This window comes from Planococcus sp. 107-1, assembly GCF_021513255.1.
GTDB lineage: Bacteria > Bacillota > Bacilli > Bacillales_A > Planococcaceae > Planococcus.
Genome location: NZ_CP090977.1, coordinates 2073276 through 2130946 on the forward strand (window position 1 = coordinate 2073276; position 57671 = coordinate 2130946).

General features: G+C 44.8%; 43 protein-coding genes and 12 pseudogenes (2 of these 55 cut by a window edge). All 55 read right to left on the reverse strand.

The features are described from left to right. Positions 1-100 (reverse strand): annotated as a pseudogene (locus L0M13_RS10985) (GntR family transcriptional regulator); it reaches 628 nt to the left of the window's first position. A 176-nt stretch (positions 101-276) separates the two neighbouring features. Continuing rightward, positions 277-2599, reverse strand: a pseudogene (locus tag L0M13_RS10990) (DNA translocase FtsK). A 167-nt stretch (positions 2600-2766) separates the two neighbouring features. Then, complete coding sequence (locus L0M13_RS10995; RefSeq protein WP_235196556.1) at positions 2767-4434, reverse strand: ribonuclease J; 1668 nt, start codon at positions 4432-4434, stop codon at positions 2767-2769. Positions 4435-4567: 133 nt separating this feature from the next. Then, on the reverse strand, positions 4568-5602 hold the full coding sequence (locus tag L0M13_RS11000; protein ID WP_260107364.1) for an aspartate-semialdehyde dehydrogenase: 1035 nt from the start codon (positions 5600-5602) through the stop codon (positions 4568-4570). An 86-nt stretch (positions 5603-5688) separates the two neighbouring features. Continuing rightward, a complete protein-coding gene (locus tag L0M13_RS11005) occupies positions 5689-6915 on the reverse strand; it encodes a M16 family metallopeptidase (protein WP_235196557.1) in 1227 nt (408 codons plus the stop codon). Positions 6916-7099: 184 nt separating this feature from the next. Beyond that, a pseudogene (pnp, locus tag L0M13_RS11010) lies at positions 7100-9213 on the reverse strand (polyribonucleotide nucleotidyltransferase). A 150-nt stretch (positions 9214-9363) separates the two neighbouring features. Continuing rightward, positions 9364-9633: a 30S ribosomal protein S15 gene (gene rpsO, locus L0M13_RS11015; RefSeq protein ID WP_052651293.1), complete on the reverse strand. Its 270-nt coding sequence runs from the start codon at positions 9631-9633 to the stop codon at positions 9364-9366. A gap of 137 nt (positions 9634-9770) precedes the next feature. Further along, the gene (gene ribF / locus L0M13_RS11020; RefSeq protein WP_235196558.1) at positions 9771-10721 is read right to left on the reverse strand and encodes a riboflavin biosynthesis protein RibF; all 951 of its coding nucleotides are present in this window, start codon (positions 10719-10721) and stop codon (positions 9771-9773) included. Between the two features lies 1 nt (position 10722). Continuing rightward, a complete protein-coding gene (truB, locus tag L0M13_RS11025) occupies positions 10723-11652 on the reverse strand; it encodes a tRNA pseudouridine(55) synthase TruB (RefSeq protein ID WP_311195557.1) in 930 nt (309 codons plus the stop codon). Positions 11653-11829: 177 nt separating this feature from the next. After that, positions 11830-12183, reverse strand: a complete 354-nt coding sequence (gene rbfA / locus L0M13_RS11030) for a 30S ribosome-binding factor RbfA (RefSeq protein ID WP_235196559.1) — start codon at positions 12181-12183, stop codon at positions 11830-11832. An 18-nt stretch (positions 12184-12201) separates the two neighbouring features. Next, on the reverse strand, positions 12202-12480 hold the full coding sequence (locus L0M13_RS11035) for a DUF503 domain-containing protein (RefSeq protein WP_235196560.1): 279 nt from the start codon (positions 12478-12480) through the stop codon (positions 12202-12204). Then, positions 12477-14788 (reverse strand): annotated as a pseudogene (gene infB, locus L0M13_RS11040) (translation initiation factor IF-2). The gene L0M13_RS11035 and the pseudogene infB overlap by 4 nt, the downstream one beginning before the upstream one ends. Positions 14789-14792: 4 nt before the next feature. Further along, a complete protein-coding gene (locus tag L0M13_RS11045) occupies positions 14793-15110 on the reverse strand; it encodes a YlxQ family RNA-binding protein (protein ID WP_235196561.1) in 318 nt (105 codons plus the stop codon). Then, positions 15110-15391, reverse strand: coding sequence for an RNase P modulator RnpM (gene rnpM / locus L0M13_RS11050; protein ID WP_235196562.1), 282 nt, complete (start codon positions 15389-15391; stop codon positions 15110-15112). The genes L0M13_RS11045 and rnpM overlap by 1 nt, the downstream gene beginning before the upstream one ends. Positions 15392-15411: 20 nt before the next feature. Beyond that, positions 15412-16568, reverse strand: a pseudogene (nusA, locus tag L0M13_RS11055) (transcription termination factor NusA). Positions 16569-16592: 24 nt separating this feature from the next. Beyond that, positions 16593-17077: pseudogene (gene rimP, locus L0M13_RS11060) on the reverse strand (ribosome maturation factor RimP). Positions 17078-17201: 124 nt separating this feature from the next. Next, positions 17202-21507: pseudogene (locus L0M13_RS11065) on the reverse strand (PolC-type DNA polymerase III). Positions 21508-21775: 268 nt separating this feature from the next. Next, positions 21776-23479, reverse strand: a complete 1704-nt coding sequence (locus L0M13_RS11070; protein ID WP_235196564.1) for a proline--tRNA ligase — start codon at positions 23477-23479, stop codon at positions 21776-21778. A 38-nt stretch (positions 23480-23517) separates the two neighbouring features. Then, positions 23518-24777 (reverse strand): RIP metalloprotease RseP, encoded by a 1260-nt coding sequence (gene rseP / locus L0M13_RS11075; RefSeq protein WP_235196566.1) that lies wholly within the window; start codon positions 24775-24777, stop codon positions 23518-23520. A 42-nt stretch (positions 24778-24819) separates the two neighbouring features. Next, positions 24820-25965 (reverse strand): 1-deoxy-D-xylulose-5-phosphate reductoisomerase, encoded by a 1146-nt coding sequence (dxr, locus tag L0M13_RS11080; RefSeq protein ID WP_235196567.1) that lies wholly within the window; start codon positions 25963-25965, stop codon positions 24820-24822. Positions 25966-25981: 16 nt separating this feature from the next. Continuing rightward, positions 25982-26773, reverse strand: a complete 792-nt coding sequence (locus L0M13_RS11085; protein ID WP_235196568.1) for a phosphatidate cytidylyltransferase — start codon at positions 26771-26773, stop codon at positions 25982-25984. Further along, the gene (locus tag L0M13_RS11090) at positions 26770-27561 is read right to left on the reverse strand and encodes an undecaprenyl pyrophosphate synthase (protein ID WP_285835929.1); all 792 of its coding nucleotides are present in this window, start codon (positions 27559-27561) and stop codon (positions 26770-26772) included. The genes L0M13_RS11085 and L0M13_RS11090 overlap by 4 nt, the downstream gene beginning before the upstream one ends. Positions 27562-27717: 156 nt before the next feature. Beyond that, entirely contained in the window at positions 27718-28275 is a 558-nt protein-coding gene (gene frr / locus L0M13_RS11095) for a ribosome recycling factor (RefSeq protein ID WP_235196569.1), read from the reverse strand. Next, positions 28275-29000, reverse strand: a complete 726-nt coding sequence (gene pyrH / locus L0M13_RS11100) for a UMP kinase (RefSeq protein WP_235196570.1) — start codon at positions 28998-29000, stop codon at positions 28275-28277. The genes frr and pyrH overlap by 1 nt, the downstream gene beginning before the upstream one ends. Before the next feature lie 76 nt (positions 29001-29076). Next, positions 29077-29961 carry a translation elongation factor Ts gene (tsf, locus tag L0M13_RS11105; RefSeq protein ID WP_235196571.1) on the reverse strand — a complete coding sequence of 295 codons (885 nt, stop codon included), beginning with the start codon at positions 29959-29961 and terminating at the stop codon, positions 29077-29079. 87 nt (positions 29962-30048) lie between these two features. Further along, positions 30049-30765: a 30S ribosomal protein S2 gene (gene rpsB / locus L0M13_RS11110; RefSeq protein WP_235196572.1), complete on the reverse strand. Its 717-nt coding sequence runs from the start codon at positions 30763-30765 to the stop codon at positions 30049-30051. Positions 30766-31080: 315 nt separating this feature from the next. Then, positions 31081-31860: a GTP-sensing pleiotropic transcriptional regulator CodY gene (codY, locus tag L0M13_RS11115; RefSeq protein WP_052651250.1), complete on the reverse strand. Its 780-nt coding sequence runs from the start codon at positions 31858-31860 to the stop codon at positions 31081-31083. A gap of 87 nt (positions 31861-31947) precedes the next feature. After that, positions 31948-33348, reverse strand: coding sequence for an ATP-dependent protease ATPase subunit HslU (gene hslU / locus L0M13_RS11120; RefSeq protein ID WP_235196573.1), 1401 nt, complete (start codon positions 33346-33348; stop codon positions 31948-31950). After that, entirely contained in the window at positions 33345-33893 is a 549-nt protein-coding gene (hslV, locus tag L0M13_RS11125; protein WP_235196574.1) for an ATP-dependent protease subunit HslV, read from the reverse strand. Before hslV ends, hslU begins: the two co-directional genes overlap by 4 nt. A 13-nt stretch (positions 33894-33906) precedes the next feature. Next, complete coding sequence (gene xerC, locus L0M13_RS11130) at positions 33907-34800, reverse strand: tyrosine recombinase XerC (RefSeq protein ID WP_235196576.1); 894 nt, start codon at positions 34798-34800, stop codon at positions 33907-33909. Positions 34801-34872: 72 nt separating this feature from the next. Continuing rightward, positions 34873-36182 (reverse strand): annotated as a pseudogene (trmFO, locus tag L0M13_RS11135) (FADH(2)-oxidizing methylenetetrahydrofolate--tRNA-(uracil(54)-C(5))-methyltransferase TrmFO). Positions 36183-36201: 19 nt separating this feature from the next. Continuing rightward, a complete protein-coding gene (gene topA, locus L0M13_RS11140) occupies positions 36202-38271 on the reverse strand; it encodes a type I DNA topoisomerase (protein ID WP_235196578.1) in 2070 nt (689 codons plus the stop codon). 104 nt (positions 38272-38375) lie between these two features. Further along, positions 38376-39269, reverse strand: a complete 894-nt coding sequence (dprA, locus tag L0M13_RS11145; RefSeq protein ID WP_235196579.1) for a DNA-processing protein DprA — start codon at positions 39267-39269, stop codon at positions 38376-38378. A 67-nt stretch (positions 39270-39336) separates the two neighbouring features. Beyond that, the gene (sucD, locus tag L0M13_RS11150) at positions 39337-40239 is read right to left on the reverse strand and encodes a succinate--CoA ligase subunit alpha (protein ID WP_052651236.1); all 903 of its coding nucleotides are present in this window, start codon (positions 40237-40239) and stop codon (positions 39337-39339) included. A 17-nt stretch (positions 40240-40256) separates the two neighbouring features. Then, on the reverse strand, positions 40257-41417 hold the full coding sequence (gene sucC / locus L0M13_RS11155; RefSeq protein WP_235196580.1) for an ADP-forming succinate--CoA ligase subunit beta: 1161 nt from the start codon (positions 41415-41417) through the stop codon (positions 40257-40259). Between the two features lie 132 nt (positions 41418-41549). Continuing rightward, positions 41550-42050 (reverse strand): ribonuclease HII, encoded by a 501-nt coding sequence (locus tag L0M13_RS18740; protein ID WP_397443481.1) that lies wholly within the window; start codon positions 42048-42050, stop codon positions 41550-41552. Further along, the gene (locus L0M13_RS18745) at positions 42023-42325 is read right to left on the reverse strand and encodes a hypothetical protein (RefSeq protein WP_397443482.1); all 303 of its coding nucleotides are present in this window, start codon (positions 42323-42325) and stop codon (positions 42023-42025) included. Before L0M13_RS18745 ends, L0M13_RS18740 begins: the two co-directional genes overlap by 28 nt. A gap of 93 nt (positions 42326-42418) precedes the next feature. After that, positions 42419-43288, reverse strand: a complete 870-nt coding sequence (ylqF, locus tag L0M13_RS11165; protein ID WP_235196581.1) for a ribosome biogenesis GTPase YlqF — start codon at positions 43286-43288, stop codon at positions 42419-42421. 12 nt (positions 43289-43300) lie between these two features. Beyond that, complete coding sequence (gene lepB, locus L0M13_RS11170; protein ID WP_235196582.1) at positions 43301-43858, reverse strand: signal peptidase I; 558 nt, start codon at positions 43856-43858, stop codon at positions 43301-43303. 413 nt (positions 43859-44271) lie between these two features. Continuing rightward, positions 44272-44616 carry a 50S ribosomal protein L19 gene (gene rplS / locus L0M13_RS11175; RefSeq protein ID WP_204892511.1) on the reverse strand — a complete coding sequence of 115 codons (345 nt, stop codon included), beginning with the start codon at positions 44614-44616 and terminating at the stop codon, positions 44272-44274. Positions 44617-44754: 138 nt separating this feature from the next. Continuing rightward, positions 44755-45479: pseudogene (gene trmD, locus L0M13_RS11180) on the reverse strand (tRNA (guanosine(37)-N1)-methyltransferase TrmD). Next, complete coding sequence (gene rimM / locus L0M13_RS11185; RefSeq protein ID WP_235196583.1) at positions 45479-45994, reverse strand: ribosome maturation factor RimM; 516 nt, start codon at positions 45992-45994, stop codon at positions 45479-45481. Before rimM ends, trmD begins: the two are co-directional and overlap by 1 nt. Positions 45995-46061: 67 nt before the next feature. Continuing rightward, complete coding sequence (locus L0M13_RS11190; RefSeq protein ID WP_235196584.1) at positions 46062-46295, reverse strand: KH domain-containing protein; 234 nt, start codon at positions 46293-46295, stop codon at positions 46062-46064. A gap of 13 nt (positions 46296-46308) precedes the next feature. Further along, positions 46309-46581, reverse strand: coding sequence for a 30S ribosomal protein S16 (gene rpsP, locus L0M13_RS11195; protein WP_052651220.1), 273 nt, complete (start codon positions 46579-46581; stop codon positions 46309-46311). Positions 46582-46673: 92 nt separating this feature from the next. Next, positions 46674-48029, reverse strand: a complete 1356-nt coding sequence (gene ffh / locus L0M13_RS11200) for a signal recognition particle protein (RefSeq protein WP_235196585.1) — start codon at positions 48027-48029, stop codon at positions 46674-46676. Positions 48030-48041: 12 nt separating this feature from the next. Beyond that, positions 48042-48365 carry a putative DNA-binding protein gene (locus L0M13_RS11205; RefSeq protein ID WP_235196586.1) on the reverse strand — a complete coding sequence of 108 codons (324 nt, stop codon included), beginning with the start codon at positions 48363-48365 and terminating at the stop codon, positions 48042-48044. A gap of 67 nt (positions 48366-48432) precedes the next feature. After that, positions 48433-49443, reverse strand: a complete 1011-nt coding sequence (gene ftsY / locus L0M13_RS11210) for a signal recognition particle-docking protein FtsY (protein ID WP_235196587.1) — start codon at positions 49441-49443, stop codon at positions 48433-48435. 14 nt (positions 49444-49457) lie between these two features. Then, a pseudogene (gene smc / locus L0M13_RS11215) lies at positions 49458-53087 on the reverse strand (chromosome segregation protein SMC); the annotation flags it as partial. Continuing rightward, positions 53005-53687: pseudogene (gene rnc, locus L0M13_RS11220) on the reverse strand (ribonuclease III). The pseudogenes smc and rnc, both read right to left, overlap by 83 nt. A 274-nt stretch (positions 53688-53961) precedes the next feature. Next, on the reverse strand, positions 53962-54198 hold the full coding sequence (locus L0M13_RS11225; protein ID WP_235196588.1) for an acyl carrier protein: 237 nt from the start codon (positions 54196-54198) through the stop codon (positions 53962-53964). A gap of 40 nt (positions 54199-54238) precedes the next feature. Then, positions 54239-54985, reverse strand: coding sequence for a 3-oxoacyl-[acyl-carrier-protein] reductase (gene fabG / locus L0M13_RS11230; RefSeq protein WP_235196589.1), 747 nt, complete (start codon positions 54983-54985; stop codon positions 54239-54241). Continuing rightward, positions 54982-55917 carry an ACP S-malonyltransferase gene (fabD, locus tag L0M13_RS11235; protein WP_235196591.1) on the reverse strand — a complete coding sequence of 312 codons (936 nt, stop codon included), beginning with the start codon at positions 55915-55917 and terminating at the stop codon, positions 54982-54984. The genes fabG and fabD overlap by 4 nt, the downstream gene beginning before the upstream one ends. Next, positions 55910-56904, reverse strand: a pseudogene (gene plsX, locus L0M13_RS11240) (phosphate acyltransferase PlsX). Before plsX ends, fabD begins: the two are co-directional and overlap by 8 nt. Then, positions 56901-57485, reverse strand: a complete 585-nt coding sequence (fapR, locus tag L0M13_RS11245) for a transcription factor FapR (RefSeq protein WP_235196592.1) — start codon at positions 57483-57485, stop codon at positions 56901-56903. The pseudogene plsX and the gene fapR overlap by 4 nt, the downstream one beginning before the upstream one ends. Positions 57486-57575: 90 nt before the next feature. Continuing rightward, on the reverse strand, positions 57576-57671 hold the final stretch of the coding sequence (gene recG, locus L0M13_RS11250; protein ID WP_235196593.1) for an ATP-dependent DNA helicase RecG. Its footprint extends 1947 nt past the window's final position; only the last 96 of its 2043 coding nucleotides appear in the window; its start codon lies off the right edge, out of view; it ends in the stop codon at positions 57576-57578.

A 57671-nucleotide genomic window follows, 5' to 3' on the forward strand; every position in this document is an offset into this window, starting at 1 on the left:
GCAACTTCTCTTTCTCTTTGTACAACCCGGCCGCAATATCTTGCTTCATTCGATCGATCACTTGGAGATACAACGCGCGATGATCCGATTTAATTGTCATAAGACTCACCACCAATGACAGAGATCAGACATCTGATGTAAAACATTCCTACTAATCAAAATTACTATAACACTTATTCTAAACGAAATAAATAGTCTTTTGTCGAATTTCGCGAATTTTCATTGCAAATATTTCATTCAATGTAATCAGATTGTCACAAAAGTTCTGATATTTCCTTAATATTCCTCCTGCTTTGGAACTAAAACAGTTCGCGGTTTGCTGCCTTCATAAGGTCCGACAACCCCGCGCTGTTCCATCTGGTCAATGATTCGAGCCGCTCTTGAATAGCCGACTCGGAATCGCCGCTGCAGCATGGAAACCGAAGCTGTCTGCATTTCTGAAACCAATTGAACGGCCTCGTCATAAATTTCATCTGTCTCGTCGTCAATCGCCGTTTCTTCAATCTCGGATGGAATCATGTCTTCCTGGTATTGGGCTTTCTGCTGTTCAATGGCAAAATCCACCACTTTTTCGACTTCCGAATCCGACAAGAATGCCCCTTGTACCCGAACCGGTTTTGATTGACCAGCTCCTAGGAACAGCATATCTCCTCGTCCAAGCAATTTTTCTGCTCCGCCCATATCCAAAATTGTCCGGGAGTCAATCGCAGAAGAAACCGCAAAAGCAATTCGAGAAGGAATATTGGCTTTAATGACTCCTGTAATAACGTTGACGCTTGGGCGTTGTGTGGCGATAATCAAATGGATTCCTGCCGCACGTGCCATCTGCGCCAAACGAGTGATCGCGTCTTCTACCTCATTGGAGGCAACCATCATCAAATCCGCTAACTCGTCGACAATGACGACGATGAATGGAAGTTTCGGATGCTTCTCTTCGTTCTCCTCATTGAAAATGCGTACATAATCGTTATAGCCTTCAATATTGCGCGTTCCGGTATGCGAGAACAATTCATAGCGCCGCTCCATTTCGGAAACGATTTTTTTCAACGCTTGAGCCGCTTTACGGGGATCCGTCACAACCGGCGCCAATAGATGGGGAATGCCGTTATAGACGTTCAGCTCCACCATTTTTCGGGTCAATCATCATCATTTTCACTTCATGCGGCTTTGCACGCATAATGATGCTGGTGATGATGCCGTTGATGCAGACAGACTTACCGCTCCCTGTAGAACCTGCTACTAATAAATGGGGCATTTTATTCAGTTGCGTCATTACGGCTTGTCCAGTTACATCACGGCCAAGGCCAAAGAGCAACTTCGCATCCGGCTTGTTATTTTCTTCTGATTCCAGCACTTCACGCAAACTGACAATGGCCACTTCCGAATTCGGCACTTCGATGCCGATGGCCGACTTTCCAGGGATTGGCGCTTCAATGCGGATATCCCGGGCTGCAAGAGCAAGTGCCAAATCATCGTGCAGACTGACAATCTTGCTTACTTTTACGCCTGTGTCCGGAAGCACTTCATATTTTGTCACAGCGGGCCCTAAATGGACTTGCGTCACTTTTGCGCGCACCCCGAAGCTTTGGAAGGTTTTTTCAAGCTTCTTGGCGTTTTTCTGGATGCCTGCATATTCGCCGCTTTGGTCGCTGTGCGGCGGCAAGGTCAACAAATCGATCGGCGGAAGCTGGTATTCTTCATTTTCCATTTCTTCATGCGTAGACATGAGTTTAACTTCCCCGTCATCTGAACTTTCCAGTTCCGGTTCAACCGGAGCCGCTTCAACTTTTTTCGGTTTTACATTTTCAGTAAATGCTGAAATGATCGGTTCTTCATGTACATCGGGGTAAACCGTTTCTTCGTCGTCGTATTCAAGCGCGTCATCGACTTCAATGACCTGTTCCGCCTGTTCTGTATCTTCCAGTTTGGCCGCTTTTTTCCGCGGCGCTGCGATGCGCTTCGTTTTTGGCTGTTTCAAGCGAACCAATAAGCCGTCAATTACCGGGCGCATGCTTGGGATTTTTTCTGCAATATAAGGTGCAGCAGTTTTCCCTGTTAAAATGATTGCTCCAATCGAAAGAAGAAGGATGGCAATAATCCATGTTCCGGCTGTATCAAACAATACATGGAACAGTGCATATAAGAAACCGCCGAATAAACCGGCGCCGCTGGCATCATAGCTTTGCCAAATCGAACCCGTCAATTGGGTGGACTTAATCGTTTCGGCTATCACATTGTTGGAAGTGAGCGGCAAAATGGAACCTGCTGCATAGACCAAGTGGCAAATCAACGCAATGCCCGTCAAAATGAACAGCGAACTAACTGCCGTCTTCAGCTTTGGCTTCGGCCATCTTCGACGTACCATGACGTGGATAGCTGTGAAGAGCAAAGCCAGCGGTATAAGAAACGCTAAGTTGCCCATTAAAAGTTCTGCCGTATTTAAAAGCATTTTTCCGATGATTCCTAATTGAAATGCCATAAGTACCGAAAGTACAATTAATAGCAAACCGATGACTTCATAGCCAATAGGAGGAAACTGCTGTTTTTTCTTCGATGCCGGTTTTTTCTTTTTCTTGTTTCTTGCTGGAGTCCGCGGCATTTTGATCCCTCATTTCCTTCATTTTTAAGAAAAGCGCAATCTCTTTATCAAGGTTTCAAACCCGACTGAGAGCCGTAAATTCATTTGCGCCTTATCTTATTTCGTAAGCATTGAAAAAGGATTTCCACCGTGTCAGACGGTTTGGAAATCCTTTCACTTTTACTCTCTTAATATTCCATAATAATCGGGATGATCATTGGGCGGCGCTTTGTCTGTTGGAATAAATAAGAATTCAATGTGTCGCGAATTTCCTGTTTAATATTATTCCATTCAAAAGCATCTTTAATGACGTACTTCTCGACTACTTTCCGTACTAACTGTGTAGATTCTTCCATTAATTGTTCTGATTCGCGGACATAGACGAATCCTCTTGAAATCATTTCTGGCCCTGAAGCAATTTTCTTTTCTTTGCGGTTCAAGGTCACAACAACGATGAAAATCCCGTCTTGCGACAATAATTTGCGGTCGCGAAGGACAATATTGCCGACGTCTCCGATTCCAATGCCGTCAATCAGTACATTCCCGGCAGTAACGCGCCCACTCATCCGTACTTTTCCATCTTTGTATTCGACGATATCGCCTTTATCTGCAATGAAAATATCCGATTTGTGCATGCCGACTTGCTGGGCCAATTTAGAATGTGCAATTAACATTTTGTATTCACCTTGGATGGGGATGAAATATTTTGGTTTCATCATGTTAAGCATCATTTTTAAATCTTCTTGGCTGCCGTGTCCGGATACGTGGACTTTCTTGCTGGACGTTAAAACATTCGCGCCGGCTTTCGCCAATTTATTCATTGTTTGGAACATCGGCACTTCCATGCCTGGAGATGGTGTAAATGTAATTAAAACGGTATCCGTCTCTTTGATCTTCACATCTTTATGCTGTTTGCGGACCATTTTATCCAATGCCTCTAGAGGTTCGCCCTGATTCCCTGTTACAATGATGACCACTTCTTCATCATTGTAGTTTTCAAGGTCTTTCAATGAAATGACCGTGTCTTCATGGACTGTCAAATAGCCTAATCGCAATCCTACTTCATAGCTGCTTTCCAAGCTTTTCCCAGCAACTGCAACTTTTTTGCCTGTCGCATGCGCTGTATCGAAAACTTGTTGGATCCGTATGAAGTTCGATGAATACAAGGAAACGAGAATGCGCCCTTGAGCTGCGATAAACGCAGACAGCAAATGATCTGCAATGACCGTTTCAGAAGTCGTATAGCCTGGGCGTTCCGCTTCTGTGGAATCAGAAAGAAGCATCAAGACGCCGTCTTCACCAAGTTTCGCCATTTTCGCGATATCTGGCTTGTAGCTGCCTTTAGCCGACTGATCAAATTTGAATTCCCCGGTATGGACGATTGCACCTTCAGATGTATGGAAGACAATTCCTAAAGCATCCGGGATACTGTGCGTTGTATGGAAAAACGTCACATGGGTTTTATCGAAATTCATCCGGCTCTTGTTCGTTACTTCGAAGAACTTCACTTGTTTTAATGAACCCTGTTCTTTCACATGCTCTTTGGCTAATGCGATCGTCAATTTAGATCCATAAACAGGAGCCTGTACTTTTTTCAGCAAGTAAGCGATTGAACCGATAGCATCTTCATGCCCGTGAGTCAGGAAAATCCCTTTTACGCGGTCTTTATTTTCTTCTAAAAACGTAATATCCGGAATAACGATATCGATGCCCAGCATTTCATCTTCCGGGAACATCAATCCGCTGTCTACGACAAATAGATCTTCATCAATTTCAATGACATACATCGCTTTTCCGATTTCGCTGACTCCGCCGAGCGGAATAACTCTGATTACTTCATTTTTAACTTTACTCAAATTATTTCCTCCTAAAATTCACCCGTACACATCCATAGACTTTATTATACGGGAATCACTGGTAACAGTCCAAAGAAAAAAATAAACCGAACGGCTGTCCGGTTTATATTCCCCCTATTTTTCTAAAGTAACCTTAGATGATTTCCTGTTCAATCATCGATTCGGCAATTTGAACCGAGTTTAAGGCTGCCCCTTTAATCAAGTTATCGGCAACTACCCATAAATGGAATCCGCGCAGGTTATCCAAGTCTTGGCGCACTCTTCCAACAAACACTTCGTCTTTGCCGGCAGCCATTAGCGGCATCGGGTAAACCTGGTTGGAAGGATCGTCCAGCAATACGACGCCAGGCGCCTCGGCCAAAGCTTTTTTCACTTCGTCAATTGTCGGTGCACCGGATAGTTCGACGTAAACGGATTCGGAGTGGCCTGTCACAACTGGTAAACGGACGCACGTAGCAGCTACTGATAAGTCAGCGTCATGCATGATCTTTTTCGTTTCGTTGATCATTTTCATTTCTTCAAATGTATAGCCATTGTCCGTAAACTGATCGATCTGCGGAATCGCATTGAAAGCGATCGGGAAATGCCGTTCGGCTGATTTTACCGGCAAGACTTTTGCTTCTGCATTCGGTGCATTTTCAAAGTCTGCAGCTTGGCTTTTCAACTCATTGATTGCTGCTAGCCCAGCACCAGAAACGGCTTGATACGTCGATACCACCACTTTTTTAAGACCATATTGCTCTTTTAATGGCTGCAGCGCGCAGACCATTTGGATGGTGGAGCAATTCGGGTTCGCAATAATGCCCTTATGTAAAGTTAAATCTTCTTTATTCACTTCCGGCACTACAAGCGGCACTTCTTTATCCATCCGAAAAGCGCTTGTATTATCAATGACGACCGCTCCGCGCTTCACTGCTTCCGGGGCAAACTTTTCAGAAATGCTTCCGCCGGCACTGAAAAGTGCAATATCGATTTCTTCGAAAGATTCCGGGACCGCTTCCTGGATGATATGTGTTTTTCCATTAAATTCGATTTCTTGGCCTGCTGAACGACTAGATGCTAAAAATACAATCTCTTTTACCGGGAAATTCCTTTTTTCCAGTTGTTCTTTCATCTGTTGTCCAACTGCTCCTGAGGCTCCCATAATTGCTACATTATATGTTTTCACAAAATTCGCTCCTTATTCATTGATTGGCGTTATTGTACCATAATTCACCCTGATAAAGCAGTGAATTCCAAACAAAAAATGCTTCCTTAAGTTAAGGAAGCATTTTTGGCACGTATGATCGAAATGGCAGGATTCTCAGTCAATAAACTCATCAAGTTTTGGACTTTATCAGTAGTCACTTGTTCAATCAACTGGATAATTTCTTTATGGGATTGATGCCTTTGCAATAATAATTCATTTTTCCCGTTGCGGCTCATCCGGGAGGAAGTGCTTTCCAAACCAAGAATGACATTGCCTTTCAACTGCTCTTTTGTATCTTCGACTTCTTCACGAGTCAGACCGTCCGCTTTAATTGCTGCCAGTGTATCTAAAATCACTTCCTGCAACTCCGGCATCTGTTCATTTGAAGTGCCGCCGTAAATCGCTAAGGCTCCATGGTCAGAATAAGCGGAATGGTAGCTATAGATGGAATACGCAAGCCCCCGCTCCTCCCGGATTTCCTGGAATAGGCGCGAGGACATGGAACCGCCAATGACATTATTCAATACCGCCAAATTGAAAATATCAGGATGCTGCATCGATAATCCCGGATACCCTAGACAAAGATGGCCTTGTTCGGTCTCTTTATTTTTAAATGAGTGGCCGGCAGTAAAATCGGGCAGCACGTAATTTTTCGGCAGATTCGTTCTGTTAAATCCACCGAATAGCTTCTCGATCAATCGGATCAATTCCGGCGTAATGTTCCCTGCTACCGAAATCACCGTATTTTGAGGAGTGTAATGGCGTTCCATGAAATCTTCGATCTTTTCTTTTGTGAAACTTTGCAGCGTCTGGACAGTGCCGAGAATCGGCGCACCGATTGAATGTCGCGGATACATGACTTTCCACAATTGCTCATGGACATCGTCATCCGGCATATCTTCGGTCATGCTGATTTCTTCCAAAACAACTTGCCGCTCTTTCTCAATCTCAACCGGATCCATTTTCGAATTGAAAAACATATCCGCGAGCACTGTCACCGCAAGTTCTGCATGATGGTCAAGCACTTTTGCGTAGTAGCACGTGTATTCTTTTGATGTATAGGCATTCATGTCTCCGCCAATGCGGTCAAATTCCCGGGCAATCTGCTTTGCAGACCGTGTTTCAGTTCCTTTGAACAGCATATGTTCAATGAAATGCGTCAATCCATTTTCTTCTGGCAGTTCATCTCTCGAACCGGCATTCACAAAAACCCCGACGGCCACTGAACGAAAATGCGGAATCTTTTCAGAAACGATCCGAAGCCCGTTTCCGCATACATGTGTATTTACCAAATTTAATTTCCCCCTCAGTTAAAAAAAGCGAAAGCGCTCTCTATACCGTATAGCTTAAAATTAAACTCACAGCTTTAAAATCCTGAGCGCTGATGCTTGGATGCATCCTCGAATGCTTCCATTCTTAACTATGCTGTCATTTGAAAAAAATTGCCAACATATGTTGGCAATTTTTTTTGAGTACTTATTGATTTTCTTTTTCAGCTGCTTCTTTTTCTTCTTTCAAGACCACTTTGCGAGAAAGGTTGACGCGTCCTTGACGGTCGATTTCAATGACTTTCACTTTAACAACTTGGTCCATTTTCAGGACATCTTCAACTTCCTTCGTCCGTTCTTCCTGAATTTCAGAAATGTGAAGAAGTCCGTCTTTGCCAGGGAATAGTTCGACAAAAGCACCGAATTTCTCAATTCGCTTCACTTTGCCTTCATAGTATTCTCCGACTTTCGCTTCACGTACAATATTTTCGATCATTGCTTTAGCTTTTGCGTTCATTTCTTCATCTACAGAAGAAATGAAGATTGTGCCGTCTTGCTCCGTATCAATCTTAACGCCAGTTTCATCAATGATTTTGTTGATGACTTTACCGCCAGGTCCGATAACATCGCGGATCTTATCAGGATTGATCTTAACCATGATAATTTTCGGTGCGTACTTAGAAAGCGTCGTTCTTGGTTCAGCAATTGTCGCAAGCATCGATTCCAGGATGTGAATCCGTCCGATTTGCGCTTGTGTCAACGCTTCTTCCAAAATTTCGCGGATAAGCCGTCAATTTTAATATCCATCTGAAGCGCTGTGATCCCTTTTGCTGTGCCGGCCACTTTAAAGTCCATATCGCCAAGATGGTCTTCCATCCCTTGGATATCCGAAAGAACTGTATAGTTGTCGCCTTTTTTCACAAGGCCCATTGCAATACCCGCAACCGGAGCTTTTAAAGGTACACCTGCATCCATCATCGCAAGCGTTGATGCACAGATACTTGCTTGGGAAGTAGAACCGTTTGATTCCAATACTTCCGCAACAAGGCGGATTGTGTATGGGAAATCTTTTTCGTTCGGAATGACCGCTTCAAGCGCACGTTCGCCAAGTGCCCCGTGTCCGATTTCACGGCGTCCCGGCCCGCGAAGGAATCCAGTTTCACCTACTGAGAACAACGGGAAGTTGTAATGGTGCATAAAGCGTTTTGTATCTTCGATGCCAAGGCCGTCGATGATTTGAACATCACCTAAAGCGCCTAACGTACAAATGCTCATTGCTTGGGTTTGTCCACGTGTGAATAATCCAGAACCGTGTGTACGGTTCAAGATGCCCACTTCAGAAGATAATGGGCGGATTTCAGAAGGTGTACGGCCATCCGGACGGATTTTTTCGTCCGTGATCAGGCGGCGCACTTCGTCTTTGACCATTTTATCAAGAATTTGGCCGGCTTGTTTCTTAACAGCCTCATCCGATTCTTCATAAGCAGCTAAAGCGCGAGCTTTCACTTCATCAATCGCTTCGTTGCGCGCTTGTTTTTCATTGATTTGGACTGCTGCATTCATTTCAGCTTCCACCGCTTCTTTAAGTGTAGCCGTCAATTCTGCATCCAATTCATAAAGCTGGATTTCCGTTTTTTCTTTGCCGACTTCTGCAGCAATCTGTTCTTGGAAAGCGATCAATTTCTTGATTTCTTCGTGGCCGAACATGATAGCTTCTAGAATAACGTCTTCTGAAACTTCTTTCGCTCCAGCTTCTACCATATTAATGGCATCTTTCGTACCGGCAACTGTCAAGTTGATCGAGCTTTGCTCAAGCTGTTCGTTTGTCGGGTTGATGATGTATTCGCCATCGATTAAACCGACGATGACACCTGCAATCGGTCCATCGAACGGAATATCCGAGATCATCAATGACAGCGAAGAACCGAACATAGCAGCCATTTCTGACGGGCAGTCCTGATCAACTGACATCACCATCGAAATCACTTGGACTTCGTTGCGGAAACCGTCTGGGAATAGCGGACGGATTGGACGGTCGATTAAACGGCTTGTCAAGGTCGCTTTTTCAGAAGGACGCCCTTCACGCTTAATGAATCCACCCGGTATTTTGCCGACTGCGTATAAACGCTCTTCATAGTTTACAGTCAATGGGAAGAAATCTAATGGTTTTGGCGTTTTTGATGCCGTTGCAGTAGAAAGCACTGCTGTATCGCCGTAACGGATTAAAGCAGCTCCGTTTGCTTGTTTTGCCAATTGGCCAACTTCAACTTGCAATTCGCGGCCGGCCCAATCGAATGAATAGACTTTTTTCGTTTGCTCCATAATCGAGCTCCTCTCTCTTACAATGTTTCACTATATGTATCCAATAGTCGTGTATCTAGTGTATCAAAAATCCATTCGGAGTGCGATTGAATGAGATAAATTTTATCCATAAAGAAAAAGCGGGACGAATCCCGCTTTTACTAATTGCTATTATCGGCGTAAGCCTAATTTTGAGATTAACTCGCGGTAGCGTGCTACATCGTTCTCGCGCAAGTATTTAAGCAAGTTACGACGGCGACCTACCATTTTGAATAGACCACGACGTGAGTGATGATCTTTCTTGTGAGTACGCAAGTGCTCGTTCAAGTTGTTGATGTCTTCTGTAAGAATGGCGATTTGAATTTCTGCAGACCCAGTATCTGTGTCATGCACTTTGTATTCATTGATCAATTCATTTTTACGTTCTTGAGTGATTGCCATACTGTTTCCACCTCCTAATTTCTAATATCCCCAATTACTGAGCAAACGTTGGTGATTCGATTTGCCAAGCAACGGTTCGTACGTTTTCAGTACTTTTAAATGATAGCATAAGACATTTCCAAAATCAACTCTGCGTCTTATTTCTCCTCGGCAAAGTATTCGATTGCCGTTTCTTTGTCTTTCTGGATTTGCGCCTTCAGCTCGTCGATGCCCGAGAATTTCTGTTCATCGCGGATGCGCAGCAGCCAGTCCACATCTACCATCTCGCCATAGATATTTTTATCGAAATCGATGATGTAAACTTCGATGGTATTTTTCTTAATATCAGGATTATTGAAAGTGGGTTTATAGCCTACATTGCATACGCCGTTGTAAAATTGGCCCTGCACTTGAATCCTTACTGCATAAACGCCGCGGCCGGGCACAAAAGTGCCGATTTCCGGTTCCACGTTGGCTGTCGGAAATCCGATTGTTCTTCCGCGCTTATCCCCGTTTACAACCGTTCCGGAAATTCGGTACGGCCGACCAAGGAGGCCGCTCACTTCTTTAACATCTCCTGTTTTCAATAAGCTGCGGATGCGGGTGGAACTGATCTTTTCTTCAGCTTCCACTTGCTTTTCGATTGTCGTAACAGCAAAAAAACCTTCGCCTTTTTGTTGCATCGTCTCCATATTGCCTTTTCCTTTGCTGCCAAATGAATAATCAAACCCGGCAGCGACATGGACCACATTCAAACCTTTAATGAAATGGTCAATAAATTCATCGGGGCTTAATTGCGCAAAATCCGATGTAAACCGGACAATAAAGCAAATATCCACGTTCATTGACTCAAGGATTTCCATTTTCTTTTGCAGCGGCGTGATATAAAAAACTTCTTCTTTTCTGCCGCCGAGAACCACGGAAGGATGCGGATCGAATGTCATGACCGCTGATTTGATGTTCAATTTTTTTGCTTGGGCAATCGCTTCCCCAATTACGCGCTGATGCCCTCTATGTACGCCGTCAAAAAATCCAAGCGCGAGTGATATGGGACCGAATGGCGCATCCGGCTCAATATGATTTGGATAACTTAAATGAATTATTTCCATCTTACACCTCATCCATCTTCGGATAACCGAACATTTTTTCAGGCTTCATTTTGTCCGCTTTTTCCGGGTGGCGCTTGTAAAGTGCCAGCGGCTCGCCGCCTACGGTGAAAACAAGGAATTCATGTTCTTCCATTAACGGATGGCGGTTTAGAACTTGACCATTTTTAACTGCAAAAAGATCTTTAGGATCGATTTCAAAAAACGGAAAGTTGCTAAGCCCGTAACTTAACGGTTTCAAAATTGTGCCGATAGCTCCATTTTGAGCAAGTTCCTCCACTTCGGCAAGTGTTTTGCAATCTCTCACATCAAATTTTCCGGAAGCCGTCCGCGTAAGTTTCGACATATGTGCCGGATAACCTAGCTTTTCCCCTATCTGAACTGCCAGAGTCCGGATGTATGTCCCTTTACCGCATTGGATGCGAATGGAGAATTTCAGCTCTTGGCCGCTCCACTGCTCATCTTCATCAAGCAGTTCAATAGAGTCGATGCGGACGATGCGTTTTGGCCGCTCGACAGGAATGCCTTGACGTGCGTATTCATAGAGTTTTTTGCCATTCACTTTCACAGCAGAATACATGGGTGGAATTTGTGTAATCTCTCCTGTTAAGGCTTCTAGTGCTTCAAGTAATTGCTTTCGCGTCAAAACCTTATCTGAAGGGTCTGATTCTACGAGCGCTCCGGTAGCATCTTCTGTTTCTGTCGAAAAGCCGATTGTCACTTCCGCTTTATATGTTTTGCCTTGATCCGTGATGTATTCAGCCACTTTAGTGGCTCTGCCGATGCAGATTGGCAAGACGCCATCGACTTCAGGATCCAATGTTCCTGTATGTCCTACTTTTTTTGTTTTCAGGATTTTTCTTAATTTGAAGACGCAATCGTGTGACGTCATGCCTTTTTCTTTCCATAATGGAAGCACTCCGTTAATAGCCATTACTTGCCAACCCCTTTTTCAATATGTATAAAAAAAGCCTGCTTATCTATAGTAGACAGCAGGCTTTTACTAAGCTTAGGCGGTCAAACCCTTCCATATCCTCTATGGAAGAAGCGGCCGCCGGCAAAGTTGAACTTGCACTGATTTACTGCAATGCAATGGAAATCAATGAAATCCTTATTGGTCTTCTTTTGGTTCTTTAATATCACGCAAAAGTGAATCGATCCGATTTCCGTAAGCAACAGAAGTATCGAATTCAAAAGCTAGTTCAGGCGTTTTGCGCAAACGGATCCGTTGGCCAATTTCCGACCGAATAAACCCTTTTGACTTAGACAGCCCGAGCAAAGTCTGTTCTTTTGTTTTTTCATCACCTAGCACACTGATATATACGGTCGCTTGCTGCAAGTCTCCCGTTACTTCAACATCGGTTACAGTAACAAATCCGATTCTCGGGTCTTTCAATTTACGGCCGATGATATCGCTAAGCTCTTTTTTCATTTGCTCGCCTACACGATTTGAGCGCATTGTCATTGATTATTCACCTCGTTCTCACAAATATTCTTGATGAACTTCAAGACATTCCCATGCAGGATTGCTTTCCAAATAATAGAGCACTTGCGCCATTTCTTTATCTGCCACTTCTTTCGATGAAGAAACGGTGACAAAGGCCAGGCGCGTGCGCTGCCAGACATTTTGGTGGTCAATCTCTGCCGCTGAAACGTTGAATTTCTGCTTGGAACGGGTCAGCATGCTTTTTAATACTGCCCGTTTTTCTTTCAATGAATGCGCAACAGGAATGAAGAATTCACATTCCATGTAGAGGATCATTTACGTTCGATTTCTTCCATTACGAAGGCTTCAATAATGTCATTTTCTTTTACATCATTAAAGTTTTTAATCGTGATCCCGCATTCGTAGCCTTTAGCTACTTCTTTAGCATCGTCTTTAAATCGTTTCAATGTATCGATTTCACCTTCGAAAACGACAATTCCTTCACGAATGACACGCACACCGCTATCACGTGTAATCTTGCCTTCAATTACATAGCTTCCGGCAATCGTTCCGACTTTAGAAACTTTGAACGTGCTGCGGACTTCTGCTTGGCCGATGACTTTTTCTTCAAACTCGGGGTCAAGCAAGCCTTTCATTGCAAATTCAATTTCTTCAATTACTTTATAAATGATACGGTGCAAGCGAATATCTACGCCTTCTGCTTCTGCCGCACGTTTCGCATTTACATCTGGACGGACGTTAAATCCGATTACGATTGCGTTTGAAGCAGCTGCGAGTGAAATATCGGATTCGGTAATCGCACCAGCGCCAGTATGGATGATTTTCACATTTACGCCTTCAACATCGATTTTCATAAGAGAAGCAGCCATCGCTTCAACTGCACCTTGAACGTCAGCTTTAACAATGAGGTTCAATTCTTTCATTTCCCCTTGTTTCAACTGGTCAAACAAATTGTCGAGGGTAACACGTGTTTTTTCAGAACGCTGCACTTGAAGCGCAGAAGTTGCACGGGTTTCACCGACTTGGCGAGCCGTTTTCTCATCTTCAAACACAACAAAACGATCTCCTGCTTGAGGCACATCGTTCAATCCCGTAATTTCAACTGGGGTTGACGGGCCGGCATCTTTTACGCGGCGGCCAATATCATTGACCATTGCACGGACGCGTCCGTAAGTATTGCCGACAACAATCGGATCTCCTACGTTCAACGTACCATCTTGAACAAGCAAAGTAGCGACAGAACCGCGGCCTTTATCAAGTTCCGCTTCAATTACTGTACCGATAGCGCGGCGAGCTGGATTGGCTTTTAATTCCCCTACTTCAGAAACAAGCAAGATCATTTCTAAAAGTGTATCGATTCCTTCGCCTTTTAAAGCAGAAATCGGCACAAAAATTGTATCTCCGCCCCAAGCTTCAGGGACTAAACCGTGCTCTGTCAATTCCTGCATAACGCGGTCAGGGTTAGCGCTTGGCTTATCCATTTTATTGACGGCAATGATGATTGGCACTTCTGCAGCTTTTGCATGGTTGATCGCTTCTACAGTCTGCGGCATTACTCCATCATCTGCAGCTACTACGATAATTGCAAGGTCAGTCACTTTCGCTCCCGCGCCCGCATTGTTGTAAACGCTGCGTGGCCTGGAGTATCAAGGAACGTAATTTTCTTGCCATTTTCCACAACTTGGTATGCACCGATATGCTGTGTGATTCCGCCGGCTTCGCCTGCAGTCACTTTTGTATGGCGGATTGAATCCAGTAAAGTTGTTTTACCATGGTCAACGTGGCCCATGATTGTGACAACTGGCGGACGCTCTTCATTCAAGGTTTCATCTTCTGCTTCGAAGTAAACTTCCAAGTCAGATTTATCAACGATGATTTCTTCTTCCACTTCCACTTCATATTCTGCACAGATCAATTCGATTGCATCTTTATCCAGCTCTTGGTTGATGGTCGCCATAACTCCAAGCATGAATAATTTTTTAATGATTTCAGAAGGCTCACGCCCTAATTTTTTCGCTAATTCACCAACTGTCAACGATTCAGAGAACGTAATTTTAGCTGGCAATTCTTTTTCTTTCTTAGGCATAGGCGGCATCGGATTTACTGGACGCTGCTGCTTTCCTTTATTGCGGTTGCGGTTTCCACCGCCGCCTGGACGGTTTGAATTGCGCTGTCCTGGACCCGCAGTCGGTTTTGCAGCTTTCGGCGTAAAGTTCGAGCCGGATTTTGCTGGCGCTGCCGGGCGTTGGCCATTTCCTTGTGAACGGGACTGCCCTTGGCTTGGTGAAGCTGGACGGGATTGCCCTTGCCCTGATGGACGGTTTTGTCCTTGTCCAGCCGGACGGGATTGACCCTGTCCTGATGGACGCGAACTGTTTTGTCCACCTTGTGGACGAGAACCTTGTCCGCCTTGCGGACTTTTTTGAGCGTGCTGTTGGCGCATTTGCGTTTGCTGTCCTTGCACAGATTTCTTATAAATGCCGTCCAATTTTGAAACAGCATTGTCCTCTAATGTAGCCATATGGTTGGCAACTTCAATATTTAGCTTTGATAACTGGTCAATAATCTCTTTTGTCGGTTTATCTACTTTTTTAGCGTATTCATGTACTCGAATTTTGGTCATCTGCTCACCCCCGGTTTTTTTCATCGAACAAGCTTATCAGTTTTTTAGCAAATCCTGAATCAGTGATCGCGATCACAACTCGTTCTTCTTTGCCGATTGCATGTCCAAGTTCGAAACGTGTTCCGAATACTCGAATCTCGACATCATACGATTTGCATTTGTCATGCAATTTCTTACTCGTATTATCTGAAGCATCTTCAGACAATATGATTAATTTTGCGTTTCCATTGCGAACTTCGTTTACAGCCATTTCCTCACCAGTGGTGGTCATGCGCGCACGAGTCGCCAATCCTAATAATTGCAGGATTTTTTGATCATTCATTATTTCTTCAACTGCTCTCTGAGGACAACGCGAATTAATTCGTCGTAAATTTCAGCTGGAACTTTAACTTCCAATTGATTGTCCAATACTTTCTTTTTCTGCGCCAAGGCGATTGCATCTTCCGATTTGGAAACATACGCGCCCCGGCCTGATTTCTTGCCCGTCAAGTCGACAAACACTTCGCCTTCTTTTGTACGGACAACTCGGATCATTTCTTTTTTAGGATGCATCTCGCCTGTAGCTACACACTTCCGAAGTGGAATTTTCTTTTGCAGAGCCAACCGACATCACCTTTTCTTTCTTATTCTTCTTCGTTGTAGAAATCGAAATCGTCCAATTCTTCTCCAGATTCGACCAACTCGATTGATGAGTTTTCATTCGGATAAATTCCCATTTCACGGGCATCCGTTTCACTCTTGATATCAATTTTCCAACCCGTCAATTTAGCAGCTAAACGTGCGTTTTGACCGCGCTTGCCAATTGCTAGTGAAAGCTGGTAATCCGGCACGACAACTGTTGTCGATTTTTCATCTTCATTGACTTGAACATCTAGAACTTTTGAAGGGCTAAGCGCATTCGCAACAAATACAACTGGCTCTTCCGACCATTCCACGATATCGATTTTTTCTCCGCTTAGTTCATTGACAATGGTTTGAACGCGTGCGCCTTTTGCTCCGACACACGAACCTACTGGATCGATGTCTTCACGGTGTGCGACAACAGAGATTTTCGAACGGTCTCCGCTTCGCGTGCGATCGATTTGATTTCGACAATTCCTTCAAAAATTTCCGGAACTTCGTTTTCAAACAAACGGCGAAGAAGGCCTGGATGTGTACGGGAAACGAACACTTGCGGTCCCCGTGTCGTGCGCTCGACTTTAGTGATGTAAACTTTGATGCGGTCATGAGGCTGGTAAGACTCATTCGGCATTTGTTCAGTCTGAGGAAGCACGGCTTCCACTTTTCCAAGACCCACATAAAGATTGCGTGCGTCCGTCCGCTCTACAATTCCGTTAACGATATCATCAGCACGGTCAACGAATTCTTCGAAAATCAAACCACGTTCCGCTTCGCGCACGCGTTGCGTCACAACTTGCTTCGCTGTTTGGGCAGCAATGCGGCCAAAATCACGAGGCGTCACTTCTTCCTCTACAACATCGCCAAGTTCGTAAGCTGGATTGATCGCTTTTGCATCTTCAAGCGAAATGTGAAGACGTTCATCTTCCACTTCTTCCATAACATCTTTGCGCGAATAGACGAGCATTGTACCGGTGCCCAAATTCAAATCTACACGAACGTTTTGTGCTTGGTTGAAATTACGCTTATACGCTGTTACTAAAGCAGCTTCAATCGCTTCAATCAGCACTTCTCTAGAAATCCCTTTTTGCTTTTCCAAAGCATCCAATGCTTCTAGCAGCTCATTGCTGCTGTTCTTGCTTGTTTTCTTGCTCTTAGCCATTAGTCAATTCACTCCCAAGTTTCTTCAATCAGGTTTCACAGAAAAGTCAATTGCCAGACGGATTACTGCAATTTTTTCCCGTGGAATCGCAATTGTTTTTCTGCGTGTTTTGATTTTAATTTCAATTTCTACTTGTTCCTCATTATACGATAGCAAATATCCTTCAAATTCTTTCGCGTCTTCAATCGGTTCATAGGTTTTAATGTAGATGAATTTTCCCGGGCATTATCGAAGTCCTTGTCTTTTTTCAACGGACGTTCAGCTCCTGGAGAAGAAACTTCCAGGAAATAATTTTGCTCGATCGGATCGATTTCATCTAAGATTTCACTTAATTTTTCGCTGACCACTGCACATTGCTCAATATCAATCGGCGCTTCCGGATTATCTACAAACACCCGTAAAAACCAGCTGCGGCCTTCTTTTACAAATTCCACATCAACGAGTTCCAAATTCAGTTCTTCGATGATGGGCAAAGCCAGTTGTTCAATTTGTTCTGTAATTTTGCTCATACGTGCCTCCTGCCAAATTTATGCCATAACAACAGAAAAGAGCGGGAGATCCCACTCTTCTGCGACAGAGCTATCAGTAAATGTTATTACAATAATACCATAATTATCGGAATGGTGCAAACGCCTAGAAGAGCGACAACTGGTTGGCATCAGGCATTCCTTCAAGGCACCCGTGGTCGTCCATGTATTCGATGATGGTTTTCGACACACGCCCGCTGTTGAAGATCTTCTTTTGATAAGAATGTCCCATGTTCCCGAGCGGCAACAATTGATTTGGCCGCATTGGTTCCAAGTCCTGGAATGGCATTGAACGGGGGAATCAAGGAAGTTCCGTCGATGATGAATTCATCCGCTTTCGATTTATACAAATCGACTTTCTGGAAAGTAAATCCGCGTTCCACCATTTCGAGTGCGAGTTCCATTACCGTCATCAAGTTCTTCTCTTTCGTCGATGCCTCTAAGCCTTTTGAATTGATTTCCTCTACCCGTGCGCGGATAGAGGAAGAACCTTTCGCCATGGCGTTGACATCAAAATCTTCAGCACGCACCGTGAAGTACGCTGCGTAATAAAGGATCGGGAAATGCACTTTGAAATAAGCGATCCGGACAGCCATTAAAACATAAGCTGCAGCGTGAGCTTTCGGGAACATGTATTTGATCTTTTTACACGATTCAATATACCAGTTCGGCACGCCTTCTTTTTTCATCGCTTCTTCCATTTCCGGCGTCAGCCCTTTACCTTTACGGACCGATTCCATAATTTTAAAAGCGAGCGATGATTCAAGCCCTTGATAAATCAAATAAACCATAATATCATCCCGGCAGCCAATTACATCCGATAATTGGCATGTCCCGTTTTGAATCAGCTCTTGTGCATTACTGAGCCAAACATCTGTCCCATGCGATAGTCCGGAAATCTGAACCAATTCCGAAAACGTCGTCGGCTTTGTTTCTTCGAGCATTTGGCGAACGAAACGCGTACCAAATTCCGGAATGCCGAGCGTCCCGGTTTTACAGCCGATTTGCTTTTCGGTAACGCCAAGCGATTCTACGCCCGAAAAGATTTTCATCACTTCGGGATCATCTGTCGGAATCGTTTTTGGATCTATCCCCGACAAATCTTGCAGCATCCGGATAACAGTCGGATCATCGTGTCCCAGAATATCAAGCTTCAGCAAATTATCATGGATCGAATGGAAGTCGAAATGCGTCGTTTTCCATTCGGAATCCTGTGCATCTGCGGGAAACTGGATCGGAGAGAAATCGTATATATCCATATAGTCCGGAACAACAATAATCCCGCCTGGGTGCTGTCCTGTACTTCGCTTAACGCCTGAACACCCTTGGACGAGCCGATCGATTTCTGCGCCGCGAAGCGTCATGTCACGGTCATTGGCATAGCCGCGGACGTAACCGTAAGCCGTTTTTTCTGCGACCGTACCAATTGTACCCGCACGGAATACATTGTCTTCCCCGAACAATTCTTTTGTGTAGTTGTGGGCTCGTGCCTGGTAGTCACCACTAAAGTTCAAATCGATATCGGGAACTTTATCCCCTTTAAATCCAAGGAAAGTTTCAAATGGGATATCCTGCCCCTCTTTTTGGAAAGGGATGTTGCAGTCCGGACAAAGTTTGTCCGGCAAATCAAAGCCAGATCCGACGGAACCGTCATCAAAGAATTCCGATTTCTGGCATTTCGAACAAATATAATGAGGCGGCAATGGATTGACTTCCGTAATCTCCGTGAGCGTCGCAACCAGCGACGATCCGACCGATCCACGGGAACCTACCAAATACCCGTCATCCAAAGATTTTTTCACCAGTTTATGCGAGATCAAATAGATGACCGCAAAACCGTGTCCGATAATGGATTTCAACTCTTTTTCAATTCGGGCTTCTACAATTTCAGGCAGCTTCTCTCCGTAGATTTTATGGGCCATATTATAGCTTAATTCACGGACTTCTTCATCTGCCCCTTCAATTTTCGGTGTATACAAATCATCTTTGATCGGTTTGACCGTATCAATCATATCCGCAATTTTATTCGAATTGCCCACGACGATTTCATGGGCTGTTTCTGCACCAAGAAATTCAAAAGCATCCAGCATTTCATTGGTTGTACGGAAATGGACTTTCGGCAATTTATGGCGATTCAGCGGATTGGCCCCGCCTTGGGAACCAATCAATACTTGTCTGAAAATCGCATCGTTTTCATTTAAATAATGGACGTTGCCTGTTGCAACGAGCGGAATTTCCAGCTTTTTGCTGACCTTCACTAGTTTGCGGATGACATCTTCCAGATTCCACTCATCCCGGATCAATTCACGTTCGATCAAATGTGAGTAGACTTCTTTCGGATGGACTTCTAAATAATCATAGAACTTCGCTGTCTGCTCTACTTCTTCCATGGATTTCTGCATAACCGCTTCAAATACTTCCCCTTTGTCGCAGCCAGAGCCGACGAGCAGGCCTTTTCGGTGGCGCTGCAGCAAAGAACGCGGGATGCGCGGTACGCGGTAGAAATAATCGATATGTGAAGCGGATACTAATTTGAACAGGTTTTTCAAGCCTTCATCATTTTGGGCAAGCAAGGTGCAATGCGTCGGCCGGGAGCGTTTATAAGAATCCCCGCCGCCCACGTAATCATTGAGCTCATCGTGATAAAGAATCCCTTTTTGGTGAGCTTCTTTCAACAGATGCGTCAGTAGATATGATGTCGCTTCCGTATCGTAGATTGCCCGGTGATGCTGGGTTAACTCGATGCCGAATTTTTTTGCCAGCGTATTCAACCGGTGATTTTTCAATTCGGGATGCAGCATACGGGCGAGTTCCAAAGTATCGATTGTAGCATGCTTTGTATCAATGCCGTATTTTTTATAGCTGACGTATAGGAAACCCATATCAAATGAAGCATTATGGGCAACCATGATATGATCGCCGGCCCACTCATGGTAATTGCGGATGACTTCCTCGACTTCAGGTGCATTTTTCACCATATCATCCGTGATGCCGGTCAAGTCGATGGTCGTTGCTGACAATTCATGATGCGGATTGGCGAAGCTCTCGAATTTATCAATAATCTGTCCGCCTTTGATCTTTACAGCCGCGAGTTCAATGATTGTATCGTAAACAGCCGAGAGACCTGTCGTTTCCAAGTCAAAGACCACAAAGGTTTCGTCTTCTAAAAGCGCATGGCGTTCCTCGTAGGCAATCGGCACACCATCGTCGACTAGATTGGCTTCCAGCCCGAAAATCGCCTTAATGCCATGCTTTTTGCTTGCTGCGTATGCATCCGGGAAAGATTGGACACCTGCATGATCCGTGATAGCAATTGCAGGATGTCCCCATTTAGCCGCTTGCGCCACCAGGGAATCAACAGATGAAACAGCATCCATTGCACTCATCGGCGTATGCAGGTGCAATTCCACACGTTTTTCTTCAGCGGTATCTTTCCGGAAATCCGGTTTGATTTCTGCCATATCCTGTGCCATCATGACCAAATCGCGCACGAATGTATCCATTTGGATTGAACCGCGTGCTCTCAGCCACATGCCCTTTTTCAGGCTGGCCATTAACGCTGCATCTTCCTTGTCGCGTGAGAACATCTTCACAAGGATTGAATCGGTATAATCGGTCATTTTGACTGTCAATAGCGAACGGCCGCTTCGAAGTTCACGGACTTCCACATCAAAGACATAGCCTTCGATGGTAACTCGACGTTCTTCATCGACGATTGACTTGATCTCTGAAATGGTTTCATCCGGTTTGATCGCCGTACCCATTTGGAATGGCCCCGTAGGCACTCCGTTATCAACCCGATCCGTTTCTCTTTTCTTCATATCGGCGAGTGCTTTTTTCGCCATTTCTTCTTCTTCGATTTTACGCTGTTCCATAAAGGCGAGGTGAGCAGCTTCCTGATCGCCTTCTGCCAATTGGAAATCGATGCCGATGCGTGGAAAACCGAATTGCTGGTATACGGAAACCAATTTTTCGGTGTATTTGGATTTCAATGCCATCATTTCATGCTCATGGCTGCAGCAAAGCATCAGCTTTGAGCCGCTCCATTCCGGAACTTGAGACAATAGCTGATCTCGTAAAGGCGGTGCCATGTCGGAAAATTCTTCAACGACATATCTCCAGTACTCCATTACCAAATCACCGTCTGCATTAGCGGTTTCACTTTCAATGGTTAATTGGATACTGGCAATGCTTGAAAACGTTGTATGCAGCCGCTCTTTCAATAATAGGAATAATTCAAGCGGCAATACTTGTTTGACTTTGATCAAAAACCGCCATGTCCGCTCTTTCTTATGGACGGTCATCCGAGTCAATTCCGCCTCCTCAAAATATGGCATATGTACATCTTCTATTAGGTCGAGATGCTGAAGAAGTAGCTTGAAGCGCATCTTTGAATCTTGCTGGTTTGTCATAACTATCCCCTTCGTCAAAATGTATTCCCATGATCTATAAGGTGAGTCTTTTATATATGCTGATTTCCCGGAAAACCTCTGCTTTCAGGAATGTTTTCCAGTATCGTGTTCTTACTGAATCCATGTTGCTCATTGGTTAATTGTTAACCGTAGCCTTAAGGCGGTTAGCGAAAAAACCGCTCAAGAAACTGAAATTTCATTATTTAGGATAAAAATAAAGAAAGGAAAGTACAATTGTACTTTCCTTTAATCATATCAGATTTAACGATTATTTTTTAAAGAATTGCTGCACTTGTTCCAATAATTCTTCGCGTTTCCACTCGAATGTCTCACCAGTACGGCGATCCTTCACTTCTAAAATTCCTTCTGCCGCTTTCTTGCCGATCGTTACGCGAAGAGGTATACCGATTAAATCGGCGTCTGCAAATTTTACACCGGCACGCTCGTTGCGGTCATCCAGCAGCACTTCATAACGATTCGACTTCAGCAGTTCGTGCAATTCTTCCCCAAGCGTACGCTGCGTTTCATCCTTCATATTGACAGGGACAAGGTGGACTTCATACGGTGCTACCGCATCCGGCCAAGTAAAGCCGTTGTCGTCTTGGAATTGTTCAGCAATTGCAGCCACTACGCGCGATACTCCGATGCCGTAGCATCCCATAATATAAGGCGTCGCTCTGCCTTGGTCATTTAAGAATGTCGCTTTCATATCTTCACTGTATCGCGTTCCCAGTTTGAAGATATGACCCACTTCAATTCCTTTTGCAAAACGGATCGTGCCTTGGCCGTCCGGCGACAAATCGCCTTCTTGGACAAAGCGGAGATCTGCATATGCTTCAACAGCAAAATCTTTTTCTGGATTTACATTGATGTAATGGAAGCCTTCTTCGTTCGCTCCAGTTATCCCGTTTACAATCGATTTCACTGCCTTGTCTGCAAACACACGAATCGAATCCGGCAATTGGACCGGTCCGAGAGAACCGATTTCACAGTTCAACAATTCTTTCACTTCTTCTGGCGTCGCCATTTCGACGACCGTTGCACCTGTTGCATGTTTCACTTTCACATCATTGATTTCGTGGTCGCCGCGTGACAGTACAACAACAAAATCTTCATCTGCTTTGAAAACCAACGTTTTGATGCATTTTTCTGGAGAGGTGTTTAAGAAAGCTGATACTTCCGCAATCGTTTTCTGGTCTGGAGTCGGCACTTTTTCCATTTCTTTCGGAGCTTCTTCCGATTTCGGATAGTCCATGTTCACTGCCGCCATTTCGATATTCGCTGCATAAGACGATGAATCCGAATAAGCAATCGTATCTTCTCCGATTTCTGAAAGAACCATGAATTCATGGTTGTCTTTCCCGCCGATCGCACCGGAATCCGCAATCACTGCACGGAAATTCAAACCAAGACGCGTAAAGATATTCGTATAAGCCTGCATCATTACATCATACGTCTCATCAAGGCTTTCTTTCGTTGCATGGAACGAATACGCATCTTTCATCAAGAATTCACGGCCGCGAAGCAAACCGAAGCGCGGACGTTTTTCGTCGCGGAATTTTGATTGAATTTGGAAAAGGTTCAATGGCAATTTTTTATAGGACTTGATTTCGTCGCGCAATAAACTTGTGATGACTTCTTCATGGGTTGCGCCCAATGCAAATTCACGGTTATTACGATCAGTCAATCTCATCAATTCGTCGCCGTATGAATACCAGCGGCCTGTTTCCTGCCATAGCTCGGCTTGCTGCAAAGCCGGAAGAAAGACTTCCACACTGTTTGCTGCTTCCATCTCTTCGCGGATAATCGTTTCCACTTTTTGCAGAACTCGCTTGCCCATCGGCAAGAATGAATAGATTCCGCTTGTGTTTTGGCGGATAAAGCCCGCTCTTAATAATAGTTGATGCGATTTCACATCGGCATCTGCTGGCGTTTCTCTTAATGTAGGGATAAAAGTTGCTGATTGTTTCATTCCAAAATACACCTCAACTGACTATGAATTTTTACTCTTTAAAAGAAGAACTTCTGAATATCGTTCCAAGTAACCACGATCATCAATAGCATGAGGAGCATGATCCCGACAAAATGGACCATCCCTTCTTTCTGGCGGTCTACCGGCTTTCCTCTCAATGCTTCAAGGATAAAGAACATCAATCGGCCACCGTCTAATGCCGGCAGCGGAAGCAAGTTCATGATCCCTAAGTTTATGCTGAGCATCCCTGCCCAGCTCATCAATGTGAAAATACCGTATTTCGCTACTTCTTCTGTCGTTTTGTAAATGCCGACTGGCCCTGATAACGCATCAATCGTGAATTGTCCGGTTACAAGCATCCCAAGCAAGCGGAAAATCTCCTGGAACCAGAACACGGTACGATCCGCTCCATAAACGAAGGAGCCTAAAAAGTCCTTTTCAAATGGGCTTTGGTATAAAACGCCGATCACTCCGATTTTTTCCGGAGACTGCTCGGAAACTTCCGGCGTGATTGTGAAATTCAGCATCTCTTCGCCGCGCTCTACTTGGAATGGCAATGGATTTCCTGCATTATCCTGGACAATTGCTACTAATTCATCCCAATTCGCAATCGCTTTTCCGTCGATATTCGTTACTAAATCACCGTTTTGCATGCCCGCTTCAGCAGCTGGGCTGTCTTCAGTCACTTCCGTAATGATCGGTTCGTTTGTTGGAATACCCTGCATCATTCCGAGTGCTGAAAAAATGAAGAATGCCAAGATAAAGTTAAATAGCGGACCTGCAAAGATTGTCATAAAGCGATGTCCGATGCTCTTCGAATCGAATTGGCGGTCATATGGCGCCAAAATGGTTTCTTTGCCATTTTCTTCGACTACCGCATCCCGGGCAACTTCGATACGGACGAACTTCTCTTCTTCATCGTATCCTTTAATATAAAGATCTTTTTCCAAGTCTGCTTCTTCGACTTCAAGCAATAAAATATCCGGATACATCGTTTTCTGATTCATGATGATTTTTTCGGCTTTGCCTTCTGAATTGAGCAAAACTCCAATCCGGTGCCCTGCTTGAATTTGGATCGTATCCAAATCTTCCCCTGCCATACGGACATAGCCGCCTATCGGCAACAGCCGAACCGTATAAATGGTTTCACCTTTGGTGATGCCAAGAATTTTAGGACCCATGCCAATCGCAAATTCCCGTACTAGTATTCCTGCACGTTTCGCAAAGAGGAAATGCCCCAATTCGTGAAAAAATACTAAAGCGCCGAAAATTATGATAAACGCTAATACTGTCTCCATATAAACCCATCCTTATAAACCGTATTCGGTTTTAATCTTTAGCTATTTTAGCATGTTTTTAACGGATTTTCTTGTTTCAGCATCGACGTGCAGGATCGTTTCCAAATCGGGTACAGAAATAACTTCATGATTGTGCATCGCGCGCTCAATCAGCTCTTCGATTTGAAGAAACTTGATTTCTTCATTCAAGAACATCGCCACAGCTTGTTCATTCGCTGCATTTAATACAGTGGTCATCGTGCCGCCCGTTTTCCCTGCTTCAAAAGCAAGTTTCAGCGCATGGAAACGCTCATAGTCCATTTCACGGAAATGCAATTTCCCAAGTTCAGCAAGATTCAAGCGCTTCGCTTGTGGACGTGGCAAACGATCCGGGTAGGATAAGGCATATTGGATGGGCACTCTCATATCGGGCGTTCCTAGTTGGGCAATGACGCTTGTGTCTTGAAATTCCACCATGGAATGGATGATGCTTTCCCGGTGCAGCAAGACATCAATATCTTCGTACGGAAAATCGAATAGTACGTGGGCTTCGATTACTTCCAGCCCTTTATTGATCATCGTCGCTGAATCGATGGTGATTTTTGCTCCCATTGACCAATTCGGATGGTTTAGCGCTTCTTTGACTGTGACATTTTTCAGCTCTTCACGTGTCGAATCGCGGAAACTTCCGCCGGAAGCCGTTAAAATCAAGCGGCTGGCCTGTTCTCTTTTTTCCCCGTTCAACGCCTGGAATAATGCAGAATGTTCACTATCCACCGGCAATACGTCAGCTCCGTATTTTTTTGCACTGTCCAAGACGAGATGTCCGGCAGTAACCAATGTTTCTTTATTGGCGATGGCAATGGTGCGCCCCAGTTTTATAGCTTCCAATGTCGGTTCCAATCCAACACTGCCAATAACTGCATTGACCAGCACATCCGCATCGTATGTAGCCGTCTCGATTAATCCCGCATGGCCAAAGACAAACGAGACGCCAGGATATTCTCTTCTAAGTTCATTTGCATCTTCTTCTCTCTGTACACAAACAATTTCAGGTCGAAATTCTTGAATGAGTTTTTTGACCACGTTAATATTTTTGCCCGCAGAAAATCCTCGCAATGTGAATTCTGTATGATGCTCTCTAATTATGTCAGCTGTTTGCATACCGATCGAGCCGGTCGCTCCCAATAAAATGATATTTTTACCCATTCAAATAATTCCTTTCTTAGATGAAATGCAAAAAGTGTAGCAAAGGCATAACAAATAGAATACTGTCGAAACGATCCAGTATGCCGCCGTGCCCAGGCAAAATAGTACCGGAATCTTTTACATTAAAATGGCGCTTCAGTGCTGATTCGACTAAATCACCCATTTGTCCGAAAACGGAAGCGATGATGGACACGCCAATAATCAGAAGCACCGGTTTTTCGAGGTCTACAAAGAAGTTGAAGATCAACCCGATAGCAATAGCCCAGACAATTCCGCCAACAAAACCCTCAATGGTCTTATTTGGCGATATTTCCGGCCAAAGCTTGCGTTTGCCTATTTTGCGCCCAGTAAAATAAGCCCCGGAATCCGTGAACCAAACCACTAGGAGTGCAAAGACGACAAACGCCAGCCCTTCCACTCGAGTTTCGATCAAGTAATAGAATCCGATTCCTACATATAAAGTGCCCAGAATCGCAAAAGCGGCATCGTCGAAAGTGAAGCTATTTTTTACGACTACTGTATGAATCAATAAGAGAATGACTGCTAAAAAGGCAATTTCGACTTTCACATAGCCGGTCACTTCCGTTAACTCGATTGCCCATTTATCTGGAAGCATGAATGCATAAAGTGCGATAAGGGATATGAGCCCCGGAATGCTCCACAAAGTTCTGCCTTTCATTTTTAAGAGCTCTTGCAACCCGATCGTCGCAAGTGCATAAGTAAGCAAGATAAACGGGATTCCGCCAATGATGACAAAAGGGATGAAGAGGGCAGCCGCTACAATCCCGGTTATGATCCGTTGTTTCAATTCGCTTCTTCTCCCTTCAATCCTCCAAAACGGCGGTTTCGCTGCTGATAGTTCTCGATGGCTTCAAGCAATGACTCTTCGCCAAAATCCGGCCATAGGGTTTCGGTAAACCAAAACTCTGTATATGCCAGCTGCCAAAGCATAAAATTGCTTAAACGGACTTCGCCGCTCGTACGGATCAACAAATCAGGTTCAGGAAGCTGATTGGTCATCAACCCGTTTGTAATATGATCTTCTGTAATATCCTCTATGGCTAATTTTCCAGCTTGGACTTGTGATGCAATATCTTTAACAGCATCCACAATTTCCGCCCGGCTTCCATAGTTCAAAGCGAAATTCAAAATAAGGCCGGTATTGTCCTTTGTGGCCTCTTTTGCTTTGCGAATCGCTTCAATGGTGTGCGACGGCAAATTATGATGATAACCCATCATTTCTACACGTACATTTTCTTCAATTAATTCTGGAAGAAAAGTCGATAAAAATTCTTCAGGCAAACGCATCAAAAAATCCACTTCCATTTTAGGGCGTTTCCAGTTTTCTGTTGAAAACGCATAAAGCGTTAAAACACTTACCCCTAAATGATTGGCAAGTTTTGTGATTTTGCGGACCGTCTTCATTCCTTCATGGTGGCCAGCTATTCTAGGTAGTGAACGTTTTTTTGCCCAGCGTCCATTCCCATCCATAATAATGGCGATATGCGCCGGCACTTCTTCATTTGCCACGGCTAAAGCACGGCTTTCGTTTTCCGGCGCAGTATCGGCCATTCTTTTTAGTAGTTTATTGAACATTATCTAATCCTCCACCTATTACAAATCGGCATGTCTAATGCTTATCATATCAAAAAAATCACCTTCGTGCGCTTTCTTTCACGAAGCACTTGTATTTTTTTGGCATAAAAAAAGCGTCCTGTAAAACAGGACGCTTAATAACGAGTGAAAGTTCGATTAGACTTCTAAAATTTCTTTTTCTTTGTCTTTAGCGACTTCGTCAATTTTAGCAATATAAGAATCCGTCAATTTTTGGACATCATCTGAATAGCTGCGCAAGTCATCTTCCGTGATTTCACTCTTTTTCTCGAGTTTTTTCAAGTCATCATTTGCATCACGGCGGATATTGCGGATACCCACTTTCGCTTCTTCCGCTTCTTTTTTCACTTGCTTCACTAAGTCTTTGCGCCGTTCTTCTGTTAATGCAGGAATCGCCAAGCGAATGACCGTTCCGTCATTTGATGGGCTTAGACCTAAATCGGATTTCATGATGGCTTTTTCAATATCGCCCATGACTGTTTTATCATACGGCTGGATTACGATCAAACGTGCTTCCGGAACCGAAATTCCAGCTACTTGGTTGATCGGTGTTGGAGCTCCGTAGTATTCTACTGTCAGCTTATTCAGGATTGAAGGGTTTGCACGTCCTGCGCGGATAGAAGAAAGTTCACGTGAAAAAGCTTGAATGGCATTTTCCATTTTTGTTTTCGTATCGTTCAATACAGTTTTCGGCATTATATTGTTCTCCTCACTACTGTCCCGATTTTTTCACCGAGAACAGCCCGTTTTATATTTCCATTTTCCATAATTGAGAATACTACGAGTGGAATGTCATTGTCCATACAAAGTGTAGAAGCAGTAGAATCCATCACTTGCAGCCCTTGCTGAATTACATCGAAATAGGAAAGCTCTTCGTATTTAACAGCAGTTGAATCTGTTTTCGGATCAGCTGAATATACGCCGTCCACATTGTTCTTCGCCATTAAAATTACATCTGCTTCAATTTCAGCAGCACGGAGTGCAGCTGTCGTATCTGTCGAGAAGTAAGGATTTCCTGTACCTGCAGCAAAGATGACTACGCGTTTTTTCTCCAAATGGCGGATCGCTCTTCTGCGGATATAAGGTTCTGCAACTTGGCGCATTTCAATAGAAGAAAGTACGCGCGTTTCAATGCCTTGCTTTTCCAAGGAATCCTGCAATGCCAATGAATTCATAACGGTTGCAAGCATCCCCATATAATCTGCAGTGGCACGGTCCATTCCCATTTCTGAACCGATTTTGCCTCTCCAAATGTTGCCGCCGCCTACAACTACAGCAACTTCTACACCCAGCTCTACTACTTCTTTGACTTGGCTGGCTACCGTTTTGATGATTTCAGGAGACAAACCAAAACCTTGTCCACCTGCCATCGCTTCTCCACTTAGTTTTAGTACAATGCGTTTATATTGTTGAACACTCATCGGTACCCTCCATTACACTTTTATTGAAAAATAGGGAACACTTGGACGTGTTCCCCAGGTAAAACATATTAAATGATTATTTTTTGTTGACTTGGCTCATAACTTCATCAGCAAAGTTATCTTCGCGTTTTTCGATTCCTTCTCCAACTTCATAACGGATGAATTCTTTTACAGATCCGCCAGTTGAAGCTGCGAAATCGCGTACTTTTTGGTCTGAGTTTTTAACGAAAGCTTGGTCAAGCAAGCAAACGTCTTCGAAGTATTTACCAAGGCGGCCTTCTACCATCTTCGCAACGATGTTTTCAGGTTTGCCTTCGTTTAGAGCTTGTTCAGTCAAGATTTTGCGCTCATGTTCTACTTCTTCAGCAGAAACTTCATCGCGTGATACATATTTAGGGTTCAATGCAGCAATGTGCATTGCGATATCGCGTGCTGCGCTATCGTCAGTTGAGTTTTCAAGAACAACTAGTACGGAAATGCGGCCACCCATGTGCAGGTATGGACCAAAAGCATCTGCGTCTGTTTTTGTACGGATTTCAAAACGGCGCAAAGTGATTTTTTCACCGATTTTAGCGATTGCATTTGAGATGTGGTCCGCAACAGTAGAACCGTTAGACATTGTTGAAGCAGTAGCTTCTTCAATTGTAGCCGGTTTTGTTGTGATCAAGTGCTCACCAAGTTCTTTAACAAGCGTTTGGAAACCTTCGTTTTTCGCTACGAAATCTGTTTCAGCGTTTACTTCGAAGATGACTGCATCGTTGCCTTGAACAAGGATTGAAGTGATCCCTTCAGCAGCGATTCTGTCCGCTTTTTTAGAAGCGCTTGAAAGGCCTTTTTCACGCAAGAAATCCATTGCTGCGTCGATGTCGCCATCTGTTTGTACTAGTGCTTTTTTGCAATCCATCATACCTGCGCCTGTTTTTTCACGCAATTCTTTTACCATTTGAGCTGTAACTGCCATGATTAAATTCCTCCTTAAGATGTGTACGATTTCTCAAAAAAAGGTGATAAGTGGGTTTGGCCGCTTATCACCTGTCATACTTGTGAATTACTCAGCAGATTCTGCTGCTACTTCTTCGTCTTCTTCAGGTTTTGACTCAAGCAAAGCATCAGCCATTTTACCAGTCAAAAGTTTAACCGCGCGGATTGCATCATCGTTTGCAGGGATTACATAATCGATTTCATCCGGATCACAGTTTGTATCAACGATACCAACGATAGGAATGTTCAATTTGATTGCTTCTGCTACTGCAATGCGTTCTTTACGTGGGTCAACTACGAACATTACGTCCGGAAGTGAACTCATATCACGGATACCGCCAAGGAATTTAACAAGACGTTCGTGTTGTTTTTTCAATTGAACTACTTCTTTTTTCGGTAGAACTTCAAAAGTTCCATCTTCTTCCATGCGTTCGATTTGTTTCAAACGATTCACACGTTTTTGGATTGTACCGAAGTTAGTAAGTGTTCCACCCAACCAACGTTGGTTGATGTAGTAGTTGCCAGAACGTTCTGCTTCTTCTTTGATCGCGTCCTGAGCTTGTTTTTTCGTACCAACGAATAGTACTTTACCGCCTTCTTCGCCCACTTGTTTCATGAAGCTATAAGCTTCTTCCAATTTGCGGACTGTTTTTTGAAGATCGATAATGTAGATACCGTTACGCTCGACGAAAATATATTTTTTCATTTTCGGGTTCCAACGGCGAGTCTGGTGACCGAAGTGTACACCAGCTTCAAGCAATTGTTTCATAGAAATTACTGACATGTTTGTTTCCTCCTGATAGGTTATTTTTCCCTCCGCATTTTTCTTCTCTGAACCGTTACTTTTGCAAGCACCTGCGGAACAGATCAAAATGCGTGTGTATTTAACACCATTTGAAATTATACCACGGTCTTCCTTAGTTCCGCAACAAGTTTGTTTAACAAGTTGAATTTGTTCGTAAATATTCTGTAAAACAGCTTCGCTTTCCTACGGGCTCCAAAGGAAAGCGTCCGTCCAGAGCAAAACGCGAGTCTTCTCATCAGTGTCTCATCACGCAAAAAAAGACACCGGAATTTATCCGGTGCCTTTCGATTTTAATTAGTTCATTTTCAATTGTTCAAGTTCAGCTAGGAATTTCGTGTTCAATACTTTAATGTATGTCCCTTTCATCCCTAGAGAGCGTGATTCAATTACGCCAGCACTTTCAAGTTTGCGAAGTGCGTTAACGATAACTGAACGAGTGATGCCGACACGGTCAGCGATTTTCGAAGCGACTAGCAAGCCTTCGTTGCCGTCAAGCTCTTCAAAAATATGTTCGATGGCTTCAAGTTCACTGTATGAAAGTGAAGAAATCGCCATTTGAACAACCGCTTTGCTGCGTGCTTCCTCTTCGATGCGGTCGCCTTTTTCGCGAAGGATTTCCATCCCAACTACTGTAGCGCCGTATTCTCCAAGAATTAAATCATCATCGTGGAATTCTCCGTTGACGCGGCCTAAAAGAAGCGTACCTAAACGTTCTCCGCCACCGATGATGGGTACGATCGTTGTTAAAGCTTCTTTGAACAATTCACGCTCTTCCACTGGGAAGATTGTGTGTTCGCTGTTGACATCCAAGTTTTCAGTTGTTTCGTGGATGTTTGAAAGGTTTTGAGTATACTCAGTTGGGAATTGACGCTCTTCAAGCATCCCGATCATGCGCTCGTTTTCAATTTGCTGGTTGATTGCATATCCAAGAACTTTACCTTTGCGGCTTACGACGAAAGCGTTGCATTCGATTACTTCGCTTAATGTTTCAGCCATGTCCTTGAAGTTTACAGGTTTCCCTGCAGCAGCTTGCAGCATTGAGTTAATACGACGTGTTTTTTCCAATAAATTCATTTAAATGAACCTCCTACTAATTTACGAACAGTATTTATTTAATATTCTAAAGGTTTTTACTACTTAATGAAACTATTTTGCATGAAATTACAGAATAAATTGTGACAAATCTTTGTTTTTAGCCACATTTTCAAGCTTTTCGTTCACATATTGAGGCGTGATATCGATTTGAGCCGGCGAAATCTCCGAAGCTTCAAATGACAGATCCTCCAATAAGCGTTCTAAAATCGTATGGAGCCTTCTAGCACCGATATTATCGGTATCCTGATTCACTTCATACGCTATTTCCGCTAGTCTGGTAATTGACGCATCATTGAAGTGTACCATAACTCCTTCTGTTTCGAGAAGCGCTTTGTACTGATTTATCAAAGAATGTTTTGGTTCAGTAAGAATTTTGACGAAATCTTCGACTTCAAGCTTCTGAAGTTCAACACGGATTGGGAAGCGTCCCTGCAATTCCGGGATCAAATCAGAAGGTTTTGACATATGGAACGCTCCGGCTGCCACAAACAGCACATAATCCGTTTTCACAGCCCCATATTTCGTCGATACGGTTGACCCTTCAACAATCGGCAAGATATCGCGCTGCACCCCTTCCCGAGAAACATCCGCTGATGAAGAGTTGTTTTTGCTTGCAATCTTATCCATTTCATCAATGAAGATAATGCCGTGCTGTTCAGCGCGTTGGATAGCTTCTAAAGCTACTTCCTCGTCATCCACCAATTTCGCAGCTTCTTCAGCCGTTAATATCCGGCGGGCTTCCTTCACTTGCAAACGGCGCTTTTTCTTTTTCTTCGGCATCAATGAAGACAAAGCATCTTGCATATTTGCTCCCATTTGTTCCATTCCCGAACCTTGCAAAGCATCAAACATGGACGGCATATTTTCGGTCACTTCCACCATGACCCATTCGTCTTCCAGTTTTCCCGCTTTCAAGTCTGCAGCAATTTCCCGGCGTTTTACGCGGACTTCCACTTCAGCTGTCGGATCTTCCTCTTCTTGCTGCTCCATTTTCTGCCCGAAAAGCATTTCCAATGGATTTTGGCCATTCGCTTTTTTCTTGCGGGACGGCGCTAGCAATTTCACTATCCGTTCGTTGGCCGCAGATTCTGCTTGGAACTTGACGGCTTCGAATTTTTCTTCCTTGACGATGCGGACAGCCGCTTCCACAAGATCGCGGACCATTGATTCCACATCTCGTCCGACATAACCCACTTCTGTAAATTTCGTCGCTTCCACTTTAACAAAAGGCGCACCTGTCAGTTTTGCAATGCGACGGGCAATTTCCGTTTTCCCTACTCCCGTCGGTCCGATCATTAAAATGTTTTTTGGGATCACTTCGTCTCTCAATTCTTCATCCAACCGGCTTCTGCGGTAACGGTTTCTGAGTGCGATGGCAATTGAACGTTTAGCATCTTTTTGCCCGACGATGTAACGGTCCAAATGGTCGGTGATTTGTCTAGGAGTTAAATCTTGTTGTGTTTTCATTTCCCCAACTCCTCTACGATGATTTCATGGTTCGTATATACACAAATATCCGCTGCTGTTTCGAGTGCAGACTGTGCAATTTCTTTAGCAGTCATTTGATCGCCGGCGTATTTTTTCAATGCACGCCCGGCAGCTAATGCGTAATTTCCGCCAGAACCGATCGCGAGTATGCCATCGTCCGGTTCGATCACTTCGCCTGTTCCGGCTACGAGAAGCAGTTCGCTTTTGTTCATAACGATCAACATCGCTTCTAATTGGCGAAGAATTTTATCTCCACGCCATTGTTTTGCCAGTTCAACGGCTGCGCGTTGTAGATTGCCATTGTATTCAGTCAGCTTGTCTTCGAACATTTCAAAAAGCGTAAAAGCATCCGCTACTGAACCGGCAAACCCGGTTAGTACCTGGCCGTTGTATAATCTCCGAACTTTTCTCGCTGTATGTTTCATAACGACTGCATTGCCGAAAGTGACTTGCCCGTCGCCTGACATCGCACATTCGCCGTTATGCCGCACTGCAAATATCGTAGTTGCATGGAATTCTTGCATGGTAAGTCCCCCTCTAAGCTCTTGGATGAGCATTTAAATATGTTTTTCGTAAATGTTCTTTGGTCACATGTGTATAAACTTGCGTCGAACTTAAATGTGAATGCCCGAGCAATTCCTGCACCGTCCGCATATCAGCTCCATTATTCAGCAAATGGGTTGCAAAAGTATGGCGGATCATATGGGGATAGATTGTGGAATTGACAGACGCTTTTTTCATGCACTCACTCAAGATATGACGGATGCCTCGGTCTGTCAGCAGTTCGCCGCGATTATTGACGAAGAGCCCTTGATGCTCTTTTTTCTTCATTAATCTAGGACGTGCTTCTTCAATGTAATGTTCCAATGCCTCATGGGCAAACTGTCCATAAGGGATGTAGCGCTCTTTCCGCCCTTTCCCCATGACTTTGACAATTTGCATGTGGCGGTCTAAATCCTGCATCCGGATATTTACGCATTCGCTGACCCGCATGCCGGTCGCATATAACAATTCAAGGATCGCCATATTCCGCATAGACAAATTGTCTTCGCCTTGAACAGAACGGAATAAAGCCTCCATTTCTTCTTCATAGAAAAATTGCGGCAGGCGTTCCTCTTTTTTCGGATGGTAAAGCGACCGGAAAGCGGCTTCACTTAGTCCGAATTCACGGTTTCCATATTTGAAAAAGGAACGGATGGATGAGATTTTTCTTGAAATGGTCGTACGCGATAACGTCATTTCGTATAAATTCGTGACATAATTTCTAGCATGCAAATATTCTACTTCCCGAATATCCGGAATCCCTTCTTTTTCTAGGAACAGAAAAAAATCCTCCAAATCTTTTTCATAATGGTGGACGGTGTGTTCAGAATAATTCTTTTCGAGTTGAATGTAGGTCATAAATGATTTGAGCATCTCTTCTTTATTCATCCGATGGACCCACCTTTTTTGTACAAATAGAAAAGCCTCTAAATTATAACAACATTTAGAGGCTTTTTTCAATTAAACCGTCACGGTATTCATAAAATTGTGAATCGCTGCCAGTGCACGGTCAGCGTGCTTCTCTGCGCGTTCCTGCTTGGATTTTACGCGTTCGCCTAAATCCGGGAACAAACCGAAGTTGATGTTCATCGGCTGGAAGTTTTTGCTGTCAGCTTCCGTGATATAGCGGGCCATGCTTCCCAAAGCCGTTTCCGCCGGGAAGATGATCTGTTCTTCTCCAAGGGCAAGTTTAGCAGCATTGACTCCTGCAAGCAATCCGCTTCCCGCTGATTCTACGTAGCCTTCAACGCCTGTCATTTGGCCGGCAAAGAAGATATTCGGATTCGCTTTCAATTGATACGTCGGCTTCAATACCCGCGGCGAGTTGATGAATGTATTGCGGTGCATTACACCGTATCTGACGATTTCTACATTCTCAAGCCCTGGAATCAAACGAAGCACTTCTTTTTGAGGTCCCCATTTCAAATGTGTTTGGAAACCGACAATATTGTAAAGCGTACCGGCAGCATCGTCCTGACGAAGCTGTACGACTGCATATGGGCGCTTGCCAGTTTTCGGATCTTCAAGCCCTACCGGCTTCATCGGTCCGAACGTCAACGTTTTTTCCCGCGTGCCGCCATAACTTCAACCGGCATACAGCCTTCAAAATAAATCTCTTTTTCAAATTCTTTCAAAGGCACAACTTCCGCTTCAACTAAAGCCGTATGGAAACGTTTAAATTCTTCTTCCGTCATCGGGCAATTTAAATAAGCCGCTTCCCCTTTGTCATACCGGGATTTCAAATAGACTTTATCCATATCAATGCTGTCTTTTTCAACAATCGGCGCTGCCGCATCGTAGAAGTAAAGGTATTCTTCACCCGTCAATTCTCTGATTTTTTCAGCCAAAGCCGGTGAAGTTAGCGGACCTGTTGCAATGATTGTGATGCCTTCTGGTATTTCCGTTACTTCTTCGTTGATCACTTCGACTAAAGGATGATTGCGGACTTTGTCAGTTACCATCCCAGCAAACTCGTGGCGGTCAACTGCTAATGCTCCACCTGCAGGGACCGAAGCGCGGTCAGCAGATTCGATGATGACCGAATCCATGTGGCGCATTTCCTCTTTGATCACTCCGACTGCATTTGTAAGAGAGTTTGCACGCAATGAATTGCTGCATACCAATTCTGCAAATTTATCTGTATGGTGCGCAGGCGTCTGTTTTACTGGACGCATCTCATAAAGACGCACATTAATTCCTCGTTTGGCTACTTGCCAAGCTGCTTCACTTCCAGCAAGGCCTGCCCCTATCACGTTTACATACTTCGTCATGTTTTAACACCTCTGTTTATTATTGAACTTCTTCTTTGTAATCACAGCTTGTACAATTGATCTGCACGCCTTTTTTGACTTTCTTTTCGACAAGCAGCTCACTGCATTTCGGACACGGCCGTTCGATGGGTTTATCCCAAGAAACAAAGTCGCATTCCGGATAGCGTTCACAGCCATAGAAAATTCGGCGTTTCTTGCTTTTGCGTTCCACGATTTCGCCTTCTTTGCAGGTCGGGCATGTGACGCCGATATGCTTGACGATCGCTTTTGTATTCCGGCATTCCGGGAAATTGCTGCAAGCCATGAATTTGCCGTACCGGCCAAGCTTAAAGACCATAGCTGAACCGCACACTTCACAATCTTCTCCTGCAGGCTCATCTTTAATCTGGACTTTCTCCATTTCATTTTCAGCGACTTCGAGATCTTTTTCAAAATCCTTGAAGAATACATCAATGATGGCGCGCCAGTCGATATCGCCTTCTTCTACACTGTCCAAGTCATTTTCCATTTTCGCGGTAAACTCAATATTCAAGATATCCGGAAAAAATTCACTAACCAGACCGTGGACGATTTCTCCGAGTTCTGTCGGGATAAATCGTTTCGCATCCAATGCCACATACCCTCGTTTTTGAATCGTATCCAATGTCGGAGCATATGTTGATGGCCGGCCTATTCCCAATTCTTCCAAGGTGCGGACTAAACGGGCTTCCGTATAACGCGGCGGCGGCTGAGTAAAATGCTGTTTCGGATCAATTGTGACAGCTTCTACAATATCACCTTCTGCCATATCGGGCAAAATATTGTCTTTATCTTCAGTCTGATCATCCGTGCCTTCAATATAGAGTTTCATGAATCCCGGGAACTTCACTTGGGATCCATTTGCACGGAAGACCGCTTCTCCGTTTTGCAGTTCAGCCATCACTGTATCTAAGATAGCCGGTGACATTTGGCTCGCGACGAAACGGTCCCAAATCAATTTATACAATCGGTATAAATCACGGGACAAAATGCTTTTCAACGATTCCGGTGTCCGCATCACACTGGTCGGACGGACCGCTTCATGGGCGTCCTGTGATTTGGCTGATTGTTTAGCGGCAGTGGTCTTAGTTACATAATCGTCTCCGTAATTGCTTGTAATAAAATCCAATGCATCTTTTTTGGCCGTTTCGGAAATCCGGGTTGAATCGGTTCGCATATACGTGATCAAACCTGTGATCCCTTCTTTACCGACTGCGATGCCTTCATATAATTGCTGTGCTAACATCATCGTTTTCTTCGCACGGAAGTTTAATTTGCGGGCTGCTTCCTGTTGGAGGGATGAAGTTGTAAAAGAAGGGGAAGGATTTCTCTTTCTTTCTTTTTTCACAACGCGGTTCACAGTGAACTTCTTATCTTTCATCGAAGCCATGACAGCTTTTACATCTTCTTCGTTTTGTAATTTCATTTTTTCAGTGGCAGAGCCATAATACTGCGCTTCGAATTTCTTCTTCGCTTTTTCAAACTCGCCTGTAATGGACCAGTACTCTTCGGGCTCGAAATTTTTGATTTCATTTTCCCGATCGATGATCAAACGCAAAGCGACGGATTGAACACGCCCTGCCGATAAGCCTTTTTTCACTTTTTTCCACAGGATCGGGCTGATGCTATAACCCACTAAACGGTCTAATATCCGTCTCGCTTGCTGTGCATCCACCAAATCCATGTCGATTTTTCGCGGATGTTTGAATGATTCTTTAATGGCATCTTTTGTAATTTCATTGAATACTACTCGGCATTCCGTTGTCTGGTCTACTCCGAGCGCATTTGCCAAATGCCACGCAATTGCTTCCCCTTCGCGATCCGGGTCAGCTGCGAGAAAGACTTTCTTCGCTTTTTTTGCTTCTTTTTTCAAATCCTGCAAAATGGGGCCTTTGCCTCTAATGGTGATATAACGCGGTTCATAATTATTTTCAACATCCACACCCATCTGGCTGCGGGGAAGATCCCGCAAATGGCCAAGTGAAGCCCGGACTTTATACTTTTTCCCTAAATAACGTTCGATTGTTTTCGCTTTAGCCGGCGATTCTACAATCACTAAATAATCCGACATGAATATTCCTCCTCATAGAGGTTTCTTAAAATGAATAAAAGAATTACCTGATGCAAAATGTATAACAGTTTTTGTCGGAATGCAAGGTTTTTCATTTTGCTTAGTTATAAATCCTCTGTAAGTTGGGGGTATTCTTCCAGTACTCGCACCCCGTCCCATAGCGGTACAGCGCCTTCTGCGATGAGTTTATGGGGTCCTGCAGATAAAGGTGAGTAAATATCGCCTGGAATCGCAAAAACGTCTCTGCCATGCTCCAGTGCATGTTCTATTGTACTCATAGTTCCACTCTTCACTTTTGCTTCAGTCACAATAACCCCTTTTGACAACCCACTAATGATGCGATTTCTCATCGGAAAATTCCATCTTAGCGGCTGCATATAGGGAGGGTACTCCGTTATTACTAAATGGGTTTCTTCTATTATATTATTGAGCGGCAGATTTTCTTTTGGATAGGGGTTCAAAAAACCGCTGCCGGTCACTGCAATGGTCCGGCCGCCATTGTCGATAACCGCTTGATGGGCCATTGCATCTGCACCGACCGCGAGTCCGCTGACAATAACGGTTTTTTTCGCAATCAAAGGCGGAAGCAAGGTCTTTATGGCTGCCCGTGAGTAGCCAGTAGCTTTTCTGGAACCGATTATGGCTATTTTAAAAGGCGCTAAAAGCAGGGAAGCATCGCCTTTTGCATACAGGATGGCTGGCGGGTCGATCAAATCCAGCAAACTTTCGGGGTAATGGGAGTGGAAATAAGATATGGGGGTTATCTTATGTTTTTTATAAAGTTCGTCAAAAGGAATATGCAAAGAATCCGTGTATGCTTTTTTCAATGACGCAGCTTGAGTCATTGAAATTCCAAGCAATACTGACCATTCATTCAATGGCCTGTTTCTCAAAAGGCCCAGTTCAGGATCGTCTTCCATTAGGCGCAAGATCCGGTTTAATGGTTTTGGATAAACATAATGAAGTGCATAGAATCGCTGCAAAAATTCTTCAGTCATTTGCTTCCTCCTCTATTTTTCTGTAAAAAAATAAGGCGCATCCAAAAGATGCGCCTTATTCTATTTATTAATGAGTCTTACATTTGTCGTAAAGGCCTTTTTCTTTGATCACTTTGATCAAAGTTTCGCCAATTACAGATGGAGTGTCCGCAACTTCGATTCCAGCTTCGTTCATCGCTTTAATCTTGTCTGCAGCAGTTCCTTTACCGCCAGAAATGATCGCACCGGCATGGCCCATACGTTTTCCTTCTGGAGCAGTTTGTCCGCCGATAAAGCCGACTACAGGCTTCGTCATGTTGGCTTTCACCCACGCAGCAGCCTCTTCTTCTGCTGTTCCGCCGATTTCACCGATCATAACTACAGCATACGTATCTTCGTCTTCGTTGAAAGCTTTCAATACGTCGATGAAGTTCGTGCCGTTTACTGGATCTCCGCCGATTCCGACTGCAGTAGACTGGCCGATGCCTTCTTCAGACAATTGGTGAGTCGCTTCATACGTTAAAGTACCAGAACGCGAAACTACGCCGACATGTCCTTTTTTATGGATATAGCCTGGCATGATACCGATTTTGCACTCGTCAGGTGTGATGACGCCTGGGCAGTTCGGTCCAACTAAACGTGTCTTCTTGCCTTCCATATAGCGCTTCACTTTTACCATATCCAATACTGGAATGTGCTCAGTGATGCAGATCGCCATATCAAGGTCAGCATCGACAGCTTCGAGAATCGCATCAGCAGCAAAAGGAGCTGGTACGTAAATTACAGATACGTTTGCGCCAGTAGCTTTAACGGCATCTTGAACAGTGTTGAAGACAGGTACGCCTTCTACTTCAGTTCCGCCTTTGCCCGGTGTTACACCAGCAACGATTTTCGTTCCGTATTCAAGCATTTGTTTTGTGTGGAAAAGGGCAGTTGACCCTGTAATTCCCTGCACAAGTACTTTCGTGTCTTTGTTAATATATACACTCATTTTTGTCCCTGCCCTTCTTAGCCTACAAGTTCTACGATCTTTTTAGCGCCTTCTGCCATTGTGCCGGCTGCGACAATATCAAGACCTGATTCGTTCAGCAGTTTTTTACCTAATTCTACGTTTGTTCCTTCAAGACGAACGACTAAAGGTACATTCAAGCTAACTTCTTTAGCTGCTTGGATAACGCCTTCTGCGATGATGTCGCACTTCATGATACCGCCGAAAATGTTAACGAAAATTCCTTTTACATTCTGATCTGAAAGAATGATTTTGAAAGCTTCCGTTACTTTCTCAGCAGTGGCACCGCCCCCAACGTCAAGGAAGTTAGCGGGTGTTCCGCCGTAGTAGTTGATCGTATCCATTGTTGCCATAGCAAGTCCGGCGCCGTTAACCATACAGCCGATATTCCCATCTAAAGAAATGTAGCTTAAGTCATACTTAGAAGCTTCAATTTCTTTCGCATCTTCTTCGTCGTAGTCGCGCATTTCCATAACGTCCTGATGACGGTAAAGAGCGTTTGCATCAAAGTTGAATTTCGCATCCAATGCTACTACTTGTCCGTCTCCAGTCACCACTAATGGGTTGATTTCAACGATGGCTGCATCTGTATCCACGTATGCTTGATACAAACCAAGCATAAGTTTAGCTGCTTTGTTTACCAATTTAGCCGGGATATTCATGTTGAATGCCATGCGGCGAGCTTGGAAACCAGTAAGTCCTACAACCGGATCGATTTCTTCATAGAAAAGGCGTTCCGGAGTATTTGCTGCTACTTCCTCGATATCCATTCCGCCTTCTTCAGAACCCATAAGAGTTACGCGAGAAGTTTCGCGGTCTAGTACTAAACCAAGGTAGTATTCTTTTTGGATATCGCTTCCCGCTTCAATGTACAAGCGTTTCACTTCTTTGCCTTCGGGACCTGTTTGATGCGTAACTAACACTTTGCCAAGTAGTTCCTTCGCATATGTACGCACTTCATCCAAGTTCTTCGCAAGTTTAACTCCGCCGGCTTTACCGCGGCCACCTGCGTGGATTTGGGCTTTCACCACAACAACATCTGTACCAAGTTCTTTAGCCGCTTTCACTGCTTCTTCCGGAGAAAAAGCTACATGGCCTTCAGGAACTGATACTCCATATTGCTTTAGGATTTGTTTTCCCTGATATTCATGGATATTCATCTGTCATCCTCCAATCAAACATCTGTCTCGTAATTTTATTGCCTCTACCATTGTATTAAAGTTGTCATCGAATGTCCACAGTTGATGATTATCGCCCTAAAAACTTAGACTATTCAAAATCCAATTTAATGTTTATAACGGTTTTTTCAGACGCATCGACTTGATCGGCTCGAAAGTTTTGCGGTGGATCGGAGTTGCCCCGTATTGCGCAAGCGCCGCCAAATGCTCTTTTGTGCCGTATCCTGCATGATGTTCGAAGCCATACTCCGGATATTCTTTGGCGTATTGGTCCATGATGGCGTCCCGCCCTGTTTTTGCCAATATGGAAGCGGCTGCGATCGCCAAACTTTTCGCATCGCCTTTGATAATGGATTCGCAAGGCTGGTCAGTATTCAGCTTCATTGCATCCGCTAAAATAATGTGTGGCTGCGGAGTGAGGGATCGAGCCGCTGCTGTCATGGATTCTTTCGTTGCCTGATAAATATTCAGGCGGTCGATCGCTTCTGGCGATTGGCTATGAACCGCATAGCTCACCGCTATTTCTTTAATAATTTCAGCAAAATGATTCCGCTTCGCTTTTGATAATTTTTTAGAATCGTCAAGCCCTACAAGAGCTGTACAATCTTCCGGCAAGATAACGGCTGCTGTAACGACTGGTCCGCAAGCGGTCCCCGCCCTGCTTCATCGATTCCGGCAACCAATGCCTGCGGATGGCTTCTGAATGATTCATCAAAAGCCAATTTTGCACCATGATTCTGCATCAGCTTCAACTTGGCTTCTTTTTTCCGCTGCCATGTTTTCAATAAGGCTTGAACGCTTTTCCGCTCATCTTTTTGCAGTTCATCCATCCACGCGTCCCATTCTTCCAATGCGGCTAATTTTGCTTTGATGTCATTAATTTTCTGCATGTTCTCAACTTCTTTCTGAATAGTTGTTTCCGGTTAAACGGCAAAAGAAAAGGCTGTGCCCAATTGCTTGAGAACAGCCTTTCATGTTTGGAATCATTCTTCCTCTTCCGTAATCATTTCGTCTTTGTAATCGAAAGTGATTTTCCCGAGATGCTGATTCCGGATATCGCGCACGATGATTTCTGCGGTCATTTCATAGTCCACTTCACCATCATTCGTTAAGCATCTTCTTTTCTTGCCGATTTTATCGAAAGTATCGACAATCTCTTCATCTACCTGTTCAATTCCGTATCTTTCCAACAGACGCTCTGGGTAGCGCTGCTCCAGAAAGTTCAATGAATAAATCGCCAGCTCCTGCATTTGGATGACTGAGTCCTTGATTGCACCGGTTACGGCCAGCTTAAAACCGATTTCCGGATCTTCAAATTTCGGCCAGAGGATCCCCGGCGTATCGAGCAATTCGATTTCCTTGCCTACTTTGATCCATTGCTGCGCTTTTGTGACTCCAGGCATATTGCCGGTTTTCGCTAAGCTTTTTTTGGAAAGGCGGTTAATGAGCGTCGATTTCCCGACGTTCGGGATCCCAACGATCATGGCACGGATGGCGCGGGGCTTAATGCCTTTAGCAATCATCCGATCCCATTTTTCCGCAAGAATTTCTTTTGAAGCTTTTGTAACCAATTGCAGTCCTTTGCCTTCAAGTGAATTGATGGCAACGGCTCTTGTTCCTTGATCTTCAAAATATCGAATCCATTTTTTGGTTTCAACATCATCTGCCATGTCCATTTTGTTTAATATGATCAAACGGGGTTTTTGCTGAATCACTTGATCAATCATTGGATTTCGCGAAGATAAAGGCAACCGGGCATCCACAAGTTCGAAAATGATATCAACCAGTTTCAGTTTTTCCGTAACTTCTCTTCTGGCTTTGGCCATATGCCCAGGAAACCATTGTATCGTCATTAAAAACACTCCTTAATTAATAACCCCTGCTTCTGCCACTGGCCAGAACACGAAATTTGTACTGCCAATGACTTCGTCAATCGGAACAATTCCGATATGGCGGCTGTCTTTGCTGGCCCTCCGGTTATCGCCCATTACGAACACATAGCCTTCCGGGATCGTACTTTGGTTAATCTTCTCTTCTAAAGTAAAGTCTTCTGTTAAAGTTCCAGTAATGCCTTGTTTATACTCATCTAAATAAGGCTCATCGACCGCTTCTCCGTTAATGTATAATTGATCTTCCTCGTAAGCGATATGGTCGCCCGGCATCCCGATGATCCGTTTAATGTAGTCTTTTTGTTCCGGTGCATGGAAAACGATAATATCGAATCTGTCCGGCTCTCCGACAATGTATCCAATCTTATTGACAATCATCCGGTCCCCATGCTCCAAAGTCGGCATCATGGACTCTCCGTCCACCACAATCGGAGTGAAAAAGAAAAAGCGGATAATTGCAGCAATACCGAACGCGATCAGTAAAGCTTTAGACCATTCCCAAACCTCGTTTTTTTTCTTCGCTTCACGTTCCATCCATGTTCCTCCCTAAACTTTCTGTTTTAATTGTACAAGGATAATAAACTTTTAGCAAAGACAAAGAAAAGCGGAGACGCCTTGTCAGCCGCGACAAGCGCTGGAAGTCTTGGCGGTAATGGCGGTCTTTTGCCATTGCCGAGAAGACTGAAGCGACCTCGAGCGGCTAGGCGTCGCAGCTGGACACTAAGAAAAGCGGAAACGGCCGTCTAGCCTCGACAAGCTTAAGGCGGATTGCCGAAGCGGCGGTTTTTGCCGCACAGGCGAGACGACTTAAGACCTCGAGAGGCTGGTCGTTGCAGCTGGACACAAAAAGCGCAAACACCCTCCGCCCACACTAGTTCTCGATCAACAATTTCTTTTAATAAGCAAAAAGAAAGAGGGCGAATTCGCCCTCTTTCATTAGTGCAATCTTATCGAATTTCTTTGATGCGTGCTGCTTTACCGCGTAGGTTGCGCAAGTAGTACAATTTCGCACGACGTACTTTACCACGGCGAGTAACTTCAAGCTGTGCAATTTTTGGTGTGTGTACAGGGAATGTACGTTCAACACCAACACCATAAGAGATTTTACGGACAGTGAATGATTCACTGATTCCGCCTCCACGGCGACCAATTACGACTCCTTCGTATACCTGGATACGTTCGCGAGTTCCCTCGACAACTTTCACGTGTACACGAACAGTGTCTCCCGGACGGAAATCTGGAAGATCCGTACGAAGTTGTTCTTTTGTAATGTCTGCAATAATGTTTTGCATGTTTTTTTCTCTCCTTCTACAGATGCTCTTGCACACAATTGATTGTTGCAGCGGAACACCGTGATCCTGTACTTCACATAAAAGTACAGACTCCATAGTACCACCAAATCTTTTGTTCTGCAAGAGAAAATCTGCTTATCATTTTTTATTTTTCAATGCTTCTAAAAGCTTTTCTTGCTTCGGCGTCAATTCAAGTTTTTCCAATAAATCCGGTCGCCGCTCCAACGTCCGCAGCAAGCTTTGCTGCTCTCTCCACTCATCCACTTTCGCATGATTTCCTGAAGTTAAAACAGCCGGCACCTTCCAGCCCCGGAATTCTGCCGGACGGGTGTATTGCGGATGCTCCAGCATCCCGGTAGAGAACGAATCCTTAACAGGGGAATCCGAGTTCCCCAGCACCCCTGGAAGAAGTCTGACGACGCTGTCGATCACAGTCATTGCTGCCAGTTCCCCGCCAGTCAGCACAAAATCGCCGATTGAAATTTCATCCGTCACCAAATGCTCGCGGATCCGTTCATCATATCCTTCATAATGGCCGCAGATGAAAATCAATTCCTCTTCTTTAGAAAGCTCTTCCGCTTTTGCCTGCGTAAAGCGCTCGCCTTGTGGACACATGAGAATAACGCGGGTTTGCGTTCTTTTGCCACGGTTTCCACCGCATTAAAAATCGGCTCCGGCTTCAACACCATTCCGGCTCCTCCGCCAAACGGATAATCGTCCACTTGGCGTTTATTGTCCGCAAATTCCCGGATATCGACGATTTCCAGCGAAACCGCACTTTTTTCTTGGGCTTTTTTCAAAATAGATTGTTGGAAAACGCCTTCGAACATCGGCGGAAATAAAGAAAGCACATGTATATTCATCACGATAACAAGCCTTCCAATACTTCGATGACGATTTTCTTTTCATCAATATCGATTTCTTTTACGACATCTTCGATATAAGGGATGTAATGCTTCTTGCCTGTTTTCGGCGTGACTTCCCATACATCATTTGCTCCTGTTTCCAGAATTTCTGTGACGGTGCCGATTTCTTCGCCTTCAGTTGAAAATACGGTGCATTCCAAAATCTCATGATGGTAATAGGCATCGTCTTCCAATTCGGTCAGATCATGTTCAGCGATCCGCAAATAGGATTCTTTGAATTCCTGCACATCATTGATGTTCGGATACCCTTCAAAAGTCACCAACTCAAAATTCTTATGCTGACGATGGCTTGCAATCTTCACCATGATCGGTTTTTTGGCGTCTGGCTTGAATAAGCCCAGCTTTGTGCCAACCGCAAAACGCTCTTCCGGAAAATCAGTTCGGGACATGACCCGGACCTCGCCGCGAATGCCATGCGTATTGACGATTTTCCCTACATTAAACCACTTCACGCTAAAACACCCTTCCACTTCGGTTTTGGCTGCAAAAAAGGAAGGAACCTAGGCTCCTCCCTTTTTGTTAATCCACAATATCGACGTAAGTTTTTTTCTTATGATAATTGCCTGCTGCTGAATAGACCACTGAACGAATCGCTTTCGCAACACGCCCTTGTTTACCGATCACTTTCCCTGTATCTTCTGGATGCACGGAAAGCTTGTAGACGATACGGCTTGCGTTTTCGTCTGTTACAACTCGAACTTCATCCGGATGATCAACCAACGGTTTCACAATCGTTTCAATCAGCTGCTTCATAAGAAAAACTCCCTTACTTGCTTAATTTTTCGTTATGGAATTTCTCCATAATGCCGTTTTGAGAAAACAAGTTGCGTACAGTGTCAGATGGTTTTGCACCATCATGAAGCCATTTCAACGCTAATTCTTCGTCGATTTTCACTTCAGCTGGAACTGTTAGCGGGTTGTAAGTACCTACTGTCTGGATTTGACGGCCGTCACGTGGAGCACGTGAATCAGCAACTACGATACGGTAAAAAGGAGACTTTTTAGCTCCCATACGTTTCAAACGAATTTTTACTGCCATTTCTTAAAGCACCTCCGAATAGTTTCACACAAGATATTATATTAGCAAGCTTTAAATAGTTTGTAAAGTATTTTTTCTTAACACCTGAAAATTTATTTAAAAAGTGAATCCAAACCAGGCATCGACATCTTCTTTTTGCCTTTTTGACTCATTCCAGACATCTGTTTCATCATCTTTTTCATGTCTTCGAATTGCTTTAAAAGGCGGTTGACGTCTTGGATCGTCGTGCCTGATCCCCGTGCAATCCGTTTGCGGCGGTTTGCATTGATGATTTCAGGGGAAGTTTTCTCCTGCTTGGTCATCGAACGGATAATCGCTTCGACGCGCCCCATTTGGCTTTCATCCACTTTCGCGTTTTCAAGCCCTTTGATCTTATTCGCCCCTGGGAGCATTTTCAGAATTTCATCCAACGGCCCCATCTGTTTGACTTGCGTCAATTGATCAAGGAAATCATCGAATGTAAATGAAGACGTCCGGAATTTCTCTTCCATTTCCTTCGCTTTTGCTTCATCAATATTCGACTGTGCCTTTTCAATCAACGACAGCATATCGCCCATGCCTAAAATACGGGAAGCCATGCGTTCTGGATGGAACGGTTCAAGCGCATCCATTTTTTCGCCCATACCGACAAATTTAATCGGTTTCTGGGTAACCGAACGGATGGAAAGTGCAGCACCGCCTCGCGTATCGCCGTCGAGTTTCGTCAAAACGACTCCGGTGATGCCGATTGAATCATTGAAATTCTGCGCCACATTGACCGCATCTTGCCCGGTCATGGAATCCACGACCAAGAAAATTTCATCCGGTTCTTTCAAAGCACGGATATCCTTCAGCTCCTGCATCAAATCTTCATCAACGTGAAGACGTCCGGCTGTATCGATGATGACCGTATCCAAGTGCTCTTGTTTTGCATATTCGATTGCCTGGCGCGAAATCTCGACGGGCGAGATATCTGTGCCTTTTGAAAATACCGGCAATGACAATTGCTTGCCGATCGTTTCCAATTGCTGGATCGCCGCTGGGCGATAGACGTCTGCTGCAACCAATAGGGGCTTGCGGTTGTTCTTTTTGCGCAATTGGCTGGCAAGTTTGCCGGTCGTCGTCGTTTTACCGGCCCCTTGAAGGCCGACCATCATAATCACTGTCGGCTGTTTGGTTGAGAACTCGATCTTGCTTTGTTCTCCGCCCATCAATTCCGTCAATTCATCTTTAACGATTTTAACGACCTGCTGGCCTGGCGTTAAACTTTGCATAACGTCTTGCCCAACAGCGCGTTCACTGACTTTCTTCACGAACTCTTTGACTACTTTTAAGTTAACATCCGCTTCGATTAATGCGAAGCGGACTTCGCGCATCATTTCTTTTACATCTGCTTCAGACACTTTCCCTTTGCCTTTGATCTTTTGGATGGTGCCTTGCAGACGTTCAGCTAAGCCTTCAAATGCCACTATTTCCGCCTCCTAATCCAACTCTTTTAATTGATTGAGAAATTCCCGGACACGATCTTCTGTAATCGGCTCTTTTTCAAATTCCGCAACCAATTCCTGGCGCTTTTGGAACTTCCCGAATAATTGCAGCTTCGCTTCGTACTCTTCAAGCATCGCTTCGGTCCGGCGGATATTATCATAGACCGCTTGCCTGGTGATGTCGTAAGCCTCGGCTATTTCCCCTAATGAATGATCGTCCAAATAATAGAGCATCATATAGCTCCGTTGCTTGGGCGTCAGCAACTCCTGATAGAAATCAAACAAATAATTCATGCGTGTCGTTTTTTCCAATCCCATCATCGCTGCTCACCTCACCTGCTCTACTGACAACAATACTGAAAACTCCATATTCCGTCAAGTAATTTTACTTGTCTGCCTCTTCCATCTCTTCTTCTTTATCAAGCCCTTCTGCAAATAGGCCGTAAACGTATTTTTGCGGGTCGAACGGCTGCAAATCATTCATTTGCTCGCCAAGACCGACAAACTTCACCGGAATGTTCAGCTTTTGGCGAATCGCTAAAACGATGCCGCCTTTTGCCGTACCGTCCAGTTTTGTCAGGACAATCCCTGTTACGTTCGTCACTTCTTTAAAGGTCTGTGCTTGCACCAAAGCGTTCTGGCCCGTCGTTGCATCAAGCGCCAACAGCACTTCATGCGGCGCTCCCGGGATTTCACGCGAAATCACACGATGGACTTTTTCCAGTTCATTCATCAAATTGACTTTGTTTTGAAGGCGGCCTGCCGTATCGCAGATCAGCACATCGACACCGCGCGATTTTGCTGCACGGACAGCGTCATACATGACAGCAGCAGGATCCGAGCCTTCGCTTTGTTTGATGACATCGACGCCGACGCGCTGACCCCAAATATCCAATTGCTCAATTGCCCCTGCACGGAACGTGTCTCCGGCTGCAAGCAGCACGGATTTCCCTTCATTTTTGAGGCGGTGAGCCAATTTGCCGATTGTCGTCGTCTTGCCGACGCCGTTTACGCCGACGAACAAAATCACCGTTAAGCCATCAGCAAATTTCAGTTCATTGATTTCTTCTTCGCCGCCTTGGTAGATCTCCACTAATTTCTCCGAGATGACCGATTGGACGTGTGATGTATCTTTTACGTTTTGGCGTTTCACTTCAAAGCGCAGCTGATCCATCAACTCCATGACCGTTTCAAAACCGACATCCGCCTGAAGCAGGATTTCTTCCAGTTCCTCGAAGAAATCCTCATCCACTTTGCGGTATCTAGCTACCAAATCATTGATTTTCGAGGTAAATCCAGTACGGGTTTTTGTTAACCCCTCTTTATATTTCTCTGTCGACTCTTCCGCTTCCGCGTTGCCGGCAAATTTATCTTTTAACTTTTTAAAGAAACTCACAAAACCACTCCTTTTTAAATTTCTTCCTGCAGCTTAACAGAAACCAGTTTGGAAATCCCGGACTCCTGCATCGTGATGCCGTAAAGCACATCTGCGCCTTCCATCGTCCCTTTGCGGTGCGTGATGACGATGAATTGGGTGTCTTCGCTGAATTTCTTTAAATACTGGCTGTAGCGGACAACGTTTGACTCATCAAGCGCCGCCTCCACTTCATCCAATACGCAGAACGGGACGGGACGGACTTTCAAGATCGCAAATAACAGCGCAATGGCCGTCAACGCCCGTTCGCCTCCGGACAATAAATTCAGGTTTTGAAGTTTTTTGCCAGGAGGCTGTGCAATAATGTCCACACCCGTCATCAATAAATCGCTCGGATCGGTCAAAACGAGGTCCGCTGCGCCGCCGCCGAACAATTCTTTGAAAACGCACTGGAACTGCTTGCGGATTGCATGGAATGTTTCATCGAAACGGCTAGTCATTTCTTCATCCATTTCTCCGATCACTGTGCGCAGCGTATCTTTCGCTTCGTTCAAATCATTTCGCTGGTCGGTCAAGAACGTGTGGCGTTCAGATACGTGATCGAATTCTTCAATGGCTCCAATATTAACCGGCCCTAATTCTTCGATTGATTGCTTCAGCAATTTCACTTTCTTGCGGACGTTCTCTTCTTCATCTTTCAAATCGAATTGCTTCGCTTGTTCCAGTGAAAGTTGATAAACATTTTCCAATTGGGCAAGGAAAGTTTGGATTTGAACGTCTATCCGAGTCGACTTCACTTCACAGATGCGAATCGCTTCGACGAAGCCTTTATAGAGGCGCTGCAGTTCTTTCAAACTTTCCTCCAGCCCGTTCATTTCTGTTTGGCTCGCCAGGCGTTCTGCCTTCAAAGCTTCGATAGCCGCTTGCTCCACTTGTTTCTTTTGGGACCATTTTGAAATCTCTGCCAGGATCTCTTCATCCGAATAAACCTTAGCGGCTTCTTCCGATTGAATCCAATCCAATTCTTTTTGAAGATCCTGCAATTTGCGGTCGCTCTTCAATTTACGCTCAAGAAGCTCCGCTTCGCTTTGGACTAATTGGGATACGCGTTCTTTGACGACTGCGTATAAAGATTTTTGGTCAGCCAGTTTTGCCATCACAGCATCCCGTGCTGTTTCGTTTTGCTGCTTGAAATACGACAATTCATCGATCTGGGAAGAAACCGAAACAAGTTCTTCCCCGATTTCACCGAGGCGTTCAGCTGCTGTTTCTTTTCGCTTCGCCACTTCGGTCAGATCAAAATCTTTATTGCTTTGTTCTGCCTGGAATAAACGAAAACGGTCCTTCGTCGATTTCAACACGGCATCAACTTCACGCAAAGTCATCGCGCGTTCCGCTTCTAAATCACGGTATTTTTCACCTTCAGAACGCAGGTTGTTCAAGTGCTGCTCCGTTTCATGGACTTGCGACTGCTCTTGGCTCACCGTTTTCTCTGCCTGGACGATGGTTTCCGCAAGCTCAGCCGATTGAAGGATCAATTGCTCAAGCTCCGCTTTTCTCGTGAAAAACGAGGCCCCGGTTTTATTGGCGCCGCCGGTCATCGAACCGCCGGCATTGACAACATCCCCTTCGAGGGTGACGACACGGTAACGGCTCATGGTCAATTTAGAAATGGCCGAAGCCCCTTTTAAGTCTTTTGCCACAATGACGTTCCCGAGCAGGTTTTCGATAATCATTTGGTAATGCGGATCGTAGCTGACAAGCTCATAAGCCATGTTGACGAACGAAGGATGCTGCTTGATGGCCGAAATGGAAGACTCCGCAATTTTGCGGGATTTCATCACCGTCATCGGCAAGAACGTCGAACGTCCAGCCCGCTTATTGCGGAGGAATTCGATCGCTGAACGGGCATGCTGCTCATTTTCGGTAATGATATGCTGGCTCGAGGCCCCTAAAGCGGTTTCAATCGCTTTTGCGTAGCTTTGGTCCACTTGTGCGATTTCCGCTACAGCTCCAACGATTCCATCGAGCAAGCCTTTATCGCGGGCGACGAGCACTTCACGAACGCCTTGGAAGAACCCGGAGAAATCCGCCTCCAATTCCTGCAAAGTCTGAATGCGCGCACCTAATTGCTTCTGGGACTGGTAGGCTTGGAAAAGCATCGATTGCTTCTTCTCATATGCTGCTTTGAGTTCCATAAAAGTGTTTTCTGTCGTTTTATAAAGTGCCCGTTTTTCAGCCAGAAGCTTTTGGATTTCTTGATGTTTCTTTTCTGCATGGGCCTTCTCGGTTTCCAGTTTAGCAAGTTCTTTCGAAAAGTCCGCTTGCTGCACAGCAATGCGGCTGCTCGATTCCGATAATTGCAATTCCTGAAGTTCCAGGTTTTTCAATTCGTTCCGGACTGTCGCCTGTTCATTCATCAATTCGATATAAACCGATTTCTGTGATTCGATGTCTTCTTCGATATCCCCAGGTGTCCGGTTTAATTGATCTTGCAATTGCTTGATAGCAATTTGGGCTTTTCGCTGTTCGGCTTTGCGTTCTTCCAACAGGTGCAATTGAGCCCCATGCTTTTGCTGCAGCTGACTGTTCTCCTCTTGTTCAGCAGCTAATGTATCTTGAAGCTGCTGCGCTTGCCGGTGAGCGTTGTTCTTCTTTTCCGACATCAATAATTTGCGGCCTTCCCATTTCTCAGTTTCGCCGCTCGCTTGCACTAAGCGGTTTTGGGAAGCGTCAATTTCAGTATCCAATTGGGCTAATGAACGGCGAATCTTTTTAACTGCCTGTTCTTTTTCTTCAATTTCCTGGCCCAATTGCTGTTCTTTTTCTGAATGGTTTTTTGTATCTTCCTTCAGTGAAGCCATTTCCTCTTCAAGGCGGCTAATATCAAAAGCCAATAGCGCAATATCTGCATCTTTCAGCTGCTCGCTCATATCCAGGTAATCGCGCGCTGTTGAAGCTTGTATTTGAAGCGGCTCCATCCGGCTATCCAGCTCATGCAGGATATCGAGCACACGATTCAGGTTTTCATCGGTTTCATTCAGCTTCAGCTCCGCTTTTCGTTTGCGCTGCTTGTATTTCAAAACACCAGCCGCTTCTTCAAAAATCGAACGGCGTTCTTCTGCTTTGCTGTTTAAGATTTGATCGACGCGCCCCTGGGAAATGATTGAAAAAGCCTCTTTTCCAAGGCCGGAATCCATAAACAAATCCGTAATGTCTTTTAAGCGGCAATTTTGTTTATTGAGCAGATACGCACTTTCGCCACTTCGAAAAACCCTCCGAGTTACACTGATCTCACTGTAATCGAGAGGGAAACGGCCATCCGTATTATCGAGTATTAACGTAACTTCTGCAAAATTCAGGGCTTTTCTTGAATCGCTGCCTCCGAAGATGACATCTTCCATTTTCGCCCGCGCAATGATTTGGCGGATTGTTCGCCGAGCACCCAACGGATGGCATCGGTCACATTGCTTTTTCCGCTGCCGTTGGGGCCGACTACCGCGGTTACACCTGGAACAAAATCGATGCCGATGCGATCGGCAAAGGATTTGAACCCCATAATTTCTAATCTTTTCAAAAACATTATTGATCCTCCACTGCTTCCTGCAATTTTTGGATTGCCAGTTTAGCTGCTTGTTGTTCCGCCTCTTTTTTTGAGCGGCCATTTCCGATTCCTAATTCTTTCTCTGCCAGCGACACCGCGTCACGAAAATGCGGCTATGGGCTGGACCTTTTTCTTCAATGATTTCATAGCTCAATGCACCATTGTTCTTTTGCTGCACCAACTCCTGCAATTGGCTTTTATAATCCATCACATGCGAAAAAGCACCGGTTTCCACTTTAGGAAACAAGACGATATCCAAAAATGCCACTACCGGCTCCAACCCTTGATCCAAGTAAAGAGCTCCGATAAAGGATTCAAACACATCCGCTAAAAGCGCTGGACGAGTACGCCCTCCTGTCAATTCTTCCCCTTTTCCAAGAAGAATATATTGGCCGAAGTCCAACTCATTGGCAAACAAAACCAAAGAAGGCTCACAAACGATTGCGGCTCGCAATTTGGTCAATTCCCCTTCGCTCATTTGTGGATATTTCGAAAACAAGTAATGGGATACCGATAATTCCAAGACAGCATCGCCTAAAAATTCCAGGCGTTCATTGTCTGTATAATATCTTCTCCGATGCTCATTCACATAAGATGAATGCGTGAATGCTTGATAAAGCAATGCAGGTTGCTTGAAATGGATATTCAATTGTTCTTGCAGCTCATTAAATGCGGCACGCTCCGTTTCTTTTAGCGTTCCGTTTTTCTGCTGGGTAGGTTTTCTTTTTCATTGCCATCTTTTATCTGCCTTCCTTTGACGTTCTTCGTTTAATTTTACCTTTTTTCAAGGCATTGTGCAAAAAATGTATAAACTGTGCTGTCTCTGTTCTTTTGCCAGCGGAAGCATTAAAAAGCCAATGAAGAAAAAGCATGGCCTTTTCCTCATTGGCTTTATATTTCGGCTCATTTGACAGCCCTCTATATTTCGAAAAATATTATGCTTGTTTTTTCTCAATATAAGTTACTGCGTCGCCTACTGTAGACATGCCTTCCGCGTCTTCGTCAGAAATTTCCATGTCGAATTCGTCTTCAAGTTCCATAACCAATTCAACCACGTCCAAAGAATCCGCTCCTAGGTCACCAGTGAATGAAGCTTCAAGTTTCACTTCGTTCTCTTCTACTCCAAGACGATCCACGATTACTTTTGTTACTCTCTCTAGTACTGTTGCCAATGTCGTCACCTCCCCTCAAATCAGTATACAAAATTTCCTGCTACATGACCATTCCACCATCAAGATGAAGGGTTTGGCCAGTCATATAAGAAGAATCGTCAGATGCCAGGAATAAAGCCGCTTTCGCCACTTCTTCCGGCTTGCCGAAACGCCCTAACGGAATTTGGGAAAGCATCGCCTTTTGGATATCGTCCCCTAAAGCATCCGTCATATCCGTCGTGATAAATCCTGGCGCTACGGCATTAGCCGTAATATTGCGGCTCGCAAGTTCCCGTGCTGTCGTCTTCGTCAAGCCGATCACGCCCGCTTTAGCGGCTACGTAGTTTGCCTGTCCGGCATTGCCCATGACGCCGACAATCGACGCAATATTAATGATTCTGCCTGCCTGCTGCTTCATCATTTGGCGCGTAACGCCTTTTGTGCAAATGAAGACGCCTTTTAAATTCGTATTGATGACGTCATCCCATTCGTCGTCTTTCATGCGCATCATCAAGTTATCACGCGTGATTCCTGCGTTGTTAACAAGAATATCAATGGAACCAAATGCTTTCATCGTTTCATCAATCATTGATTTGACCGCATCGGAATCGGAAACATTGGCTTTAACCGCAATGGCTTCTCCGCCCTTTTCCTGAATCTCCGCTACAACCGCTTCCGCTTTTTCTTGGCTGCCGCTATAGTTCACAACCACTTTTGCGCCGGCTTCTGAAAATTTGCGGGCGATTTCAGCGCCGATTCCTCTCGACGCTCCCGTAATAATCGCCGTTTTGCCTGCAAGTTTGCTCATTTCCCCAGCTCCTCTACCGCTTTTTCAAATGATTCCAGGTCGTAGACCGGCAATGTAACAACCGATCGATCGATTTTCTTCACCAAGCCGCTTAATACTTTTCCTGGCCCGACTTCAACAAATACCGTCACGCCAAGATCAATCATTTCACGAACGGACTGTTCCCATAAAACCGGGGAGTACAATTGGCGTACAAGCAAATCTTGAAATTGCGTCGCATGCGTTTCGCTTTTTGCTGCCACGTTTGTGATGACCGGGATTTCTGCATCTTTCAGGAAAGTTTGGCTAAGCACTTGAGACAAATCCTGAGAAGCCGGGCGCATCAATTCTGAATGGAAAGGACCGCTGACGTCCAAAGGAATCGCCCGTTTAGCGCCTCGTTCTTTCGCAACGACACAAGCTTTTTCAACGCCCGCTTTCGTTCCGGAAATGACAATTTGCCCGGGACAGTTTAAGTTCGCTAATTGCACCACTCCGTCTGTATCCGTCACTTCATTTGTCACTTTTTCCAGTTCTTCGCTATCCATCCCTAATATCGCCGCCATCGCCCCTTCGCCTGCAGGCACTGCTTCGTTCATAAACAATCCGCGTTTATGGACAATGGCGACCGCTTCTTCAAAAGGCAATACTCCGGATGCGACCAACGCGCTGTATTCACCTAAGCTATGGCCGGCCGTATAATCCGGCACAATGCCTGCGCGGTTCAAACGCTCGGTAATCATTGCGCTGACTGTCAGCAATGCCGGCTGTGCATGATATGTAAGTGTTAAATTTTCTTGCGGCCCTTCAAGCATCAATTCCGATAAATTGACGCTCAACGCTGCATCTGCTTGATCAAAAAAGCTTCGGCTCGTTTCATCCGAGAGGAAACTTTCGCCCATCCCGACTGCCTGAGAACCTTGCCCAGGGAAAATAAATGCAATTTTACTCATCTTGGTTCTCCTTTTTTAGCGTACTGTATATCGTTCCCGTTACATCAAATTCCACCATAGTGCGGGTTTGGCGGATCGCATTGAATAATGCCGTAGAATTGGAAGAACCATGTGCTTTAATCACCGGCGCTTTCAGTCCGAACAAACCGGCACCGCCGTATTCGCTATAGTCCAACATCCCTTTAAGCCCACCAATTTCATCTTTTACGAGAAATGCCGCCACTTTTGTTTTGGCAGATGACATAAAGACTTTTTTGATCATCGAGAAGACGTTCATCGCTGTGCCTTCGATCGTTTTCAACACCATATTCCCGGTAAATCCATCCGTCACCACTACATCTGCTACCCCGTTCAGCAAATCTCGGGATTCAACGTTTCCAACGAAATTGATCGGCGCTTCTTTTAAAAGCGGAAATGCCGCTTTCGTCAAATCGTTCCCTTTTTTCTCTTCCGTGCCGATATTCAATAAGCCGACCCGCGGATTTTGGATCCCTCTCACTTTTTCAGCGTAGATGCTGCCCATGACAGCATACTGCACTAAATGTTCCGGCCGCGCTTCCGCATTCGCTCCCATATCCAGCATGACGAAGCCTTGCCCGTCCATTGTCGGAAGTGTCGGCGCTAATGCCGGCCGGTCTACCCCGTCAATTCGTCCGACTACAAATAATCCAGCAGCCATTAAAGCACCTGTATTTCCTGCGCTGACACATGCATCGGCCCGCTGTTCTTTAACTGCTTGTGCCATCTTCACCATCGAAGAATCTTTTTTCTTCGAACCGCACGAACCGGGTCATCCGTCCCTTCGATCACTTCTTCACAATGGATGATTTCCAGACGCTCATGTTCTTTAAGGAAAGGCTGCATTTTTTCCTGGTGGCCGTACAGCTGTACCGCCAAGTCAGGAAATTCGTCCAATGCCTTATAGACCCCTTCTATAATTTCTTTCGGGGCGTTGTCTCCACCCATTCCATCTACAGCTATTTTCACTCTTCGTCACCTTCACTTTGTTCTGTCATTCGGTACATTTCAAACGTACCGATAAAAACGGTCACTTGATCCACTGAAGAAACGACTTTTACATAAGCCCGATTCTTTTCCGGATTGCGGTCCACCACTTGCGCTTTCGCAACTAACCGCTGCCCCGCCTTGACCGGTTTTAAAAATTGAAGCTCAGACTTAACCGTCAAAGCCAATTCGTCGTTCATCACTGCAACTGCCAATGAATTCGCCTGGGCGAACAGGTGGTGGCCGCGGGCAATCTGATTGCGCTGGAAAACATGTTCCGGCTTCACATCAAATATCGAAATTGCTCTTTCGTCCAATTCTATATCTATGATTTCACCGATTACTTCATCAATCGGCAACGATTTCACTTCGTCATCAAACGTTTTTACGGCCACATGCTTGATCCGCTCCCGAAGTTCAGGAATTGATAATTCCAGCCGGTCAAGCCGGATCGTCTGCACACTGACTCCAAATTCCATCGCCAATTCCTCGTCTGTCACAAACGGGTTTGCTTTGATCGATTGGATCAGCGCTTCTTGCCGTAATTTTTTAGGTCTTTTCACATTGTCACCGCCCGCTATTAGCACTTGGTACTAATATGAGTATATAAACAACAAAAAAAGAATGCAAGGATTATCTTGAACCCTGCATTCTCAGTCGAGCCTTCCGAGAGCCAATGCTCCCGATTCCTCCAATTGTTCACGAAGGCACCGGGTTTCTTCACCCATCCAGAATTCTTCGCTGTTGAT

Coding starts and splice junctions, on each gene's coding strand:
- rpsO (WP_052651293.1), bottom strand. CDS start 9,633: ATGGCAATCACTCAAGAACGTAAAAATGAATTGATCAATGAATACAAA.
- ribF (WP_235196558.1), bottom strand. CDS start 10,721: ATGGAAATAATTCATTTAAGTTATCCAAATCATATTGAGCCGGATGCG.
- truB (WP_311195557.1), bottom strand. CDS start 11,652: ATGGCTATTAACGGAGTGCTTCCATTATGGAAAGAAAAAGGCATGACG.
- rbfA (WP_235196559.1), bottom strand. CDS start 12,183: ATGACAATGCGCTCAAATCGTGTAGGCGAGCAAATGAAAAAAGAGCTT.
- L0M13_RS11035 (WP_235196560.1), bottom strand. CDS start 12,480: ATGATCCTCTACATGGAATGTGAATTCTTCATTCCTGTTGCGCATTCA.
- L0M13_RS11045 (WP_235196561.1), bottom strand. CDS start 15,110: ATGAATGATCAAAAAATCCTGCAATTATTAGGATTGGCGACTCGTGCG.
- L0M13_RS11070 (WP_235196564.1), bottom strand. CDS start 23,479: ATGAAACAATCAGCAACTTTTATCCCTACATTAAGAGAAACGCCAGCA.
- rseP (WP_235196566.1), bottom strand. CDS start 24,777: ATGGAGACAGTATTAGCGTTTATCATAATTTTCGGCGCTTTAGTATTT.
- dxr (WP_235196567.1), bottom strand. CDS start 25,965: ATGGGTAAAAATATCATTTTATTGGGAGCGACCGGCTCGATCGGTATG.
- L0M13_RS11090 (WP_285835929.1), bottom strand. CDS start 27,561: ATGTTCAATAAACTACTAAAAAGAATGGCCGATACTGCGCCGGAAAAC.
- frr (WP_235196569.1), bottom strand. CDS start 28,275: ATGCCGAAAACTGTATTGAACGATACGAAAACAAAAATGGAAAATGCC.
- pyrH (WP_235196570.1), bottom strand. CDS start 29,000: ATGAGTGTTCAACAATATAAACGCATTGTACTAAAACTAAGTGGAGAA.
- tsf (WP_235196571.1), bottom strand. CDS start 29,961: ATGGCAGTTACAGCTCAAATGGTAAAAGAATTGCGTGAAAAAACAGGC.
- rpsB (WP_235196572.1), bottom strand. CDS start 30,765: ATGTCAGTAATTTCTATGAAACAATTGCTTGAAGCTGGTGTACACTTC.
- codY (WP_052651250.1), bottom strand. CDS start 31,860: ATGAATTTATTGGAAAAAACACGTCGTATTAACTCAATGCTGCAAGCT.
- hslU (WP_235196573.1), bottom strand. CDS start 33,348: ATGAAAACACAACAAGATTTAACTCCTAGACAAATCACCGACCATTTG.
- hslV (WP_235196574.1), bottom strand. CDS start 33,893: ATGCAAGAATTCCATGCAACTACGATATTTGCAGTGCGGCATAACGGC.
- xerC (WP_235196576.1), bottom strand. CDS start 34,800: ATGAATAAAGAAGAGATGCTCAAATCATTTATGACCTACATTCAACTC.
- topA (WP_235196578.1), bottom strand. CDS start 38,271: ATGTCGGATTATTTAGTGATTGTAGAATCGCCGGCTAAAGCGAAAACA.
- dprA (WP_235196579.1), bottom strand. CDS start 39,269: ATGACTGAAGAATTTTTGCAGCGATTCTATGCACTTCATTATGTTTAT.
- sucD (WP_052651236.1), bottom strand. CDS start 40,239: ATGAGTGTATATATTAACAAAGACACGAAAGTACTTGTGCAGGGAATT.
- sucC (WP_235196580.1), bottom strand. CDS start 41,417: ATGAATATCCATGAATATCAGGGAAAACAAATCCTAAAGCAATATGGA.
- L0M13_RS18745 (WP_397443482.1), bottom strand. CDS start 42,325: ATGCAGAAAATTAATGACATCAAAGCAAAATTAGCCGCATTGGAAGAA.
- ylqF (WP_235196581.1), bottom strand. CDS start 43,288: ATGACGATACAATGGTTTCCTGGGCATATGGCCAAAGCCAGAAGAGAA.
- lepB (WP_235196582.1), bottom strand. CDS start 43,858: ATGGAACGTGAAGCGAAGAAAAAAAACGAGGTTTGGGAATGGTCTAAA.
- rplS (WP_204892511.1), bottom strand. CDS start 44,616: ATGCAAAACATTATTGCAGACATTACAAAAGAACAACTTCGTACGGAT.
- L0M13_RS11190 (WP_235196584.1), bottom strand. CDS start 46,295: ATGAAGCAGCTGATTGAAACGATTGTGAAACCGTTGGTTGATCATCCG.
- rpsP (WP_052651220.1), bottom strand. CDS start 46,581: ATGGCAGTAAAAATTCGTTTGAAACGTATGGGAGCTAAAAAGTCTCCT.
- L0M13_RS11205 (WP_235196586.1), bottom strand. CDS start 48,365: ATGGGATTGGAAAAAACGACACGCATGAATTATTTGTTTGATTTCTAT.
- fabG (WP_235196589.1), bottom strand. CDS start 54,985: ATGAGCAAACTTGCAGGCAAAACGGCGATTATTACGGGAGCGTCGAGA.
- fabD (WP_235196591.1), bottom strand. CDS start 55,917: ATGAGTAAAATTGCATTTATTTTCCCTGGGCAAGGTTCTCAGGCAGTC.